This is a genomic window from Pseudomonas cerasi (genome assembly GCF_027983475.1).
In the GTDB taxonomy this organism is placed as follows: Bacteria; Pseudomonadota; Gammaproteobacteria; order Pseudomonadales; family Pseudomonadaceae; genus Aquipseudomonas; species Aquipseudomonas cerasi.
In genome coordinates, this window is the sequence record NZ_JAQJVM010000001.1 from 2,064,778 (window position 1) to 2,112,781 (window position 48,004).

Annotated in this window: 48 protein-coding genes (1 of these 48 cut by a window edge); 18 read left to right on the forward strand and 30 right to left on the reverse strand. The window is 61.4% G+C overall.

Translation table 11 applies throughout. The features are described 5' to 3' along the window. The 3 genes in view from mpl to PI739_RS08895 are tightly spaced (each overlapping or abutting the next) and all read left to right on the forward strand, a layout consistent with a single transcriptional unit that may run on beyond the window. A protein-coding gene (mpl, locus tag PI739_RS08885; RefSeq protein ID WP_003431874.1) for a UDP-N-acetylmuramate:L-alanyl-gamma-D-glutamyl-meso-diaminopimelate ligase crosses the window boundary here: on the forward strand, positions 1 to 463 show its 3' portion. 887 nt of this gene lie to the left of the window's left edge; the window shows 463 of its 1,350 coding nt (coding positions 888-1,350); its start codon lies beyond the left edge, outside the window; the stop codon is at positions 461 to 463. Further along, the gene (gene ubiX / locus PI739_RS08890) at positions 460 to 1,089 is read left to right on the forward strand and encodes a flavin prenyltransferase UbiX (protein ID WP_003366410.1); all 630 of its coding nucleotides are present in this window, start codon (positions 460 to 462) and stop codon (positions 1,087 to 1,089) included. Before mpl ends, ubiX begins: the two co-directional genes overlap by 4 nt. Next, the gene (locus tag PI739_RS08895) at positions 1,082 to 1,366 is read left to right on the forward strand and encodes a YceK/YidQ family lipoprotein (protein ID WP_003366412.1); all 285 of its coding nucleotides are present in this window, start codon (positions 1,082 to 1,084) and stop codon (positions 1,364 to 1,366) included. Before ubiX ends, PI739_RS08895 begins: the two co-directional genes overlap by 8 nt. A 119-nt stretch (positions 1,367 to 1,485) precedes the next feature. Here the strand turns inward: PI739_RS08895 and PI739_RS08900 are convergent, their stop codons facing one another. The 3 genes from PI739_RS08900 to PI739_RS08910 all read right to left on the reverse strand — a co-directional run bounded on the left by PI739_RS08900 (position 1,486) and on the right by PI739_RS08910 (position 4,478). After that, positions 1,486 to 2,127: an NAD(P)H-binding protein gene (locus tag PI739_RS08900; RefSeq protein WP_003431871.1), complete on the reverse strand. Its 642-nt coding sequence runs from the start codon at positions 2,125 to 2,127 to the stop codon at positions 1,486 to 1,488. Between the two features lie 27 nt (positions 2,128 to 2,154). Beyond that, the gene (locus PI739_RS08905; RefSeq protein ID WP_003366418.1) at positions 2,155 to 3,882 is read right to left on the reverse strand and encodes a C13 family peptidase; all 1,728 of its coding nucleotides are present in this window, start codon (positions 3,880 to 3,882) and stop codon (positions 2,155 to 2,157) included. Positions 3,883 to 4,022: 140 nt separating this feature from the next. Continuing rightward, complete coding sequence (locus PI739_RS08910) at positions 4,023 to 4,478, reverse strand: MaoC family dehydratase (RefSeq protein ID WP_003366420.1); 456 nt, start codon at positions 4,476 to 4,478, stop codon at positions 4,023 to 4,025. A 203-nt stretch (positions 4,479 to 4,681) separates the two neighbouring features. Here PI739_RS08910 and PI739_RS08915 point away from each other — a divergent pair, with 203 nt between their 5' ends. From PI739_RS08915 to PI739_RS08925, 3 genes are read left to right on the forward strand one after another with little or no spacing between them, the layout of a single operon-like run. Next, positions 4,682 to 5,044, forward strand: a complete 363-nt coding sequence (locus tag PI739_RS08915; protein WP_003431869.1) for a CidA/LrgA family protein — start codon at positions 4,682 to 4,684, stop codon at positions 5,042 to 5,044. Then, on the forward strand, positions 5,041 to 5,757 hold the full coding sequence (locus PI739_RS08920; RefSeq protein WP_003366426.1) for an LrgB family protein: 717 nt from the start codon (positions 5,041 to 5,043) through the stop codon (positions 5,755 to 5,757). Before PI739_RS08915 ends, PI739_RS08920 begins: the two co-directional genes overlap by 4 nt. Before the next feature lie 14 nt (positions 5,758 to 5,771). After that, positions 5,772 to 6,362, forward strand: coding sequence for an LON peptidase substrate-binding domain-containing protein (locus tag PI739_RS08925; protein ID WP_003366428.1), 591 nt, complete (start codon positions 5,772 to 5,774; stop codon positions 6,360 to 6,362). A gap of 84 nt (positions 6,363 to 6,446) precedes the next feature. Here PI739_RS08925 and PI739_RS08930 read toward each other — a convergent pair whose 3' ends face one another. From PI739_RS08930 to PI739_RS08955, 6 genes are all read right to left on the reverse strand, one after another. Beyond that, positions 6,447 to 7,013 (reverse strand): DUF4136 domain-containing protein, encoded by a 567-nt coding sequence (locus PI739_RS08930; protein ID WP_003366430.1) that lies wholly within the window; start codon positions 7,011 to 7,013, stop codon positions 6,447 to 6,449. An 18-nt stretch (positions 7,014 to 7,031) separates the two neighbouring features. Continuing rightward, a complete protein-coding gene (locus PI739_RS08935) occupies positions 7,032 to 7,670 on the reverse strand; it encodes a DUF4136 domain-containing protein (protein WP_054081322.1) in 639 nt (212 codons plus the stop codon). A 19-nt stretch (positions 7,671 to 7,689) separates the two neighbouring features. Continuing rightward, positions 7,690 to 8,439 carry a methyltransferase domain-containing protein gene (locus tag PI739_RS08940; RefSeq protein WP_003431865.1) on the reverse strand — a complete coding sequence of 250 codons (750 nt, stop codon included), beginning with the start codon at positions 8,437 to 8,439 and terminating at the stop codon, positions 7,690 to 7,692. Continuing rightward, positions 8,436 to 8,741, reverse strand: coding sequence for a MazG-like family protein (locus PI739_RS08945; RefSeq protein WP_003366436.1), 306 nt, complete (start codon positions 8,739 to 8,741; stop codon positions 8,436 to 8,438). The genes PI739_RS08940 and PI739_RS08945 overlap by 4 nt, the downstream gene beginning before the upstream one ends. Positions 8,742 to 8,862: 121 nt before the next feature. Next, positions 8,863 to 9,720, reverse strand: coding sequence for a MaoC family dehydratase (locus PI739_RS08950; RefSeq protein WP_054081323.1), 858 nt, complete (start codon positions 9,718 to 9,720; stop codon positions 8,863 to 8,865). Positions 9,721 to 9,750: 30 nt separating this feature from the next. Continuing rightward, positions 9,751 to 11,106, reverse strand: a complete 1,356-nt coding sequence (locus tag PI739_RS08955; protein WP_044310531.1) for a 3-oxoacyl-ACP reductase — start codon at positions 11,104 to 11,106, stop codon at positions 9,751 to 9,753. A gap of 108 nt (positions 11,107 to 11,214) precedes the next feature. Here PI739_RS08955 and PI739_RS08960 point away from each other — a divergent pair, with 108 nt between their 5' ends. The 3 genes from PI739_RS08960 (at position 11,215) to PI739_RS08970 (ending at position 14,388) form a co-directional block, all read left to right on the forward strand. Beyond that, positions 11,215 to 12,492: an acetyl-CoA C-acetyltransferase gene (locus PI739_RS08960; RefSeq protein WP_003431862.1), complete on the forward strand. Its 1,278-nt coding sequence runs from the start codon at positions 11,215 to 11,217 to the stop codon at positions 12,490 to 12,492. 187 nt (positions 12,493 to 12,679) lie between these two features. Further along, on the forward strand, positions 12,680 to 12,958 hold the full coding sequence (locus tag PI739_RS08965) for a hypothetical protein (RefSeq protein ID WP_003366444.1): 279 nt from the start codon (positions 12,680 to 12,682) through the stop codon (positions 12,956 to 12,958). Positions 12,959 to 12,990: 32 nt separating this feature from the next. After that, the gene (locus PI739_RS08970) at positions 12,991 to 14,388 is read left to right on the forward strand and encodes a DUF726 domain-containing protein (RefSeq protein ID WP_271351719.1); all 1,398 of its coding nucleotides are present in this window, start codon (positions 12,991 to 12,993) and stop codon (positions 14,386 to 14,388) included. 7 nt (positions 14,389 to 14,395) lie between these two features. On the opposite strand, the gene PI739_RS08975 is transcribed toward PI739_RS08970, so the two are convergent. Further along, complete coding sequence (locus PI739_RS08975) at positions 14,396 to 15,424, reverse strand: bile acid:sodium symporter family protein (protein ID WP_058416257.1); 1,029 nt, start codon at positions 15,422 to 15,424, stop codon at positions 14,396 to 14,398. 85 nt (positions 15,425 to 15,509) lie between these two features. Here PI739_RS08975 and PI739_RS08980 point away from each other — a divergent pair, with 85 nt between their 5' ends. Next, positions 15,510 to 16,313: an AraC family transcriptional regulator gene (locus PI739_RS08980; RefSeq protein WP_003366452.1), complete on the forward strand. Its 804-nt coding sequence runs from the start codon at positions 15,510 to 15,512 to the stop codon at positions 16,311 to 16,313. Positions 16,314 to 16,557: 244 nt separating this feature from the next. Beyond that, positions 16,558 to 17,454, forward strand: a complete 897-nt coding sequence (locus PI739_RS08985; protein WP_003366454.1) for a PA4780 family RIO1-like protein kinase — start codon at positions 16,558 to 16,560, stop codon at positions 17,452 to 17,454. 227 nt (positions 17,455 to 17,681) lie between these two features. Here PI739_RS08985 and cueR read toward each other — a convergent pair whose 3' ends face one another. From cueR to PI739_RS09000, 3 genes are all read right to left on the reverse strand, one after another. After that, complete coding sequence (gene cueR, locus PI739_RS08990) at positions 17,682 to 18,080, reverse strand: Cu(I)-responsive transcriptional regulator (protein ID WP_003366456.1); 399 nt, start codon at positions 18,078 to 18,080, stop codon at positions 17,682 to 17,684. Continuing rightward, the gene (locus PI739_RS08995) at positions 18,077 to 20,275 is read right to left on the reverse strand and encodes a heavy metal translocating P-type ATPase (RefSeq protein ID WP_271351720.1); all 2,199 of its coding nucleotides are present in this window, start codon (positions 20,273 to 20,275) and stop codon (positions 18,077 to 18,079) included. Before PI739_RS08995 ends, cueR begins: the two co-directional genes overlap by 4 nt. Positions 20,276 to 20,344: 69 nt before the next feature. Beyond that, positions 20,345 to 20,725, reverse strand: coding sequence for a hypothetical protein (locus tag PI739_RS09000; protein ID WP_003366459.1), 381 nt, complete (start codon positions 20,723 to 20,725; stop codon positions 20,345 to 20,347). Positions 20,726 to 20,889: 164 nt separating this feature from the next. On the opposite strand from PI739_RS09000, the gene PI739_RS09005 reads away from it, so the two are divergent. Together PI739_RS09005 and PI739_RS09010 are read left to right on the forward strand one after the other, a co-directional pair. Then, on the forward strand, positions 20,890 to 21,087 hold the full coding sequence (locus PI739_RS09005; RefSeq protein WP_003366461.1) for a heavy-metal-associated domain-containing protein: 198 nt from the start codon (positions 20,890 to 20,892) through the stop codon (positions 21,085 to 21,087). A 137-nt stretch (positions 21,088 to 21,224) separates the two neighbouring features. Continuing rightward, complete coding sequence (locus tag PI739_RS09010) at positions 21,225 to 22,421, forward strand: multidrug effflux MFS transporter (protein WP_271351722.1); 1,197 nt, start codon at positions 21,225 to 21,227, stop codon at positions 22,419 to 22,421. A 51-nt stretch (positions 22,422 to 22,472) separates the two neighbouring features. On the opposite strand, the gene PI739_RS09015 is transcribed toward PI739_RS09010, so the two are convergent. Continuing rightward, positions 22,473 to 23,510 (reverse strand): zinc-binding alcohol dehydrogenase family protein, encoded by a 1,038-nt coding sequence (locus PI739_RS09015; RefSeq protein ID WP_271351723.1) that lies wholly within the window; start codon positions 23,508 to 23,510, stop codon positions 22,473 to 22,475. A 115-nt stretch (positions 23,511 to 23,625) separates the two neighbouring features. On the opposite strand from PI739_RS09015, the gene PI739_RS09020 reads away from it, so the two are divergent. Together PI739_RS09020 and PI739_RS09025 are read left to right on the forward strand one after the other, a co-directional pair. Further along, entirely contained in the window at positions 23,626 to 24,549 is a 924-nt protein-coding gene (locus PI739_RS09020) for a transcription regulator VimR (RefSeq protein WP_044309507.1), read from the forward strand. 436 nt (positions 24,550 to 24,985) lie between these two features. Continuing rightward, entirely contained in the window at positions 24,986 to 25,678 is a 693-nt protein-coding gene (locus PI739_RS09025) for an ArsR/SmtB family transcription factor (protein WP_003350954.1), read from the forward strand. A 257-nt stretch (positions 25,679 to 25,935) separates the two neighbouring features. On the opposite strand, the gene PI739_RS09030 is transcribed toward PI739_RS09025, so the two are convergent. The 7 genes from PI739_RS09030 to PI739_RS09060 all read right to left on the reverse strand — a co-directional run bounded on the left by PI739_RS09030 (position 25,936) and on the right by PI739_RS09060 (position 32,934). Beyond that, the gene (locus PI739_RS09030; protein WP_096106194.1) at positions 25,936 to 26,889 is read right to left on the reverse strand and encodes an adenosine deaminase; all 954 of its coding nucleotides are present in this window, start codon (positions 26,887 to 26,889) and stop codon (positions 25,936 to 25,938) included. A 78-nt stretch (positions 26,890 to 26,967) separates the two neighbouring features. Continuing rightward, positions 26,968 to 27,933, reverse strand: a complete 966-nt coding sequence (locus tag PI739_RS09035; RefSeq protein ID WP_271351724.1) for a 2-oxoglutarate and iron-dependent oxygenase domain-containing protein — start codon at positions 27,931 to 27,933, stop codon at positions 26,968 to 26,970. A gap of 83 nt (positions 27,934 to 28,016) precedes the next feature. Further along, positions 28,017 to 29,111, reverse strand: coding sequence for a BMP family ABC transporter substrate-binding protein (locus PI739_RS09040; RefSeq protein WP_003366477.1), 1,095 nt, complete (start codon positions 29,109 to 29,111; stop codon positions 28,017 to 28,019). 151 nt (positions 29,112 to 29,262) lie between these two features. Continuing rightward, complete coding sequence (gene fecE, locus PI739_RS09045) at positions 29,263 to 30,054, reverse strand: Fe(3+) dicitrate ABC transporter ATP-binding protein FecE (RefSeq protein WP_003431853.1); 792 nt, start codon at positions 30,052 to 30,054, stop codon at positions 29,263 to 29,265. A 4-nt stretch (positions 30,055 to 30,058) separates the two neighbouring features. Next, the gene (locus PI739_RS09050; protein WP_003366481.1) at positions 30,059 to 31,027 is read right to left on the reverse strand and encodes an iron chelate uptake ABC transporter family permease subunit; all 969 of its coding nucleotides are present in this window, start codon (positions 31,025 to 31,027) and stop codon (positions 30,059 to 30,061) included. Beyond that, the gene (gene fecC, locus PI739_RS09055) at positions 31,024 to 32,013 is read right to left on the reverse strand and encodes an iron-dicitrate ABC transporter permease FecC (protein WP_003431851.1); all 990 of its coding nucleotides are present in this window, start codon (positions 32,011 to 32,013) and stop codon (positions 31,024 to 31,026) included. Before fecC ends, PI739_RS09050 begins: the two co-directional genes overlap by 4 nt. Then, entirely contained in the window at positions 32,014 to 32,934 is a 921-nt protein-coding gene (locus tag PI739_RS09060; RefSeq protein WP_003431850.1) for a Fe(3+) dicitrate ABC transporter substrate-binding protein FecB, read from the reverse strand. Between the two features lie 264 nt (positions 32,935 to 33,198). On the opposite strand from PI739_RS09060, the gene PI739_RS09065 reads away from it, so the two are divergent. Then, complete coding sequence (locus tag PI739_RS09065; RefSeq protein ID WP_003431849.1) at positions 33,199 to 34,302, forward strand: calcium:cation antiporter; 1,104 nt, start codon at positions 33,199 to 33,201, stop codon at positions 34,300 to 34,302. Positions 34,303 to 34,413: 111 nt separating this feature from the next. On the opposite strand, the gene PI739_RS09070 is transcribed toward PI739_RS09065, so the two are convergent. The 9 genes from PI739_RS09070 to PI739_RS09110 form a co-directional block, all read right to left on the reverse strand. Next, positions 34,414 to 35,769, reverse strand: coding sequence for an 8-oxoguanine deaminase (locus PI739_RS09070; RefSeq protein ID WP_054081328.1), 1,356 nt, complete (start codon positions 35,767 to 35,769; stop codon positions 34,414 to 34,416). 123 nt (positions 35,770 to 35,892) lie between these two features. After that, complete coding sequence (locus PI739_RS09075) at positions 35,893 to 36,582, reverse strand: SDR family oxidoreductase (RefSeq protein ID WP_054081329.1); 690 nt, start codon at positions 36,580 to 36,582, stop codon at positions 35,893 to 35,895. Positions 36,583 to 36,825: 243 nt separating this feature from the next. Continuing rightward, positions 36,826 to 37,752, reverse strand: a complete 927-nt coding sequence (locus tag PI739_RS09080) for an ABC transporter permease (protein WP_003414641.1) — start codon at positions 37,750 to 37,752, stop codon at positions 36,826 to 36,828. Further along, entirely contained in the window at positions 37,752 to 38,852 is a 1,101-nt protein-coding gene (locus PI739_RS09085; protein ID WP_003431845.1) for an ABC transporter permease, read from the reverse strand. Before PI739_RS09085 ends, PI739_RS09080 begins: the two co-directional genes overlap by 1 nt. Positions 38,853 to 38,863: 11 nt before the next feature. After that, complete coding sequence (locus PI739_RS09090) at positions 38,864 to 40,417, reverse strand: ABC transporter ATP-binding protein (RefSeq protein ID WP_046718920.1); 1,554 nt, start codon at positions 40,415 to 40,417, stop codon at positions 38,864 to 38,866. A 532-nt stretch (positions 40,418 to 40,949) separates the two neighbouring features. Then, on the reverse strand, positions 40,950 to 41,543 hold the full coding sequence (locus PI739_RS09095) for an IMPACT family protein (RefSeq protein WP_058397694.1): 594 nt from the start codon (positions 41,541 to 41,543) through the stop codon (positions 40,950 to 40,952). 32 nt (positions 41,544 to 41,575) lie between these two features. Then, positions 41,576 to 42,238 (reverse strand): TetR/AcrR family transcriptional regulator, encoded by a 663-nt coding sequence (locus tag PI739_RS09100; RefSeq protein WP_003318629.1) that lies wholly within the window; start codon positions 42,236 to 42,238, stop codon positions 41,576 to 41,578. A 94-nt stretch (positions 42,239 to 42,332) separates the two neighbouring features. Continuing rightward, on the reverse strand, positions 42,333 to 43,730 hold the full coding sequence (locus PI739_RS09105; RefSeq protein ID WP_271351726.1) for a uracil-xanthine permease family protein: 1,398 nt from the start codon (positions 43,728 to 43,730) through the stop codon (positions 42,333 to 42,335). A 186-nt stretch (positions 43,731 to 43,916) separates the two neighbouring features. Beyond that, positions 43,917 to 44,837, reverse strand: a complete 921-nt coding sequence (locus PI739_RS09110; protein WP_003431839.1) for a LysR family transcriptional regulator — start codon at positions 44,835 to 44,837, stop codon at positions 43,917 to 43,919. Positions 44,838 to 44,948: 111 nt separating this feature from the next. Here PI739_RS09110 and PI739_RS09115 point away from each other — a divergent pair, with 111 nt between their 5' ends. After that, positions 44,949 to 46,295 carry an omega-aminotransferase AptA gene (locus tag PI739_RS09115; RefSeq protein WP_003366568.1) on the forward strand — a complete coding sequence of 449 codons (1,347 nt, stop codon included), beginning with the start codon at positions 44,949 to 44,951 and terminating at the stop codon, positions 46,293 to 46,295. A gap of 90 nt (positions 46,296 to 46,385) precedes the next feature. After that, a complete protein-coding gene (locus tag PI739_RS09120; RefSeq protein WP_003366570.1) occupies positions 46,386 to 47,879 on the forward strand; it encodes a CoA-acylating methylmalonate-semialdehyde dehydrogenase in 1,494 nt (497 codons plus the stop codon). Positions 47,880 to 48,004 lie beyond the last annotated feature (125 nt).

The window sequence follows — 48,004 nt, forward strand, 5'->3', positions numbered from 1 at the left end:
GGTGCCGCTGCTGGGTGTGCAGGCGCTCAGTGCATTCAAGAGCGTCAAACGGCGTATGGAAAAGGTGGCCGACGTGCGCGGCATCACGATTTATGATGACTTCGCTCATCACCCCACGGCCATCGCCACCACGCTGGACGGCCTGCGCAAAAAGGTCGGTGATGCGTCGATCATTGCAGTCATCGAGCCGCGCTCCAACTCGATGAAGCTTGGCGCGCATCGCGAAGGCCTGCGGGAAAGCGTGAGTCAGGCGGATCAGGTGGTCTGGTATGCGCCCCCCAATCTGGGCTGGGACCTGGCGGCAACAGTCGCGGGAGGCACTGTGCCGGCGTTGGTCTGTGATTCCCTCGAGGCAATCATCGCCCAGGTCAAAAGCCAGGCGCAGCCCGGCACGCACATTGTGATCATGAGCAACGGCGGCTTTGGCGGTCTGCATGGCAAACTGGCGGAGGCGTTGCAATGAGCGGCCCGGAGCGCGTCACCGTCGCGATGACCGGTGCATCAGGCGCGCAATATGGCCTGCGCCTGCTGGATTGTCTGGTGCGTGAGGACCGGGAAGTACATTTCCTGATCTCCAAGGCGGCGCAACTGGTGATGGCCACCGAGACCGACGTGCGCCTGCCGCCCAAGGCGATGATGATGCAGGCGTTTCTGACGGAGTACACCGGTGCGTCTGCCGGGCAGATTCGCGTCTATGGACGCGATGACTGGATGTCGCCAGTGGCCTCCGGCTCGGGTGCGCCCAGCGCGATGGTGGTGGTGCCGTGTTCCACCGGTTCGCTGTCGGCGATTGCCACCGGGGCTTGCAACAATCTGATCGAGCGCGCCGCTGACGTCACGCTGAAAGAGCGGCGCCAGTTGATTCTGGTGCCGCGCGAAGCGCCGTATTCCAGCATTCATCTGGAACACATGCTCAAGCTGTCGAACATGGGCGCAGTGATTCTGCCGGCGTCTCCCGGCTTTTATCACCAGCCGCAGACCATCGACGACCTGGTGGACTTTATCGTCGCGCGGATCCTCAACCTGCTGAATATTCCTCAGGACATGTTGCCGCGCTGGGGCGAGCACCATATTGGCGGCGATGAATAAGCTGCTGCTGGTAGCGCTTGCGCTGGCGCTGACCGGATGCGCAACGGCACGCACGCTCAATGCGGCCAAACCTGGTGCGCCGGTGGTGTATGCCGGTACGCGGTTGAATATGTACGCGCTGCAGGGTGGTTGCTGTGCCGCCGACCGATTCGGCGCAGACGCTCCCAGCTACCCGGGCCTGGACCTGCCTGGCAGTGCGCTGCTCGACACCCTGCTGCTGCCACTGTCATTGCTGACCGCGGCGGGACTGGGGGTTCAGGCTACAGGCGGGCTTTAGGGGGGCGGAGCGACACCAGGGCTATCGGGTAAGGCTCCCTTGGGTGACGCAGAGCGTCACGGACTGCATTCCCACGCGGAGCGCGGGAACGATCAGCGCTGGGCCCCGGCGATCATCACCTACTTGCCCAGCTTGCGCAGCTCATCCGATTCGACGATCCGTTCGCCGTTCTGCTCTTCCAGCGCCAGCCGCCACAGGGCGCGGGCCAGTTGGCAGGCTTCGATGGCGCCGTATTTGCCGGGGATCAGTTTGGCGATAGGTGCCGCCAGTTGCTCGACCCAGCGGGTTTCAGGACGGCTGCCCACCAGCAGAGAAGGGCGGGCAATGGTCAGTTGCGGCCAGCCTTGCGCACGAAGCGCCTGTTCCATTTCGCCTTTGACACGGTTGTAAAAGGTACTGGACGCCGGGTCTGCGCCGACTGCGCTGATCACCAGCAAGTGGCGAGCACCGAGTTCGCGGGCGCGGCTGGCGAACGCCGTGACCATGTCCAGATCGACGGCCTTGAAGGCTTCCTGTGAACCGGCCTGTTTGATCGTGGTGCCCAGGCAACAGAATGCGATGTCCACCCGGCCGGACAGCGTTGGCAGCAAGGTCGCCAGCTCGCCGATCGGGTTTTCCAGGTGCGAGTGCTCGGCCAGCGGCTTGCGGGTCGGTGCCAACACGCGGCTGACGGTCGGCTCGCTGAGCAGCCGGTCCAGCAAATGCTCGCCTGTAAGGCCTGTGGCTCCTGCGAGCAGGATGTGTTGCGGCGTCAGGTACATGTGGCTTCTCCCTTAATACACATAAGCCTAGCGGCTAGTCGAAGTCTTCGCTTCCGTGCGGTTCAACGCCGTACTCAACGCGCGTTCGGCCTGGCTCTTGCGCAACTGCTGCCAGCGCGCCAGGACTCCTTTGGGTGCCCATATCTGCGGTTCGGAGGCTTCGAAGTTGTCTTCGGTCTCACGTTGCGCAACATAGGCCTTCGCTTCGTTGAAAGCGTGTTGCAGGTCATCGGTTTCGACCAATGCCCTGGCAAATAGTGCATCGCCAAAATAAGTGAAGTCCGCTTCTTCCGAGCAGCCGAACGAGACGCGGTCGGCGCGCGAGGCGGTCATGATCAGCGTGCGCTCATCTTTCAGGTCGGGAATGAACCCGCCCGAATAACAGGCTGAAATCACCACGACCTTGTCACGGTTCTTCAATGGCGCGAGGGCTGCTGCCAGGGCGTCGGCGGGCAGGTCTGCCAGCGACAGGCGCGGCTGGTCGAGCACCAGTTCATGATCCTGAGTGCCGTGGCTGGTCAGGTAAATGAACACCAGATCTTCCGGGCCGGTGCGCTGGGCGAGTGTCTGTACTGCGCGGGTGATGGTTTCACGCGTCGCCATCGGCCGGTCATCCATGTGATCGCGATGATTGACCAGGCTGACCTGTCCGACGGCCCCGAAACGCGACTTGAGCAGGTTGCTCACGTAGTCCGCCTCGCGCATGAACACGCTCTGCTTGCCGTCGCCACCTACCACGAGCGTGTACAGCTCGGTAGCGGGTGTCGACGCCGGCACGGCTGCCAGTGCCTTGTCCAGCAGCGAACCCTGGACCAGCAGCCCTGCTTCCAGTGGGTCCGGCAGCAATTTGCCTTTGGCATCACGGATCCGCTGACCATTGGCCCAGATGCCGCGTTGCTCCTTGCCATCGGCGGAAATCAGCACACCGTCGCCCTGGTAAGTGTCATCGGCAAACTGGCCGATGTAACGGCTGCCATCGGCCAACAGCAACTGGCCCTGACCCATGAAGCGCCAGTTGTCGAAATCACCCTGATAGCGGCTGCCGTCAGAGCCGATCAACTCGCCTTTGCCGGTCAGCGCGCCTTCCTTGAATTCACCGCTCCAGACGTCGCCGTCACTGTTTTCGTAGCGACCCTTGCCATCCAGCTGGCTGTTGTGGAAATTGCCGACGTATTGATCGCCGTCAGCGCTGGTGAAGCTGCCGGTGCCCTGCAATTGTCCGTCGATGAAATTGCCGCTGTACTGGTTGCCGCTGGCGTCACTGCGCGAACCCTCGCCATTGGCCTTGCCATTGGCGAACATGCCCTGATGCTGGCTGCCGTCTTCCAGCTCCAGGCGACCGGGTCCGTCGTACACACCGGCCTTGAACTGGCCACGGTAAAGCACGCCCTTGTCTTTCTGGGTGCCTTCGCCGTCGCGCATGCCAAGCTTGAAGTTGCCGACATAACTCGCGCCAGCGCGGGTGGTCAGGCGGCCCTGGCCATTGAACAGACCTTGCTCGAAGCCACCCTTGTAGACGTCGCCGGTGCTGGAGTGCCATTCGCCCTGACCTTGACGCAGGCCGTTTTCGAACTGACCTGCGTACCAACTGCCGTTGGGGTAATCGATGCGGCCCTGGCCCTGTAGAACGCCATTGACCAGATCGCCCCGGTAGCGTCCGCCGTCGGGCAGGCGGCCGTCTGGCGGCAAAATTGATTCGCCATCACCGCAACCTGCGATCAAGAGTGTCAAAGCCAATGGAGCGAGCGCGCGCATGTGAGATCCCGGAAGAATGATTCAGGGGCGAGCCCGGCTCCGCTTGAGCAGATGTTATGGGGCACGACCGCAGGGGAGTATGCCGCAGCGGGTCAGCGGGATGAAACAGTCTGTTACGACTGTTTCATGTTTTAAACGCCTTATACGAAACACAGCGTTAAAGGCTCGGCCACAAAAGCGGGTTTTTCCTGACCTTCTATCTCCAGTGTGGCCATTGCCTTGAGCAACCACTGACCGGGTTTTTTCTCGCTTACGCCGGTCAATTGGACCTTGAGGCGCACCCGCGAGTTGACCGTCACCGGTTGAACGAAGCGCACACTGTCCATCCCGTAATTGACCGCCATCTTCAAGCCTTCGGGCAGTACCATGATGCCCTCCATGAGCTTGGGGATCAGCGACAAAGACAGGAAGCCGTGTGCGATAGTCGTGCCGAACGGGGTCTGCGCTGCTTTGACCGGGTCGACATGGATGAACTGGAAATCCCCTGTGGCGTCGGCGAACAGGTTGATACGCTGCTGATCGATGGTCAGCCAGTCTGAATAGACTGCGTCCTTGCCGATGTATTGTTTGAGCTCTTCGACGGGTACAAAAGGCATGCCGCTCTCCTTGTCTGATGAGGGGGTATGGAGCTGCCACTGCCCGCATCCGCTGATGCCTGCGGGCGAATGACCAGATCAGCAGAGGGCGGTTGCCCGGTCAAGCAACTGCGGCAATGCGAATACCCACTCATGACCTCTGGCGCAGCGTGTTTATAATGACGCCGATCGTTCGCCGGGTTCGTTTATCTGCTGGAGTCCTCATGCTGTTAAGGGGTTTGACATGGCTGGTGCTGTTCCAATTGCTGGGGACCGCGCTCAACCATCTGTTTCTGTCGATTTTGCCGGGGCCGATCATCGGCCTAGTGCTGTTAATGGGCTATCTGATGTGGCGCGGTGAAGTCAGCGAGCCGATCAGCACTGCTGCCAGCAGTTTGTTGCGCTATCTGCCGTTGCTGCTGGTGCCGCCTGCGGTCGGGGTGATGGTTTACGCGTCGGCGATTGCCGAGGACTTCTGGGCGATCTTCGGCACGCTGACCCTGTCGCTGATGATTTCCGTGACCTTCGTCGGCTGGCTGATGCAGACCCTGATCAAGCGTCAGGCTCAGCGCCGGGAGTTGCCATGAGTCTTGACTGGCACGGTGCATGGCTGTCGGTGATTCATCACCCGCTTTTCGGCATCGCGATCACCCTGGGTGCCTATCAACTGGCGATGGCGGCTTACGAAAGAACCCGCTGGCTGTTTCTGCAGCCCGTGCTGGTCTCGATGGTGGTGGTGATCGGGGTCGTGCTGTTCTGCGACCTTGAGTACGCCGAGTACCGCAAAAGCACCGAGATTCTGGGCACGCTGCTGGGGCCTGCAACCGTCGCGCTGGCGGTCCCGCTCTATCTGAATATGCGACGGATCCGACAGTTGTTCTGGCCGGTCTTGACTACGCTGGTAGTCGGCGGGGTGTTTGCCACCGGCCTGTGCGTGGGCTTCGGGGTGCTGTTCGGTGCCGACCACATGATTCTGATGACCATGGCACCGAAGTCGGTGACATCGCCCATTGCCATGCTGGTCGCCGAGCAGATCGGCGGGGTTGCCGCCCTGGCAGCGGTTTTTGTGTTGATTACTGGTGTATTCGGTGCCATTTTCGGCCCCGGTCTGCTGTCGCTGATCGGGGTGGATAATCCTGCTGCCCGAGGCATGGCGCTGGGGCTCACTGCACATGCGGTAGGCACATCCGTGGCATTGCAGGAGGGCGAGGAATCGGGGGCTTTTGCTGCGTTGGCAATGAGTCTGATGGGCGTTGCGACGGCGTTGTTCCTGCCGCTGGCAATGTCGCTGGCCATTTAAAAGGAGGCTTTTCTATGACGCTGCCATTGTTTCCACTGAACGCTGTGCTGTTTCCGGGGTGCGTGCTTGATCTGCAGCTGTTCGAGGCCCGTTACCTGGACATGATCGGCCGTTGCATGAAGCAGGGAGAAGGGTTCGGTGTGGTGTGTATCACCGAGGGAAGTGAAATCGGCCCAGTGCCGGGCGGCTACTCGATGATCGGCTGCGAAGCGCTGGTTACCGATTTTCAGCAGCAGGAGAACGGCTTGCTGGGCATTCGGGTCGTCGGCGGGCGTCGCTTCCGCGTCGTTGCCGCCGAGGTTCAGCGCGATCAACTGTTGGTGGCCGAGGTTGAATGGCTGGAAGAGCCCGTGGAGCGCCCGTTGCAGGAGGAAGATGCTGACCTCGTGGCCCTGCTCGAAGCGCTGGCCGAGCATCCGATGGTGGCTTCCTTGAACATGGGCATGTCTGCCGGTGGGCAATACGCGTTGTCCAACCAGCTTGCCTACCTGCTGCCGTTCACCGAAAAAGACAAAGTGGAACTGCTGGAAATCGACGATCCCGAAGAGCGTCTCGACGCGATTCAGGAATTGCTCGATGAAATGCAGGGCGATCTGCAGGCCTGAGCCCGGATCGCGCTGTTCATTGCCCAAGGCAGCAGAGCGTCTGAAACGCCATGCCGACGCAGTGCATCGGCACGTCAGTCGTGGCTAGCGCGGTGGATACTGCTCCAGAATTTTCGCCACCGTGGTGCGCATGGCCTGATCGCGTTCGGACGGGCTGCCGGCGTTGTCGTTGAGAATGCGCTCGGTGCTTCCACGCCAGACCAGTTTGCCGTCCTTGCCGTCGAACATATCGATCTGCACGGTGCCGACCTTGTAGTCGACGCTGCGGGTTTCGGTGTTCATCGGCCCGTTCCAGTAGCCATAACCACCCCAGGGGTTCCAGCCCCCGCCATAGTTGGTGCTGACCGTCTGCTGACGGTTTTCGACAATCAGCCAGGCCTGCACTTTCAAATCCGGCCGGGCACCGGCTGTTGCCATGCGCAGACCGCGCTGGTCCAGCTGTTCGCCGATCGACTGGCGAAGGCGCTGCTCGGTCAGGTCGCTCTTGAGCCGCGGATCATTGTCAGGCTGATACTGAACGGCGGGCTCCTTCCAGCTCCAGCTGCGATAGCCGCCGAAATCCCGCTGGGCATCGAAGTCGCGATTGATCGAGTTGCTCTGACAGGCCGTCAGCAGCACGGCACAGGTCAGCAGAACGATACGGCGAAACATGGCAGTTCTCCGAAAGGGTTACGAAGGCGGGTAGGCCGCCAGAGCCTGTTGCACGGCCTGGCGCAACGCACTGCTGCGGTCGGCCAGATTATTGCTGGCGCGCGCATCGGCGCTGGCGCTCCATACCGGCTGGTTGCTGCGCGCGTCGATCAGGTTGATCTGCACCACCATGACCTTTTCCTGATAGGTGCGTACCACCGGCACGCTGGCGTAGCCGCCGTAACCGGGCCGGTAGCCATCGTAGCGGCCATAGCCCATGCCGCCCCCATAGTAGGGATCGTAATCTTCACGCACCTGACGCAGCCGGGTTTCCTGGCGGGTCGTGGCAGTGACGTTCAAGTCTGCCGGCTGATTGCCGCGAGCCGGTCGCAAACCACGCTGGTCCAGACCGTTGCTCACGGCTTCGACCACCTGCGCCGAATCCACCCACGCCGTACCGGGCGGCAGCTGGCCGTTGAGCCAGCCCCAGGACCGATAACGCCCATAGTCCCGCGGCGGCGCAGGGTAGGCGCTCATGTCCAGCGTCCTTGCCGCCTGCGCAGGAGCGGGCGGCATGGGCAGAGAGCTGGCGACATACGGGTTGTCGCTCTGGCAGGCGCTGATCCCGAACAGACTGGTCCCCAGCAGCACGGCAAACAAGGCAGAACGGTGTTTCATGGTGGGCTCCGCAGTGATGTCAGACCGGACGGCACATCCAGTGAAGGTATCGACCCAGCCCTGCAAAGGCTGGATGACGCCGATGCGCCAGTTCCATTTCCAGCAGATCCGTCAGCTCGGCCCGAGCCTGGAATTCAACCGGCATGTAATCGTGAAATACCCGCACCCCGCTACGGGTTTCGACTTGCCACAGGCCTTCAAGTTGCGTCGCCAGTTCCCGGGGGTCGAGCGGTTGCTGGGGCGTCAGGCTCTGTTTTTCCCCGGCCATGTCATTCTTGCGCATCTTGCGGAAATGGCCCTTCAACAGGTTGCGATAGATCAACGCATCGCGGTTGTAAAACGCCAGTGATAACCAGCCATCGTCCCTGGTCAACTGGCGTAGCACCGGGAGGATGGTATGCGGCTCGGCCAGCCATTCCAGCACCGCGTGGCACAGCACCAGATCATAAGTGTCGCTCAGTAACTCCGGCAGCGCCTGCCACGGAGCCTGAATGAAGGTTGCCGTCTGTCCGGCATCGGCGAAGCGCTGACGTGCGCCTTCGAGCATCGGCTCGGCGGGTTCGGCCAGGGTTACCTGATGACCCTGTTCGGCCAGCCACAGCGACATGTGTCCCAGCCCGGCGCCGATATCCAGTACACGAAGCGGTCGTGCGGGCAGGGTCTCGGTCAGGTCGGCCTGCAGCACCGCCAGACGAATGGCTCCCTTGGCACCGCCATAGATCTTTTCCGCAAAGCGGGTCGCCAACTGGTCGAAATGCCGATCACTCACTTGGCAAATCTCCGCTCGCTGTCAGCCAGCTTATTACGCACCACCGTGTCCATGTCCAGCCCCAGTTCGCTGCACAGCAGCAACAGGTAGAGGACGATGTCGCCGACTTCCTGGCCGGCGTGCTCCAACTGTTCGGCAGGCAGCTCGCGGGACTGGTCTTCGCGCAGCCATTGGAATATTTCCACCAGCTCGGCCATCTCCACACTGGCAGCCATGGCCAGGTTTTTCGGGCTGTGAAATGGCTTCCAGTCATTCTGGTCGCGGATGCGGTGCAGGCGTTGGGTCAACTCGTCGAGGTTCATCGTGTTCTCCTGAAGACGCATAGCTTCAGGGGGAACGGTTCGCCAGGCAAGTGGGCGTTGAGGTTTGTTCAGCCGTTGATGGGAGCAATGCTCCCGTCAGAGGTGTTCATCCGGCTGTGCGTCACTCGCTGACAGGCTGCCAGCTACCGACCATATGCACGATGCCCTCCTGGCCTTCGACACGGAACTGGCCATGCGAGCCGGCGGCACTGGTCGACAGCGTCACGTCGGCAGGCAGGCGTACAGGCTTCTGGAACTGCACGCTGATCTCGACATTCGAGGCCGGCAAATGCTCGCCCAGTGCCGCGAGCGCACGGGCCTTGAGCCACATGCCGTGGGCGATGGCGCGTGGAAAACCGAACAGCCTGGCGCTGGGGGCGCTGAGGTGAATCGGGTTGTAGTCGCCCGACACCTTGGCGTATTCGCGGCCTATTTGCGCCGACGCCCGCCAGCCTTGCAGCTCGCTGAGCGGTAGCGGCGCGGCTTCGGGATAGCTCACAGGGCTGTCTTCCAGGTGCACAGCGGTGCACAGCATGGTGCTTTCTTCTTCCCACAACAGCCCCATGCCGTCTTCGGCCTGAGTGACCAGGGTGAACGTCGCGCCCTTGGCGTGCGGGCGCAGATCAGTGGCCTGTACGCTGATGTACAACTGGCTCACACCGCCCAGTGGACGATGCGTGCGGGTGCGATTGGCGAGGTGAATCAACCCCAGCAGCGGGAATGGAAAGTCCTCGGAGGTCATCAATTGCATTTGCAGCGGAAACGCCAGCACATGCGGGTAGGTCGGAGGCAGCAGGCTGCTTTCTTCGAAGCCGCAGACCTTGCGGTATGCCTCGAGCTTATCGGTATCGACCGCGATCCAGCTGCGCAAGCCCAGATCGGGTAGCTGCATCCCGGTGACCTTGCGCCTGAGCGCAGCCTGGATGAACAGGTTGGACAGGGGCTGCAGGGAATTGAGGTAGCGCCAGTGAGCCGTCATCATCCATCTCCTTGAATTCGATGCGGGTGCTTAAGCCCCGATCACGTTTTGACCACATACACGTAGAACCTGACCGCTCACCGCGCCGCTGCCCGGCTGGCTGAACCACGCCACTGCTTCGGCAACGTCCTGTGGCGAGCCGCCCTGACCCAGCGAACTCATGCGCCGCCCGGCTTCACGCAGGGTGAACGGCATGTGCGCGGTCATTTTCGTTTCGATGAAGCCCGGCGCGACGGCGTTGATGCTGATGCCGCGTGACTTGAGTCCGGGTGCCATGGCCCGTGCAAAACCGATCAGACCGGCCTTGCTGGTGGTGTAGTTGGTTTGCCCGCGATTACCGGCGATACCGCTGATCGAGGCCATGAGCACGATGCGGGCGTTGTCCTTTAAGGCTCCCGCGTCGAGCAGCACTTGAGTCAGCACTTGCGGCGCATTGAGGTTGACCGCCAGTACCGAGTCCCAGAAATCTTCCGGCATGTTGACCAGCGTCTTGTCGCGCGTGATGCCGGCGTTGTGCACCAGTATGTCGACGCCATCGGGCAGGTGTTCGAGCAACTGTGCCGGAGCATCCGCCGAGCAGATATCCAGCGCCAGAGCCTGACCGCCAAGCCGCGAGGCCAGTGCCTCCAGCTCGTTTTTGGTCTGCGGTACATCCAGCAGAATGACCTGCGCACCATCACGTGTCAGGGTTTCGGCTATAGACGCGCCAATGCCGCGTGCAGCGCCCGTTACCACTGCCTTGCGTCCGGCCAGCGGGCGGGTCCAGTCCTGCACCTTGCTCGTGCAGGCTCTCAGGTGGACGAACTGGCCGGAGATGAACGCAGCCTTGGGCGTGAGGAAAAAGCGCAGGGCGCCCTCCAGTTGATCCTGCGCGTCGTCATCCACTTGCAGCAGTTTGACCGTGGCGCCGTTGCGCACTTCCTTGGCCAGTGAGCGGCTGAAACCTTCGATGGCCTGTTGAGTGCTGGCGGCCAGCGGATCATCGAGTGTCTCGGGGGATTTACCGAGAATGACCACATGTGCGCAGTGATCGAGATTGCGCAGCAGCGGCTGAAAGAAGTCCCGCAACTGCCTGAGCTGCTCGGTGCGCAGGATCTGGCTGGCGTCGAACACGACTGCTTTCAGGCGCGGCCCCTGGTTGGACACCCACGTCGTGGCACCGGGCATCTCACTGCCGAAACTGTACAGCGAGTCGGTCAGGCGGCTGGCGAACTGGCGGACCTGATCCCCCAGCGGCCCGGCGCTGATCAGCAGCGTCCCTTCGACGGGCCGCAGACGTCCGGCCTGCCAGCGCTCCAGGTGAGTGGGGGCGGGCAGACCGGCGGCCTTCACCAGGCGCCGACCCATGTCGGAGTTGGCGAAATCAATGTAGCGATCTGACGGCATGGAACACTCTCCTGAAGTCGGGGTTCAAAGGAATGGACCACGGTGGCATGACGTTTGTTCTTGCGATCGGCACTGCTCATTCATTCGCTTGAAGAAAGGGAGTTTTCCATGACGCATCCTCGTCGGGTCGCCATCGTCGGCGGTAACCGCATTCCGTTCGCGCGCTCCAATGGCCCTTACGCCACGGCCAGCAATCAGGACATGCTCACGGCTGCTCTGGAAGGGCTGATCGAGCGCTTCAATCTGCACGGGCTGCGCATGGGCGAGGTGGTGACGGGTGCGGTGCTCAAGCACTCCAGAGACTTCAACCTGACCCGCGAATGCGTGCTCGGCTCGCGGCTCTCGGCACAGACCCCGGCCTACGACATTCAGCAAGCGTGCGGTACGGGGCTGGAAGCGGCGTTGCTGGTGGCCAACAAGATCGCTCTGGGGCAGATCGAGTGCGGCATTGCCGGCGGCGTGGACACCACATCCGATGCACCGATCGGCGTCAACGAGGGGCTGCGCAAAATCCTGCTGCAGGTAAACCGCAGCAAGACGCCCGGTGACAAGCTCAAGGCCCTGATGCAGCTGCGTCCACACCACCTCAAACCGGAGCTGCCGCGTAACGGCGAGCCACGTACACGCTTGTCGATGGGTCAACATTGCGAGCTGATGGCGCAGACCTGGGGCATAGAGCGCGGGCCGCAGGATCAACTGGCGCTCGAGAGCCATCTGAAAATGGCGGCAGCCTACGCCGAGGGCTGGCAGGATGATCTGATGACGCCGTATCTGGGGCTGATCCGTGACAACAACCTGCGTCCGGACCTGACGCTTGAAAAACTGGCCAGCCTCAAGCCCGCGTTCGAGCGCAGCGCCAAGGGCACCTTGTCGGCGGGCAATTCGACACCGCTGACCGATGGCGCATCGGTGGTGTTGCTGGCCAGCGAGGAATGGGCTCGCGAGCGGGACCTGCCGGTGCTGGCCTATTGGCGCGATGGCGAAGCTGCGGCGGTGGACTTCGTCAACGGAGCAGAAGGGCTGCTGATGGCACCGGTCTACGCCGTTCCGCGTCTGCTGGCCCGCAATGGCCTGACCCTTCAGGAATTCGATTACTACGAAATTCATGAAGCCTTCGCCGCGCAGGTGCTGTGCACCCTCAAGGCCTGGGAAGACGCCGATTACTGCAAGACCCGTCTGGGGCTGGATGCGCCGTTGGGGTCTATTGATCGCAGCAAACTGAACGTCAAGGGCAGCTCACTGGCTGCCGGCCACCCGTTCGCCGCAACCGGAGGCCGCATCGTCGCCAACCTGGCCAAGCTGCTGGATGCGGCAGGCAGCGGGCGTGGACTGATCTCGATCTGTGCCGCAGGCGGCCAGGGCGTGACGGCAATTCTGGAGCGTTAGGCAAATGGCTGGGGTCATGGGCATAATCCACAACTGAACTACGCAGAGCACTGGCACGATAAGTGTTCTTCCGGGCACCTATCGTTCCTCACGCTCCAGCGTGGGAATGCATGCCGTGACGCTCCGCGTCGCATCCGTGCGCGGGATGATCAATCAGCATTGTTGGCCTGTAACGTTGAGGTAAGGCATGGGGTTCATCATTGGGGTATCGGTACTTCTGATTCTGATCGGCACCGTGCTCTATCTGTTCGACAAAGGCGCGCGGACTCGCTGGCTGAGGCCCTATATCGGGCTGATGCTGATCGGTTTGCTGATCGGCGGGATGGGCTTGCTGGTGGGGCTGGTCTCCGATGAAACGGAGGCTTACTTCCTGCTGGTGGCCAAATGGGTCATCGCGGTGACCGGTATCATGTTCTGCCTGCGACTGATCGTACTGATCGCCAAGCGCTTCATCGCCAGAAATTGAGCGTGTAAACCGCCCATGTGTGACAGGACAACGTGGAAAATCACTTCAAATTTCTGACCCTGCCCAAGACATCGGGCGAGGTCGCCAACGTCTTCATTCACGGCTATTCGTCAGGGCATGATCTGGATGACCGACGCCTGTTGGCCAACAGCATCCCCGGTGCATTGCGCCAGAGTGTGAACATTCTGGCGTTCTGGCCATCCAGCCATTTCACCCAGATGGACAACCGTTCCCGTGGTCTGCTCATGGCTGCTGCCCGTGTGCACCCGCTCGCGGGCGCGGCGGCGTTGGCGGGGGACCGGGTCGTTCACTTCGCGCGCATCCGCAACCGTGCCCGCGACATGGGCAAGGTGCTGTTTGCACAGCTGGATCGCTACCTGTTCGAGCATCATCCCGACGTCAGGCGGGTCAATCTGATCGGTCATTCACTGGGCGGCCGGCTGCTGGTCAGCGCGCTCAAGGACCTTCAGCAGACACCCGAGCACGGGCTGGTGGTGGGCGATGTATTGCTGATGGCCGCTGCCGTGCGTATCGATGCCGCCGAGGCCGAGCTGCTCAAGCAGAGAATCAGCGGACGGCTGATCAATGCGTATTCCACGGAAGATCATGTGCTCTTGCTGAACCTGGGCGAGAAGAGCCTGGGACGCACGCCGGTCGAGCACTTCGAGAACGTGCGCATGCAGGGTTATCGCCATCACCATTACTGGCAGCGCTTGCAGGAAGTGCTGATTGCGACCCGCTTCCGTGGCTGTGAAGGGCTGGAAACCGGCGTTGCGGTGCTACCGACCATGACCCGCGACCCGGTTTTGCAGGACGTCTGGTTGCACAGCGTTCTGGCCCGTTCGCCGGACTACGTGCTGGAGGCGGCCATCAAGCACTTGCGCAGCAGTCGCTGGACGCGCCTCAAGGCCACTGAAGCGGACCGTACGTACGCATTCGTGCGTGAATTCCAGCTGGTCGCCGGGCATTTTCTGATCAATGCCGCCCGGCGTCGCGGCGTGCCCTATACGCGAGTGTTGGGCATGCTGGCGCGGCAATACGGTCTGGGCGACGCGCTGCACCAATGTGCGACGGTGGTTGAAGTGGAAGAGCTGCTGCTCAGGACGTTCTTTCGCCATGCGTTTAACAGCGCGCACCCGCTGGTGCAGATGCCGCGCGCCAGTGTCCGCGCGATGAGCTGGGATATCTATGCCGCGCATGTCGATGCACTGGCCGAGCGCCTGACCGTGGCAGCGTTTTTCAAGACCGCGCAGCCCGACGAGGCGCCCGGCGCGGTCAAGGGCTTGCTGGGTGCAATTCGCCAGGCCCCGGTGCAACGCCTGCTGACGCACTTCGGCACTGCGCTGCGGCCGGGTTATTCCGCACTGATCCCTACCGTGGCGATCGTCTTCTATGCGCGCGTCACACTGGATGATGACGCGCTGATGTAAGCCGCATTCACGCGGCGCGAGCCTCTTCCAGCGCGGCGGCCGAAAGCTCTTGGCGATGGCGACTGGCGTAGCTCTCGGCGATGATCGAGCACACGATCAACTGCATCGGGTGGTAGATCATGATCGGCAACAGAATCAGGCCAAGCCCCGGGCTGCTGCCGAAAATCAGTGCAGCCATCGGCGCACCCGCGGCGAGGGATTTCTTGGTGGCGCAGAACACCGCCGCGACCTTGTCGGCATGATCGAACTTGAGTAGCCGCGCCGTGCGGGTGGTCATCAACAGGATCACCGCCAGCAGCAGCGCGGTGCCGACGAACGCCGTCAGGATCACGCTGTTGCCCTGGCTTTGCCACATGCCGGAGATCATCGAGTTGCAGAACGCCGCGTACACCAGCAGCAGAATCACCAGCTTGTCGATCAGGTTGGTGTACTTCTTGTGACGGGCGAAAAATTTGCCCAGCAACGGCCGCATTAGCTGGCCAAGCACCAGTGGCAGCAGGAGCATGGCGCACAGGTCGAGCAGCGTATCGCCCAGATCGATCCCGCCAGCGCCGGTGCCGACCACCAGGCTGACCAGCCACGGGGTGATGAAAATCCCGATGACGCTGGACATGCTGGCGTTGAGAATCGCTGCCGGGACATTGCCGCCTGCGCTGCCGGTCAGTGCCACCGAAGACGAAATGGTCGAGGGCAGGGCGCACAGGTAGAGAAAACCCAGCATCAGCAGCGCCGGCACATACGAGCCCAGCAGTTTTTGGCACGCCAACCAGATCAGCGGGAACACCACGAAGGTGAAGACCTGGATCATCACGTGCAGGCGCCAGTTGGTCAGGCCTTTCTTGATCTGCTCGCTGGACAGGTTTACCCCATGCAGAAAGAACACCACGAACACGCCGACCTTGATGACGTATTCAGCGTGCATGCTGCCGCCGGTAGCGCCGAAACGTGGGAAGAAGTAGGCGAGCACCGTCGCCAGAACCATGCCCCAGAGGAACCAGTCGGTAGCGACGCGTTTGAAGTGTTTGAGTGATTGCATGCGGGGTCCGTAGAACGTTTGTACACAGAGATGCGTGCAGGCTACTCTGTTGCGCCATAGCCGTCTTGCGACATAAGGCCATAAGATGCCGAGTAACGGACAGATCAATCAGCGGCAGCCTACGGGCGAGCGGCAGATACCGGCATTGGCCGGCCTGCCGCGCCCGCTGTATGCCCGTGCTGAAAGCCTCACTGCCGGTTCGTGGACGCCGCCCCATCGCCACGACTGGGTGCAGTTTTCCTACGCCATCAGTGGGGTTCTGGGGGTGCATACCGCCGAGGGCAGTTTCTTTGCGCCGCCGCAGTGGGGCGTCTGGGTGCCTGCCGGGCTTGAGCATGAGGTGGTGACCTCCATGCGTGCCGAAATGCGCAGCCTGTACATTCGCACGGCAGATTCGGGGTGGGCACCGCAGCGCTGCAGGGTGCTGGAAGTCACGCCACTGGCCCGTGAGCTGATCAAGAGCTTCTGCCTTCTGCCCGTGGATTATCCCGAGCAGGACAGCCATGAGGCGCGGCTGGTGCAGGTCCTGCTGGATCAACTGGCGCAGTTGCCCGAAGTCGGCTTTTCACTGCCGTTGCCGCGTCATCCGCGTTTGCTGGGGCTGTGCAACGAGTTGATCGAGGAGCCGGGTCGGTTGATTACCCTGCACGACTGGGCCGCCCGTCTAGGGACCTCAGAGAAAACCCTGATGCGCCTGTTCCAGCGGGAAACCGGATTGAGCTTTCGCGGCTGGCGGCAGCGGGCACGGTTACTGTCTTCGCTTTCTGCACTGGAAGAGGGCGCCAGTGTGACGCATACCGCGCTGGCCTGCGGTTATGACTCGACGTCAGCATTCATCGCTGCGTTCAAGGGTTTGTTCGGTCACACCCCCGGTGACTTGTTCAAGTAAGGCCGGGATGCCTTGTGCACTAACGAGTGCATCCAACACTGTTTTTTCTGCTTTTACATGTTTTGTCCCGGAATATCTTCGACCTGCTGTACGGCACGAAAGGTGCTTTAAACCGGGGGATTGCGTGGTTTTTTCTTAAAAAACCTTTCAATCCACAGGGGGTTACCCCTACTCGCTGGCGGAGGATTGCCGTATAACGGCAACAATCGCGTATCTGGCAACAAAGGACCCACAATAAAAGCTGATGAAAACTCCTAAACGCATTGAACCCCTGATCGAAGACGGTCTGGTCGACGAGGTGCTGCGCCCGCTCATGAGTGGTAAAGAGGCAGCTGTTTATGTGGTGCGTTGCGGCAATGAGCTGCGGTGTGCCAAGGTTTACAAGGAGGCTAACAAACGCAGTTTCCGTCAGGCGGCCGAGTATCAGGAAGGCCGCAAGGTACGCAACAGCCGACAGGCCCGCGCCATGGCCAAGGGCTCGAAGTTCGGGCGCAAGGAAACCGAAGACGCCTGGCAGAATGCCGAAGTGGCTGCGCTGTTTCGTCTGGCCAGCGCAGGTGTTCGGGTGCCCAAGCCGTATGACTTCCTGGAAGGCGTGCTGCTCATGGAACTGGTGGCCGACGAGTACGGCGATGCAGCGCCGCGTCTGAACGACGTCGTGCTGGAGCCGGATCAGGCGCGCGAGTATCACGCATTCCTGATCGAGCAGATCGTGCTGATGTTGTGTGCCGGTCTGGTGCACGGTGACCTGTCCGAGTTCAACGTGCTGCTGGCGCCGTCCGGCCCGGTCATCATCGACTTGCCGCAAGCGGTCGATGCCGCGGGCAACAACCATGCGTTCAGCATGCTGGAGCGCGACGTCGGCAACATGGCGCTGTACTTCGGCCGCTTCGCTCCGGAGCTCAGAAAGACCAAGTACGCCAAGGAAATGTGGTCGTACTACGAGGCAGGCACCTTGTCGCCCGCCACGGTGCTGACCGGCGAATTCGATGAGCCGGAGGACGAAGCCGATGTGGGCGGCGTACTGCGCGAAATCGAAGCCGCCCGCCTCGACGAAGCCCGTCGCCAGGCAGCTCGCGCGGCAGACGATGCGCCACCAAGCAAATCCACCGAAGAACCACCACCGCCGTGGATGCAGTAAAGCCCTTTCGCGAGCAGGCGCGCTCCCGCAGGGAGTGCGTGTGGCAGGCGCTCCGTCGAGTGATGCAGTAAGTAAGACCACTGTGGGAGCGAGCTCGCTCGCGAAGGCGATTGATCAGACACGCTGTTTTCGGAGCCTGTACGGGCCCTTTCGCGAGCAAGCTCGCTCCCACGGAGCGCGTGCAGGCGCTCCATCGAGTGGATGCGGTGAGACCCTTGTGAAAGTGGCTAGCAGCACCCGCCCGACGCCAGGTCCTTGAGGATCGGGCAGTCGGGGCGGTCGTCGCCTTGGCAATGTTCCACCAGTTCCTGAAGCGTATCGCGCAGGCTCGCCAGTTCTTCGATCTTCTTGTTCAGCTCGGCAATGTGTTGCCGGGCCAGTGCCTTGACGTCGGCGCTGGCCCGCTGGCGGTCCTGCCAGAGGGTCAGCAGTTTGCCGACTTCTTCCAGCGAAAACCCCAAGTCCCTTGAGCGCTTGATGAACGCCAGCGTGTGCAGATCGTCCGCGCTGTACACGCGATAGCCGCTGTCGCTGCGATGCGCCGCCTGCAACAGGCCGATGGATTCGTAATAGCGGATCATCTTGGCGCTCAAGCCACTGTTTTTCGCCGCTTGACCGATATTCATGGTGCGTCCTCCAGGTCGCGGGGTTTCCAGGTTTTCAGCAGCAGCGCATTGCTCACCACGCTGACACTCGACAGCGCCATGGCCGCGCCCGCCAATACCGGATTGAGATAGCCCAGCGCCGCGAGCGGAATGCCGATCAGGTTGTAGACGAACGCCCAGAACAGGTTCTGGCGGATTTTCGCGTAGGTCCTTCGGCTAATGTCGAGGGCGGCCGGAACCAGTCGCGGATCGCCGCGCATCAGGGTGATGCCCGCTGCATGCATGGCGACATCGGTCCCGCCGCCCATCGCTATACCGACATCCGCCGCCGCCAGCGCCGGAGCATCGTTGATGCCGTCACCGACCATCGCGACCACATGATGGCTTTTCAGTTGAGTGACGGTGGCCGCCTTGTCGGCAGGCAGCACTTCGGCATGCACGTCGTGTATCCCCAATGTCCTGGCAACCACTTGGGCACTGCCACGGTTATCGCCAGTCAGCAGATGGCTGGTGATGCCCCGCGCATTCAGCGCTTTGATCGCCTGATCGGTTCCGGGCTTGAGCGTGTCACCAAAGGCAAACATGCCGATCACCTTTGGCTCTGGAGCCTGCTCGATCAGCCAGGACAGCGTGCGCCCCTCGGCTTCCCAGATGCGCGCGGACTCGGCCAGATCGCCCATTGGCAGGCCGCTTTCCTCCAGCAAGCGTCGATTGCCCAACGCTAGCTCACGGCCCTCGACGGTGCCAGCGATGGCCCGACCGCTCAGGACGCGGCTGTTTTGCGCGGCATCAGGCTTGAGTTGCCATTCATGACACACATCCAGCACTGCTTTGGCCAAGGGGTGTTCACTGCCGCGTTGCAGCGCCCCCGCCAGTTGCAGAAGGTGTTCTTCATTGCCCAGCACCGCGCTCATGTTGGTGATACGCGGCGTGCCCGAGGTCAGCGTGCCGGTTTTGTCGAACACCACGGCATCGACCTCGTGAGCCCGTTCCAGCGCTTCGGCGTCCTTGATCAGAATGCCGTAGCGCGCAGCCACGCCGGTCCCGGCCATGATCGCTGTCGGCGTCGCAAGGCCCAGCGAGCAAGGGCAGGCGATCACCAGTACAGCGACGGCATTGATCAGCGCGACTTCAAGCGAGGTACCGACCAGCAGCCAGCCGACCAGCGTGAGCAAGGCAATCACCAGTACGGTCGGCACGAACACCTGGCTGACTTTATCCACCAGTTTCTGGATCGGAGCCTTGCCTGCCTGGGCGTCCTCGACCAGACGAATGATGCGCGCCAGCACCGTTTCTGCGCCCAGCGCTGTGGTCCTGATCAGCAATTGGCCTTCGCCATTGATAGCCCCGCCGGTGACCTTGTCGCCCGGTTGCTTGACCACCGGCAGGCTTTCACCGGTGATCAGCGCTTCGTCGGCATGGCTGCGGCCTTCGACCACTTCGCCGTCCACCGGAAAGCGTTCGCCGGGTTTGACCAGCACCCGATCATCAAGCTGCAGCGCGCTGATAGCGACGTCCTGTTCGAGGCCGTCGACCACCCGCAGGGCACGCTCCGGGCGCAGTGCTTCAAGGGCACGGATAGCACTGGCGGTCTGGCGCTTGGCGCGGCTTTCCAGGTATTTGCCCAGCAGCACCAGCGCGATTACCACCGCCGATGCTTCGAAATACAAATGCGGCGTTGTGCCAGGCGCAGCGTGCAGCCATTGATAGACGCTCAGGCCGTAGCCGGCGCTGGTACCGATGGCGACCAGCAGGTCCATATTGCCGGCACCTGCGCGCACGGCTTTCCAGGCGGCCACGTAAAAGCGTGCGCCAAGGATGAACTGCACCGGCGTCGCCAGCGCAAACTGCACCCACGCGGGCAGCATCCAGTGCACGCCCAGCGGGGTCAGCAGCATCGGCAGGATCAGCGGCAGCGCCAGCGCGATGGCCAGCAGCAAGGCCCAGCGCTCGTTATGCAAGTGACGGGCTTTTTGATCGGCTTCGGCGTGACGATCCTGGCTCAGGGTGGCGCCATAACCGGCGCGGCTGACGGCGTCGATCAGGGTTTGCGGGTCGGTGTGCGCTGCGGTGTCTACATGGGCGCGTTCATTGGCCAGGTTGACCGTTACGCTGTTGACCCCCGGCACTTTGGCCAGGGCACGCTCGACCCGACCTGCGCAACTGGCGCAGGTCATGCCGCTGATCGGCAGGTCGAAGGTGGTGGTGTCTTGCATGTGAATCACTCCCTGAGGCTGGCTGCCTGCAAGGATCAACCTTGCCATATGGGCAAGGTCAAGCGCGAATCAATAGTTGAGGTCGGCTTTCTTGAGGTACAGCCCGTTGAGGTCGGTAGCAATGCGGTACTTGAGGATATCCCCGGAGCGCAGCTGAATCTTGGTGCTGCGCGGCGCTTCCATGCCGGGTTCACAGCCCACGACATTGCCGCGCAGGGTGCTCAGCCGCACCGAGACTTCACCTGCCGGCAGGTTGAAGGACACCGAGTCTTCCTGAAACAGCCTGCCGGCCAGGCGGTCCTGAACGTAGATGCCGATCTCGCAGGAAGTCGCGACTTCCAGGCGCTCGCGGGAAATGATCAGGATGCCGTAGTCCTGAGCCGCCTGAGTGGCAGGGGTGATAGCCAGGAAACCGAGAATGCTGAAGAGGCTGACTGCTGACCAGCGCATCGCTGATACTCCTGATGTAAATGTGGCTGACGGTATAGGTGTCGATCACTCAGCTTGGCTCACGATTACGCCGAATGCCAGCCCGGCAGCAATGACAGAAACTTGACCTTCCCATGATGACAAGGTTGAAGATGCTCACTGTTCATCACTGAAGGAGTGACACCATGCAGTTATTCAACGTTCAAGGCATGACCTGCGGGCACTGTGTTCGCGCGGTGACCGAGGCCATCAAGCATGACGATCCGAGCGCCGATGTTCAGGTCGAACTGGCCAGTAAACAGGTCAAGGTGCAAAGCAGTTTGTCGCCCGAGCGGATTGTCAGCCTGATCAGCGAAGAGGGTTATCAGGCGCAGCCGGCATGATCCAGACCCGGGAGATCAAGGCGGTCTCCCGGTCTGTAAACATTGAAAAATTTTGAATTAATTCCCCCGTCCGTCGTTCTCTGCAAGGTAAGCCGGGTAAACTAGCCCGTTGCTCTGCATCCGTTAATGGACACCCGATGAATCTACGAACGATCCTTATCCTTGGCTCATTGAGCGCCTTCGGCCCTCTGGCCATCGACTTCTATCTTCCTGGCTTTCCGGCCATGGCCTCGTATTTCGGGACCGATGAAAAACACGTACAGCTGACCCTGGCGGCCTACTTTCTGGGGCTTTCCCTGGGGCAACTGGCCTATGGTCCGGTGGCTGACCGATTCGGTCGGCGCATTCCGTTACTGGTTGGCGTGACCCTGTTCATGCTGGCCTCGGTCGCCTGCGCCTTTGCGCCGAGTCTTGAATGGCTGATCGCTGCACGCTTCGTACAGGCGCTGGGTGGCTGTGCCGGAATGGTCTTGTCGCGCGCCATCGTCAGCGACAAGTGCAACGCTGTCGAGTCGGCCAAGGTCTTCTCGCAACTGATGCTGGTCATGGGCCTGGCACCGATTCTGGCTCCCATGCTGGGCGGCGTGCTGGTCAGCACCTTTGGCTGGCAATCGATCTTCGTCAGCCTGGCCCTGTTCAGCGGTGCCTGTCTTGGGGCCGTCGCACTGGGGTTGCCGGAAAGCATGCCGGCCACCACGCCGCGCCAGCCGTTGAGCGGCGCGCTGGGCCAGTACCTCAATCTGTTCAAGGACGGCGTGTTCATTGGTCATGCGCTGACCGGTGGCATCGCCATGGCCGGGATGTTCGCCTACGTCGCGGGCTCGCCGTTTGTGTTCATCAAGCTGTATGGCGTGCCTGCCGAGCATTACGGCTGGCTGTTCGGGATGAATGCGGCGGGCTTCATTCTGGTGGCGCAGATCAATGCGCGTATTCTGCGCAAGACCGGTCCGGCGTTTTTGCTGTCGCGCACGGTCTGGATCTATCTGGCTGCGGGGCTGGTGTTGCTGGCGATCAGCTTGCTGCGCACCGAGGCGCTTTGGCCGCTGCTGGTGCCGCTGTTCATTTGTGTGGCGAGTCTTGGGTGCATCATCCCCAATGCATCGGCCTGCGCCATGAATGGCCAGTGGGCGCGCGCGGGCAGTGCGTCGGCGTTGCTGGGATGCCTGCAATTCAGCGTTGCCGCCGTCGCCGCCAGTCTGGTGGGCTTGCTGCATGATGGCACGGCCACGCCAATGGCGCTGGTCATCAGCCTGTGCGGCGTGCTGACTGTGGGCATCTCGGTGCTGACGCGCCGTGCACAGGCACGGCGCGACGCATCGCTCCAGACCGCCTGATCGCCAAAGCGGTGGTGTCAGTCGCGCCGGGCGTGACTGATACCATCGACTTCACACGGCCCAGACCTCTGTGGCTCCGAAACCTTCCAGTACGACCTTGCCCTTGGCCTTGCCGCTTTCCAGCAGGGCATGAGCGCGGCGCAGGTTTTCGGCATTGATGGTGCCGAAGTGCTCGCCAAAGGTGGTTTTCAGCGTACCGGCGTCGATCAGCTCGGCAACCCGGTTGAGCAGGTTGTGCTGCTCGATCATGTCCTCGGTTTCAAACATCGACCGGGTGTACATGAACTCCCAATGCAGCGACAGGCTCTTGCGCTTGAGTTTCGACACATCCAGCGATTTGGGGTCGTCGATCAGCGCCAGCTTGCCTTGTGGCTTGAGTGCCTCGACGAGCTGATCCAGATGCTGTTCGGTCTGGGTCAGGCTGGCCACATGAGTGACGTGGTTCAGGCCGACGCGCTTGAGTTCTTCGCTCAGCGGCTTGCTGTGATCCAGCACATGGTGCGCGCCCAGTTCGCTGACCCAGCTTTCGGTCTCGGGCCGCGAGGCGGTGCCGATGACTTTCAGCGAGGTCAGTTTGCGCGCCAGTTGGGTGAGGATCGAACCCACGCCACCGGCAGCACCGACGATCAGCAGGCTGTGTGCGCCTTCACCTTTTTGCTGCGGGATCTGCAGTCGCTCGAACAGCAGTTCCCAGGCGGTGATGGCTGTCAACGGCAGCGCCGCCGCATGGGCGAAGCTCAGGGTCTTGGGCATGTGGCCAACGATGCGTTCATCCACCACGTGCAACTCGCTATTGGCACCTGGCCGGGTCAGAGAGCCTGCATAGAACACCTTGTCGCCCGGCTTGAACAGCGTGACCTGGCTACCGACGGCTTTGACCACTCCGGCCACGTCCCAGCCCAGCACCTTGCCTGCACCGTCCTCAGGCTGGACGTTCTGGCGGATCTTGGTGTCCACCGGGTTGACGGAGATGGCCTTGACCTCGACCAGCAGATCGCGATCGCCAGCCACCGGCTCGGGCAGCTCGATATCCTGCAATGATTTCACGTCGCTGATGGGCAGGGACTGATAGTACGCAATGGCTTTCATGTCAGGGGCCTCTCCGAAAGAAAATGATGAAGAGATCATTGGCTATTTCCAGCAAAGATAAAACCCGCTAAAACGGCAGGCTCTTTCAATTTTATTTTGATAATACGGGGCCTTGATGCTGCGTTTTGATGACTTGCAGTTGTTCGTACGTGCAGCGGATCTGGGCAGCCTTTCTGCCGCAGCGAGGGTCATGGACCTGTCTGCGGCGGTTGCCAGCGCGGCGCTCAAGCGTATCGAACGGCAGTTGGGCGCGCGCTTGCTGGCCCGTTCGACGCGCAGCCTGCGCCTGACTGCCGAAGGCGAGGGGTTTCTGGAATACGCGCGTGCTGCGCTGGGCAGCCTTGAGGAGGGGCGGCGTTTGCTGGCCAGCAGCCAGGACCGTTGCGAGGGCGTGCTGCAACTCTCGGCGCCATCGGACCTGGGGCGCAACGTGCTGTTGCCGTGGCTCGACGAATTTCAACAGCAGCATCCGCAACTGACTGTGCGTCTGCTGCTGGGTGATCGTATTGCCGATCTGTTCCGCCAGCCTGTCGACGTGGCGCTGCGCTACGGCGAGCCGGAAGACTCCAGCCTGGTCGCACTGCCGGTTTTGCCTGACAACCGCCGGGTACTGTGTGCGGCGCCGAGTTACCTGCAGCGTCATGGCGAGCCGCATCAGGTCGAGCAACTGGCGCAGCATAACTGCCTGCTGTTCATGCTCGGTGATCGCGTTCATGACCGTTGGACGCTGAACGACGGCAAGCGCGAAATAAGTCTGACGGTCAGCGGCAACCGGTTCAGCGACGATGCCGACGTGGTGCGCCGCTGGGCGGTGGCGGGCGAAGGTGTGGCATACAAATCCTGGCTGGACGTGGCCGCTGATGTGCGGGCCGGGCACCTGAAAGTGTTGATGCCCGACCTGATCGGGGAGCGGGCGCCATTGAACCTGTTGTGCGCGCATCGGGCGCAACTCAGCAAGCCTGTCATTCTGTTACTGGAAATGCTCAGGTCACGGTGTAAGCAACATGCTGTAAGTCTGTCGTCCGCCAGCGTGTTTTAATCGCCGCGCCCCAGTAGGAAATGGCCTTCGGAAATGTCGGAAAATATAATTTTCGAAGGCCGTTCAATAACGCGAAGTTTCGCTGCCGGAACAAAGTTGAAACTGACTGTTGTTGAGTGGATTTGGCATTTTTGTCATAGCCATTACGCTTGTCTTTTTAATCCTCTTTTGACGTGTCGCTGCAAACCCCTTGAATAGAGGGGTTGCGGTGTATTCGCGGGAATAACTTGATGTTGATAGAGCACGCCATACTTGGGCGATTTTTTGCGTTGTGATGCGCCCACCGTGTGTAAGAGGCGTTTTTCACCCAACGGGGGCGGAGGGCATAGAGTTTATACTTGTCATGACATATAAGAGCCACGTTCAACTCTATCGAGGCGTGATTGCTTTCACCCAGTCATCACCATAGATGAATGTTTCAACAGGGAGTGAACACATGGAATACGGACCTTGCATCAGCCAGATCGCAACCTTGCTGGCTGACCCCAAGCGCAGCGCAATGATCTGGGCACTGATGGATGGTACTGCTCGCCCTGCCGATGAATTGGCAATCCTGGCGGGACTCTCGACTTCTTCTGCCGGCGCCCATCTGGCGCGGCTGACCAGTGGTGGTCTGTTGAAACAGGAGGTCCGCGGCCGCAAGCGCTTCTTTCGCCTCGCTGCGCCGGAAGTGGGGGCGGCGGTCGAGGCCTTGGCCTGTGCTTCGCTGGCCAGTGCTGAACAGATCAATCGTCGCTTTGCCCAGCCTGCGCCGCCCTTGCCGCTGCGCCGCGCAAGAGTCTGCTCCGATCATCTGGGTGGCGAGATGGCTGCCGAGCTTTATCAGCGCCTGCTGGAGGCGGGCTGGATAGAACAGCAGGAGAAGCGCGTCGAAGTTACCAGCAAGGGTGTGGCCAGATTTGCCGAACGCGGTATCTACATTCCCGCACTGGCGCAACGCAAGCGCGAAACGGTGTGTGTCTGTCCGAAATGGAACGATAGCAACCCGCATCTGGGCGGCGCGCTGGGGGCGGGGTTGTTGCAGCTTTTCATTCAGATGGGCTGGCTGCGCACCACTGAAGAGTCCAGCACCTTGCAGGTCTCATCCAGTGGGCAGCGGGAAATCAGCAAGATCGCAGCGGCGGCCTGACGGGAGCGGCAGGTGTGGCGCGCTCCACCACTAACGTACCACCGGTCCGCGTCGGCACGCAGTTCTGCGCGCTCCGCGTTCTCTTGCGACGCAGAGCGTCGCGAAAGGCATTCCCACGCGGAGCGTGAGGAACGATGGAGGCGCCTGCCCCACCACTATCGTGCCAATGCTCCGCGTTGGTATGCAGTTCCTGACGCTCTGCGTCCTCTGCGACGCAGAGCATGAGCAGCGATGGATGTCACCCGCTCATTCCCTCTTTAGGGCTTGACCAGTCGTGCATCCAGGCTGTTTTGCGCCAAGCGTTTGGCCTGATCTTCGGTCATGCCCAGGTGGGTGTACAGCGCGTGGAAGTTCTCGGTCACGTAGCCACCGAAGTAGGCCGGGTCGTCCGAGTTGACGGTGACCTTCACGCCACGCTCGAGCATGTCGAGGATGTTGTGCTGGGCCATGTCGTCGAACACGCAAAGCTTGGTGTTGGACAGCGGGCAGACGGTCAGCGGGATCTGTTCGTCGATGATGCGTTGCATCAGCCGCTCGTCTTCGATGGCGCGAACACCGTGGTCGATGCGCTCTATCTTCAGCAGGTCCAGTGCTTCCCAGATGTATTCCGGCGGACCTTCTTCCCCGGCGTGAGCCACAGTCAGGAAGCCTTCGTTGCGCGCGCGATCGAACACACGCTGGAACTTGCTCGGCGGATGGCCCATCTCCGAGCTGTCGAGGCCCACGGCAACGAACGCATCACGGAACGGCAGCGCCTGATCGAGGGTTTTTTCGGCTTCTTCCTGGGACAGGTGGCGCAGGAAACTCAGGATCAGGCCGCTGTCGACGCCCAGCTTCGACTTGCCATCTTTCAGCGCACCGGTAATCCCGGCCAGTACCACTTCGAACGGGATGCCACGGTCGGTGTGGGTTTGCGGATCGAAGAACGGTTCAGTGTGGATAACGTTCTGTGCCTTGCAGCGCAGCAGGTAGGCCCACGTCAGGTCGTAGAAGTCCTGTTCGGTGCGCAATACGTCTGCGCCCCGGTAATACAGATCGAGGAATTCCTGCAGGTTGTTGAAGGCATACGCCGTGCGCAGGGTTTCGACGTCATCCCACGGCAGGGCAATCCTGTTGCGCTCGGCCAGGGCGAACAGCAACTCGGGTTCCAGCGAGCCTTCGAGGTGTAAGTGCAGTTCTGCCTTGGGCAGGGCGTTCAACCAGTCGTACATATTCTTTTCTCATCAGGTGCAGATCCCGGACATTCTACAGATGCACGTCGCTGCGCAGGGTAAAACCTGACCGAACGTTCAACTTGCCTCCTGTTCGCGGCGATAAGCGTAGGTATCCGCGAAGCGCGACAGCAGAAATTCGGCGCAGGTGGTCATCGGATAGCGGGCCGGATGATCGTCGCTCTGGCAACCGGGCAGGCATTCGATGCGCGTGTCGGGGTGCGGTTCGGCGAAGAACGGCATGGAGTAGCGATCAACCCCGAGCGGGCTGATGACCCGATGCGGCGTGGACAGATAACGATCGTTGCTCCAGCGCGCCATCATATCGCCCAGATTGACCACGAAGGTGCCGTCAAGCGGTGGCGCGTCGATCCATTCGCCGCGCACATCACGCACCTGCAAGCCGCCCGCTGTGTCCTGATACAGTAGAGTGATGCAGCCATAATCGGTATGCGCGCCTGCGCCTTGTTGCTCGGCCGAGGTCGCTGTATCACGCGGCGGGTAATGAATCATGCGCAGTACGCTGACCGGGTCCTTGAAGCGCTGATCGAAGAAATCGCGCTTGATGCCCAGTGCTAGGGTCATGGCGCGCAGCAGGGTTTGCGCCAGCGCCTGCATGTCCAGATAGTGTTGCTCCATCAGCGCTTCCCAGCCGGGAATGTCCGGATGCCGGTTTGGCCCACGCAGCGGTTTGCCCGCCAGCACGTCGGGATGACGGGCATCCAGGTGCAGGCCCATGTCGAAGGTTTCCTTGAGGTCACTCGGCAGGCTGGGGTCCAGTTGTTCGGTCGCGATGGCGCCGTAGCCGCGATGATGGGTGCTTTGGGTGATATCGATCAGGAGCTTTTCAGCTGCCGGCCGGGCGAAGAAGTCCTTTGCCGCCGATTGCACCTGCTCGATGCGTTGCGCGCTGATCGGGTGGCCCTTGATGTAAAAGAAGCCCCATGCCCGACAGGCATTGTCGATTTGCCCGGCAACATCCTGCCAGGCCTGAGTGTCCGTGCCGTAGAGCGGGGCGATGTCGATGACGGGAAGCTGGTCCATTAACCGGTCCTGAAAGGAAGTGTCGGGTGTCGATGATCGTGCCTGGCGCAGCAGGCACGATGGTCAGGCAAGTGGCGGACTGATTACTTGGGCAGCTCGGCCTTGATGCCTTCGACGTAGTAGTTCATCGATGCCAGCTCGGCGTTGGTCGCGACCACACCGTCAGCAATTTTCACGGTGCCGTTCTGGTCCTTGATCGGACCGGTGAACGGGTGGAATTCGCCGCTTTCAATACTGGCAATGATCTTCTGCGCTTCGGCCTTCACGTCAGCAGGCACCACGTCGCTGATCGGCAATTCGACCGTTCCTTCCTTCAGGCCGCCCCAGTAATCCTGTGGTTTCCAGGTCCCTGCGATGGCGCCTTCGGCGGCCTGAATGTAGTGCGGGCCCCAGTTGTTGACGATGGAGGTCAGCACTGCTTTCGGTCCGAAGTGAGCCATATCCGAGGCATAACCGACGGCATACACGCCGCGACGCTCGGCGGTCTGGATCGGCGCAGGGCTGTCGGTGTGCTGGAACACCACGTCCACGCCCTGATCGATCAACGCATTGGCCGCATCGGCTTCCTTGCCCGGATCGAACCAGGAGTTGACCCACACCACCTTGATCTCGGTGCCCGGGTTGTATTTGTTCAGCGCCAGCTGGATGGCGTCGATGTCGCGCAGCACTTCAGGAATCGGGAACGAAGCGACATAACCGATCTTCTTGGTCTTGGTCATCTTCGCGGCGATGTAGCCGCTCACGTAGCGACCCTCATAGGTACGGGCCAGATAAGTGCCCATGTTCTTGTCCTGCTTGTAGCCGGTCGCGTGCTCGAACTTCACCTTGGGGAACTGCTTGGCGACTTTCAGCGTGGGGTTCATGTAGCCGAACGAGGTACTGAAGATCAGGTCATAACCACCCTTGGCCATGTTGCGGATAACCCGCTCGGCGTCCGCGCCCTCCGGCACGTTTTCCACATAGCTGCTGGTCACCTTGTCACCCAGCGCCTTGACCATCGCCTGACGGCCCTGTTCATGCTGATAGGTCCAGCCGTGGTCGCCGATGGGGCCGATGTAGACGAATCCGACTTTCAGCGGATCGGCTGCCGAGGCGAGCAGGCTGGAGCCGATGCCGACAACGGCGGCCATGGCACACAGCAGTTTTTTCAGAGGACGACGTGGGTTGGTCAGGTGCATCGGGTCTAGCTCCTTGCGGTCTTGTTGGAGTGCATACCCCGACAATGCAAATAACTGACCAACAGGACAACTTACGATGCTTGCGCGCTTTGCCGCTTGCCTGCCTGTTTCACCATGCAGCGGGAAGGTGCAGACGCTGCAGGTTACGCTGCTAACTGGTGCAGCGCGTGCTGCGCTCGACAATGCACATCGGCGTACCGGCCACGGGTTCGCGCATGATCTGCACCTGCACATCGAAAACCTGGCAGACCAGCTCGGCCGTCAGTACATCGCCCGGCGCGCCGCAGGTCACCAGACGTCCACCCTGCATGACCGCCAGGTGGTCGGCGTAGCGGCAGGCCTGATTGATGTCATGCAGCACGGTAATCACCGTCTTGCCTTCGGCGCTCAGCTCACGCATCAGGTCCAGCAGCTCGACCTGATGGCTGATGTCCAGATAGGTGGTCGGCTCGTCGAGCAGGACGATGGCCGCGTCCTGCGCAAGGATCATCGCCAGCCAGGCGCGCTGTCGTTGCCCGCCGGACAGATCCGACAGCGGGCGCTCGGCCAGTGTGTCCAGCTCCATGCGCTGCAAGGCTTGATCGACACTGCGTTGATCGGCGCCACTCAGGCGACCCCACAGACTGTTGTGCGGACTGCGGCCGTACGCCACCAGCTGGCGCACGCTGACGCCTTCCGGAATCGGCAGCACTTGCGGCAGAAAAGCCACCTTGCGCGCCAGCTCGTTGGCCGATAGCTGGCGGTAGGCCGTGCCATCCAGACTGAGGCTGCCCGATTGCGGGGTGAGAATTCGGGCGAAGGCCTTGAGCAGGGTGGATTTGCCGCAGCCATTGGGGCCGATCAGCGCAGTGACCTGCGCAGGCGGCGGGCTGAACGACAGGTCTTGCACGATGCGCGTTGCGCCGTAGCCGATGTCGAGTTGCTGCGCCTTCAGAATAGTCATGGGATCAACCTTTGAATCGGGCCAGCAGCCAGAGGAAATACGGAGCGCCGATCACCGCCGTGAGAATCCCGGCCGGAATTTCGCTGGGCGCGATCAGCGTGCGTCCCAGCGTGTCTGCCAGCACCAGTAATAACGCACCCAGCACCATCGAGGCCGGCAGCAGGTACTGATGATGACCGCCGACCAGACGACGGGCCATGTGTGGTGCGACCAGGCCGACGAAGCTCACCGGGCCTATAATGCCCACCCCCAGGCTGGTCAACAGCACGGCACTGCCCATCGACAGCCAGCGCGTACGCGTGAGGCCGGTGCCCAGGCTCTGCGCCGCCTCGTCACCCAGGCCGATCAGGTTCAGTGGTTTGGCCAGCAGCAGACTGAGCGGGATCAGCAGCAGAAGCGGCGTGGCCAGCAAGACGTGGTGCCAGTTGCGGCTCCACAAACTGCCGGTCAGCGCCAGCAGGGCGGTGTTGATATCCAGCGGGTTGGACAGGATCAGGAACTCGGTGATGCTCGACAGCGTCACCGCAATCGCCACCCCGGACAGCGCGAAACGCACCCCGGAAAACTGCACGCCGGTGTTGTACAGCGCCAGCAGCAGCGCACCCGCCGCGCCGCCCAGACACGCCACAAACGGCAGCGCCGATACCGGTAACTGTGGCAGGCCGATAATCGCAATGGTCAGCGCCAGCCCGGCACCCTGGGTGACGCCGAGGATTTCCGGCGAGGCCAGCGGGTTGCGAATCACGCCTTGAACAATGGCGCCCGCCAGGCCGAAGGCGCAGCCGGTCATGATTGCGATCAGGCCGCGTGGCAGGCGGTGATTCCAGACTTCGAAGTCCTTGCTGTCGTGGGCGATTAGGTGATCGAGCACGGCGCCGGGTGTCAGCCACACGGTGCCAGCACTGAGGCTCAGCAGCAGGGCGAGTGCCAGCAGGGTCATCAGCAACAACAGCCTCGAGCGCGGATGGTTCATAGCGCACGCCTCGCCAGAAACAGAAAGAACGGCGCGCCGATCAATGCCGTCACTACCCCGGCCGGTGTTTCCACCGGGAAGGCCACGGCGCGGCTGATCAGGTCCGAGGCCAGCACGATGGCCGCGCCCAGGCCGGCGCTGATCGGAATCAGCCAGCGGTAGTCATTGCCCAGCCACTGGCGAGCGATGTTCGGCGCGATCAGGCCGACAAAGGCGATCGGCCCGACTGCACAGACACTGGCGCCAACCAGCAGCAGACTGAGCACGAATACCAGCAGGCGTAACGCACCGATGCGCACGCCCAGCGAACGCGCAGCGTCTTCACCGAGGTTGATCAGGTTCAAGCGCGGCGCACAGGCAATCGCCAGCACCACGCCGATCAGCGTGCACGGCCAGAGCAGTTGCAATTGCGCCGCGCCGACATTGGCCAGCGATCCAGCCAGCCAGTTGAGGACACTTTGCGCCTGCGCTTCGACAAGAATTACGGTGAGACGGGTCAAGGCTGCGCACAGCGCGGCGACGGCGACACCCGCCAGCACCAGTCGGCCCTGAGCCGTGGCGGGTGACCATGCACCTCCAAGACTGAACACGGTGATCCATGCCAGTGCACCGCCGAGGCAGGTCATTAAAAGAGCGCCACCGGGGAAGGGCAGAGCGACCAGACCTGTGGAAAACAGCGCCAGCCCCAACGCTGCGCCCGCCGTGACGCCAAACAATGACGGGGAGGCCAGACGGTTGCGGGTGATGCCCTGCATCAACGCGCCCGCCACGCCCAGGCAGGCACCGACCAGTGCCGCGCACAGGGCGCGTGGCACGCGCAGTTGCGCGACGATGTAAGCGATATTGCCGCCCTCGCGGCCCTGCGTGATCAGCCCGTTCCAGGCATCCACCTGGCGAATGCTGAACGACGACAGGGCGAACAGCGACACCCAGAACAGTCCCAGGCAGGTCGCGGTGATCACGCCCGCCATCAGCCAGCGGCGCATTTACGGGTTCAGCACGGCCTTGCCGCCCTTGAGTACGGCAAGCGCATCGTCGGCGATCTGCTCGGACGCCATGATCCCGCGATTGCGCGCCCAGCTGTCGCCATCCACTTCAGCTACCTGCTTGTTACGTACTGCGCCAAGCACCTGCCACAGCGGCTGCTTGCTCCAGCTGTCGACGATACTCGGGCGACGATAATGACCGACCAGCAACCAGTTCGGGTCCAATGCCAGCAACTGCTCCAGGCTGACGAATTCGGTGGGCGCGGCGTCTTTGCGTACTTCCGGGACCTTCAGACCGATCGCCTGCAACACGCTGCCCGCATAAGAGTGCGGGCCGTGCACCGAGAAGCTGTCTTCGCGGGCGACGCCGAACAGCACGTTGGTGTTGGCCGGAATCTGCTCGGCAACAGTCTTCAGGTGCTGGCGGTTCTCCGCGATCCGCGCCTGCATCTCTGGGCCTTTGCCGAGCGCCACGCCGATCAGCTCGGCAGATTTCAGACTGCCCTGATAATCCTCGCCGCGTGACGGCAGCATCAGCGTCGGTGCCAGGCTGGCAAGGTCGTTGTACAGCGCCTGATGGCGACCGAGGTCGGCAATGATCAGGTCCGGCTTGAGCCGCGCGATCACTTCTATATTGGGTTGCGAGCGCAGGCCCACAGACTGCCATTCGCCAACGGCCTTGCGCACCTTGGGCAGTACGCGGTTGGCATCGCCATCGTCGGCGGCACCGACCGGCGTCACACCGACCGAAGCCAGTCCGTCGAGAAACGAAAACTCCAGCACCACCACGCGCTTGGGGGTGTCAGGCAGGTGAACTTTGTGTTGGCCGTCATCGATGTCGATAGGCGCGGCCTGGGCTGCACTCGCCATCAGGGTCAGCAGGCCGCAAGCCAGCAGATGCGGAAGTCGAAAAGCACGCATGGCAAAGGTCCTTTCTAACAAAACGGAATCAGGAAAAACAGGCGCGCCCTGAAGGCCGCGAAGAAAACGGCAGGCACTATTGTTGAAAACGGCGGGCACTATTTCACATCGTGGCGACGGGATCAAAAGTCATTTACGCGTGGGTGCGGTTCGCATTCGGGCTATTTTATGAAACCTTTTGTCACACAAGCTACTCTGACACGCTTCACTGTTGGCCACCTTCATGTACATCCGCGGCGATGTCGCAAGGTTTGGGGAATAAAAATGGGCGCATTGCTCAAGCAAGAAAAGTTTCTGTTGCTGGCAATCATTGCCATGTTCGTCGCTTATCCACTGGAGCACGTGCTGGTAGGCAACGGTCAGGTCGTGGCGCTGGTGTCGGGGCTGGCGCTGGTCGCGTTCATCATCTGCGCCTCGATGCGCGTTGCCCACCATGCCGAGATGCTGGCGGAAAAGGTCGGCGATCCTTACGGCACGATGATCCTCACGCTGTCGGCGGTGACGGTCGAAGTGGTGATCCTGGCGATCATGATGAGCAACGAGCCGTCGCCAACGCTGGTGCGGGACACGATTTATTCGGCGGTGATGCTCGACATCAACGGCATCCTCGGTCTTGCGGCGCTGATGGGCGGTATCAAGCACGGCGAGCAGTCTTACAACGATGATTCGGCGCGCACCTACAGCGTGATGATCCTCACCGCGATGGGCGTGTCGATGGTCGTACCCGAGTTCATTCCCAAGGGTGACTGGAAGATCTATTCGGCGTTTACCATCGGCGCGATGATCCTGCTCTACACCCTGTTCCTGCGCATGCAGGTCGGGCCGCACAGTTACTTTTTCAGCTACAGCTATCCGGAAAAGAAGAAGCGTCAGAGTCAGGGTTCCAATACGGCTGAAGAGCATGCAGAGCCGGTCAATCTGACCCGCTCAATTGCCACACTGGTTGTCGGCGTGGTGGTGATCGGCGCGCTGGCCGAAGTGATGTCGAAGACGGTTGACCTGGGCCTGGAAGGCACCGGTGCGCCGCCGGTGATGACCGCCATCCTGGTCGCCGCCATCTCTGCCGCGCCGGAGATCCTCACGGCCCTGCGTGCCGCGCTGGCCAACCGCATGCAGTCGGTGGTCAACATCGCGTTGGGTGCGTCGCTGTCGACCGTGATCCTGACGGTTCCGGTCATGGAAGCCATGGCGCTATACAGTGGCCAGCCTTTCCAGATGGCCATGACTCCGGTGCAGACCGTGATGATCTTCATCACCCTGCTGGTGTCCGCCATCAACCTCAACGATGGCGAAACCAATGCCATCGAAGGCATGACCCACTTCGTGCTGTTCGCGACGTTCATCATGCTCTCGTGTCTGGGGCTTTAGGGCCTATTGCCTATCGCTCCCACGCTCTGCGTCGCAAGAGGACGCAGAGCGTCCTGAACGGCATGCCGACGCGGAGCGTCGCACGATAGTTGAGATTATCGCCCCGCACGTTCAGCCCCCAATCAACTCCCGCGCGGCCTGGCTGTGATCGGCAATCAACTGCTTGATGTCCAGGCCTTCGACCTGGCCGTCGATCACTCGCCATTGTCCTGCGATCATCACCCGATCGGCACGGTCCGCGCCGCACAGCAGCAGCGCTGACAGCGGATCATGGCTGCCGGAAAAGCGCAGTTCGTCCAGCTTGAACAACGCCAGATCAGCCTGTTTGCCCACCGCCAGTTCACCGAGGTCAGTGCGTCCCAGCAATTGCGCCGACCCCTTGGTGGCCCAGCCCAGCACGAGCTGCGGAGTGATTTTTTCGGCGCCGTAGCGCAGGCGTTGCAGGTAAAGCGCCTGGCGGGTTTCCAGGATCATGTTCGATGCGTCGTTGGACGCTGAGCCATCGACCCCAAGCCCCAACGGCGCGCCAGCAGCGAGCAGGTCCAGGGTTGGACAGATGCCGGAGGCCAGGCGCATGTTCGAGCTCGGGCAGTGGCAGACACCCGTACCTGCTGCGCCGAGACGGGCGATTTCGTCGGGGTTGAAGTGGATGCCATGGGCCAGCCAGGTACGCGGTCCCAACCAGCCGACACTGTCCAGATAATCCACGGTGCGCAGGCCGAAGCGTTGCAGGCAGAAGTCTTCTTCGTCGAGGGTTTCAGCCAGGTGGGTGTGCAGGCGCACGTCGAGTTTTTCGGCCATGGCCGCACTCTCGGCCATGATCTGCGGCGTGACCGAAAACGGCGAGCAGGGTGCCAGCGCGATCTGGATTTTCGCGCCGTCACCACGCTCATGGTAGGTCTCGATCAAACGCTGGCTGTCGGCCAGAATCACCTCGCCCTGCTGCACGGTTTGCTGCGGCGGCAAGCCTCCATCCGCTTCGCCCAGACTCATCGAACCGCGCGTCAGCATCGCGCGCATGCCCAGCTCCCGAACGCTCTGCACCTGAACATCGATAGCGTGTTCAAGCCCGTCGGGAAACAGATAGTGGTGGTCAGCAGCGGTTGTGCACCCGGACAGTAACAGCTCGGCCAGCGCCACCTTGCTGGCGACCGCGAGCTTCTCCGGCGTCAGGCGCGCCCATACCGGGTACAGGGTTTTCAGCCAAGGGAACAACGGCTGATTGACCACTGGTGCCCAGGCCCGCGTGAGGGTTTGATAGAAGTGATGGTGCGTGTTGATCAACCCCGGCAGCAACACATGCTCACGGGCGTCGAACGTCTGAGTGCAAGGCTTTGACGGGAGCTGCCCGGCGGCCAGCACTTCAGTGATGACGCCGCCTTCGATCACCAGGCCGCCACGGGCGTCCAGGTCATTGGCAGTGAACACGGCAAGGGGATTTTTCAACCAGATACGGATCGCAGGCATGGGCCGGCTCCTCTGAAAGACAGGTTCAGGTTAGCCAGCTCAGTGTTGCCCTGTCTGCTGATCCAGGGTCGCCGGGGTCGGGTGCGCCCCGGCGAAGGACGGCGATTCTAGTCGGGCAGCCGATTACCAGGCAATCGTCTTGCCCTGGTAGTCGATGAAGTGATGGCCGCCCTTGCCGGCGTAGGCATTGAGCTGTTCGACAAGCCCAGTGGTGCTGGTCATCACGTCGATGGCGGCATTTTCGCCGCCCATGTCGGTCTTCACCCAGCCCGGATGCATAGACAAAACGGTAGGACGGTTCTCGCCCAGCTCGGTGACAAAGGTATTGGTCATCGAATTGAGTGCAGCCTTGCTGGCCTTGTACAACGCAAGGTTTGCGCCGTCCGGGCAAGTGACGCTGCCCAGCCACGAACTCATGAACGCCAGGACGCCCGTGCCGGGACGAAGTTGATCGACGAAGCGTTCGGCCAGACGAATCGGTGCCACCGCGTTGGTCAGGAACAACTGCCCGAGTTCGGCAGCGGTCGACTTCGCCGCGCTCTGGTGTGCCGCGCCACTGATGCCGGCATTGACGAACAGCACGTCGAACACTTCACCGCGCAGCTTCTGGACCAGCACTTCAAGCGAGGCCGTTTCGTCCAGATCCACCGCTTCGATGCGCACGCCTTCTACCGCTTTGAGGTTTTCAGCGTTTTGCGGATCACGTACGGTGGCGGTGACGTGCCAGCCCTGTTCGGTCAAGCGCTGCACCAGCCCGAGGCCCAGGCCACGCGAAGCACCGATGATCAGGGCGGTTTTCTTGGTAGCGGTCATGAATGATTCCTTGGCAGATTGAGAGACAGACTCCATGGCAGTGCCAGCAAGGCCTCTCGAAAGTTTCGACCTTGCAGCGTACTACTGCCTATGCAGTGTTGGAATCTCCGTGAGCCGGAAACGTTCAAGGTAGATGTCTGACGCTGAGCATCGGCGCGACAGTCGGGATTATCGTTCCGCACGCTCCAGCGTGGGAATGCCGTTCATGACGCTCTGCGTCAAACATCTGCGCCGCGAGCTCCCTCAATGCCCCGCCCGCCACGGCTGGCCCAGCGATACCGGCGCATACAGCCTGGTGCGCAAGGCGTCGCGGGAGAGCAGGACAAGCACGATGATGGTGGCCACATAAGGCAGCATCGCCAGCAGGTTGGAAGGGATGGCCAGGCCTATGCCCTGCGCGACCAGGTGCAGAATGCTGGCCAGACCGAACAGGTAGGCACCCAGTAGCAGGCGCCACACACGCCAGCTGGCGAACACCACCAGCGCCAAGGCTATCCAGCCGCGTCCGGCGCTCATGTTTTCTGCCCACATCGGCGTGTAGGCGAGTGACAGATAAGCCCCGGCCAGCCCGGCCATTGCGCCGCCGAACAGCACCGCAAGGGTGCGCACGCGCAATACCGGCAAGCCCATGGCGCTGGCGGCGTCAGGGTTTTCGCCGACGGCCTGAATGATCAGCCCGACGCGGCTTTTCAGCAGCGCCCAGGCGACCAAAGCGAACAAGGCGAAGGACAGGTAGACCAGCAAGTCCTGGGCAAACAGCATGCGGCCGATCAGCGGAATGTCACTGAGCAGCGGGATGGCCACCGGTTCGAAACCGCTCAACGGTTTGCCGACCCAGGCGGCCCCGACAAAGCTGGAAAGGCCAACGCCGAAGATGGTCAGCGCCAGCCCGGTCGCGACCTGATTGGCGTTGAACACCAGTGCCACCAGGGCAAACAGTGCCGACAGCAGCATGCCTGCAAGCATCGCCAGCAGCACACCCAGCCAGAGGTTGCCGGTGTTCAGGGCGACGATGAAACCGATCACTGCGCCAAACAGCATCATGCCTTCCTGACCCAGGTTGATGACGCCGCTTTTTTCGCAGATAAGTTCGCCCAGCGCCACCAGCAGCAAGGGGGTTCCGCAGCGGACCATGGCGTAGAAAATGTTGCTCAACAGGTCGATATCCATCATGCGGCTCCTGTGACGGCTGTCATCTGGCGCTTGGCCCAGTGCAGTTTCAAACGTGGGCGATAGAGAATCAGCACATCACAGGCCAGCAGGAAAAACAGCATCATCCCCTGAAACAACTGCGTGATTGCCAACGGCAGGTTCAAGGTCATTTGCGCGCTTTCTCCGCCCAGATACAGTAGGGCGATCAACAGGCTGGAGAACAGAATGCCGATGGGGTTGAGGCGGCCGAGAAAGGCCACGGTGATCGCGGCATAGCCGTAACCTGGCGAGACCTGCGGCACCAGTTGACCGATCGGCCCGGTCACTTCCGATACGCCGGCCAGCCCGGCCAGCGCGCCACTGATCAACAGTGCGAGCCAAACCAGGCGTTTTTCTCGAAAGCCGACGAACCCGGCAGCACGCTTGTCCAGGCCCAGCACCTTGATCTGAAAACCGACGAAACTGCGCTGCAGCAGCACCCACACCGCGACCAGCGCAAACAGGGCGAAGTACACGCCGATGTGCGCGCGGCCATCCTCCATCAACAGCGGCAGACGGCTGGCGTCGCCGAAGGTCGCTGACTCCGGGAAGTTCATGCCGGCCGGGTCCTTCAGCGGCCCGTGGACGAAGTACAGCAGCAAGTTGAGGGCGATGTAGTTGAGCATGATGCTGGTGAGGATTTCATTGGCGTTGAAGTGCGTGCGCAGCCAGGCGGTCACGCCCGCCCAGGCCGCGCCGGCGAGGGTGCCGGCCAGCAGCACCATGACCAGTGCCCAACGACTCTCCATCTCGATGATATTCACCGCCACGGCACTGCCTGCCAATGCGCCGAGCAGCAACTGGCCTTCCGCCCCGATGTTCCAGATACGCGCCTGATAGGCGACCGCCAGGCCCAGCGCGCAGAGCAGAATCGGCAGGGTCTTGACCATCAATTCCGACAGGCCGTACCAGTCGCTGACCGGCGCGATCAGCAAGGTGTGCAGCGTCACCCAAGGGTTCAGGCCCAGGCCGATGAACAGCAGTGAACCGCAGACCAGGGTCAGCACCGCAGCCAGTAAAGGGGAGCACCACAACATCGCGCGCGATTGCTGGCCGCGCGGTTCCAGAGAAAGCAGCATGTTTTGCTCCGTTAACCAGGCACGTGGGCTTGGGTTTGAGAATGATCGAACTGTCCCGCCATCCAGCCGCCGATTTGCACGGTGCTGGTCTGTTCAGTGGGGATCAGGTCGGAAAGCTGTCCGCCACTCAGGGCGGCGAGTCGGTCGCTGATCTGGAACAACTCGTCCAGGTCTTCGGAGATCACCAGAATGGCGGCCCCCGCGTCGCGCAAGGCAATCAGCGCCCGATGGATCGCCGCCGCAGCGCCGACATCCACGCCCCAGGTGGGATGCGCGGCAATCAACAGTTTCGGCTTTTGCAGAATTTCCCGGCCGAGGATGAATTTCTGCAGGTTGCCGCCCGACAGACTGCGCGCCGGGGCCTGCGCATCCGGGGTCTTGACCGCAAAGCGCCGAATGATTTCGTCAGCCAGTGCGCGCACCTTGCTGCGCTGGATCAGGCCATTGTTCACCAGCCCTTGCTGAAAGGCGGTAAGCAGCGCGTTGTCGGCAAGACTGAGTTCCGGCACTGCGCCATGCCCCAGGCGCTCGGCCGGGACGAATGCCAAGCCACGCTTGCGCCGCGCATCGGGCCGCAGGTTGCCGACCGGGGCATCCTCAAAACGCAGGGTCGCCGCCTGGGCATGGGGCAAGGTCTGTTCGCCGCTGAGCAGCGCCAGCAACTCATCCTGACCATTCCCGGCCACGCCCGCGATACCGACGATTTCGCCGCTGCGTACGTCCAGGCTGAGGTCTTTGAGTGAGCAGCCGAACGGGTCCGGGTTGTGCCAGGACAGTTTGTCGATGCGCAAAAAGGCCGTGCTGCCGCTGACCTTCTCATACTGTGCGGTCAGCCCTTCGGCATCACCGACCATCAAGCGCGCCAGTTCCAGATCGGAGCATTCAGCGGGAATGCAGTGCCCGGAGACCTTGCCGTTGCGCAGTACAGTCGCGCTGTGACACAGCGCGCGCACTTCGCCCAGCTTGTGACTGATGAACAGAATGCTGCAGCCTTCTCGGGCCAGATGCCGCAGAGTCACGAACAGCTCATCGGCTTCCTGAGGCGTCAACACCGACGTGGGCTCGTCGAGGATCAACAGGCGAATGTCCTGCATCAGGCAGCGAATGATCTCGACTTTCTGCCGCTCACCAATCGACAGGCTGTGAACTAGCCTCTGGGGCTCCACTGCCATGCCGTAGCGTTGTGAGACCTCGCGGATGCGCGGTTCGAGTTGCTTGGGCGTGCCCGCCGCTGCGCCCATCGCCAGCGCGATGTTTTGCGCGACGCTGAGGGTTTCGAACAGCGAAAAATGCTGGAACACCATGCCGATGCCCAGGCTTCTGGCCTGTGCCGGATTACGCATGGTCTGCGCCTGGCCTTGCCAGATGATTGTCCCGGCGTCGGGCTGCGTCACGCCGTAGATGATCTTCATCAGCGTGCTTTTGCCCGCACCGTTTTCACCCAGCAGGGCGTGAATCTCTCCGGGCTGAATCGTCAGGTCGACAGCGTCGTTGGCCAGGCAGCCGGGATACCGTTTGGTGATGTGGCGCAGTTGCAGGCGCGCAGCTATCGCGTGGTTTGACATGAAAGGCTCTGAGGCAGAAGTGGGTCGCGTGTGGATAAAGCAAAATCCTGGCCAAGGAGTCAGGATTCGCGTCCGGTGCGCTGAATCAAGGCCAGGCACGGAGTTTTCGGCCCTGTCACCGGCCTTCGCCTATCGACGGCGCTCGTTTCAGCACCAGTTCGGGGCGTGCTTGCCTGGCGCGGGCCAATGTGGCCCTTTGATTTGAACAAAAAATGTACAGCGGACGTGGAGGGCGGTGCGCTGAAGCAATGCGCGACCCTTGCACCTGTTATCCACAGGTTCTTCCACAGATACTGTGCGCAAGCCGGTTGAGTGAGAATAATGCGGCGGCGGTTAACATCCAAAGGCACTAAGAAGCGCTAACAGGCTGTTTTTGCACTCTTTATGGATCCACGCCCGGCAATTGCTCAAAAAACGATCATTCGCCTGAAACGCAAGCCCGGCAAGGCTCGCGGTGGAGTGTGCTCAGCTTATCCACAGCCGGATGCACAGTAGATGTGGGCAATTGTGACATGTGGCTCAGAGGCTCCGGCTATTGCTCCGGCGCTGCGTGCAGAAGGATTCTGCCGCGACTCAGATCGGCCAGTTGGCGCTGCAGGGTGTCGGTGTGCTCGGGGCCGATGGCGATGGACATCTGCACACCGTTGGCCATGAAGTGTTCGCTTTCCACCAGACCGTTCAGTTCGCCGAGACGCAGCTTGACCAGCACCAGCTCGCTGAAGCTGCATTCAAGGTGGAACGACGCGCGCTGGATCAGCGGCAGACGCTCGGCCTGCTGCAGGCATTTGTTGGCACCGCCGCCATAGGCGCGGGCCAGGCCGCCGGTCCCCAGTTGAATGCCGCCGTACCAGCGGATCACCAGCACCACGACCTGATCGAACTCCTGCGCTTCGATGGCGGCCAGAATCGGCCTGCCTGCAGTGCCGCCCGGTTCGCCGTCATCGTTGCTGCGATACTGGCCACCGAGCTTCCAGGCCCAGCAATTGTGGGTGGCGTTCAGGTCACTGTGCTGCTCGATGAACGCCTGTGCGTCGGCCGGGCTGGCGATGGGGGCGGCGAGGGTGATGAAGCGGCTCTTGCGGATTTCTTCACGAAACTCGCAAGGGCCGATCAGGGTAAAAGGCATGCGTGTGTCCAGCTGACGTCAGGGCGACGATTCTACAAGGCTGGCGGGGTGAGCCCACAACCTTTGAGAATGATTCGAATGAGATTGTTGCTGGCCTGATCCATGTCCTGGCGAGTCAGTCGAGAACGACCGGTGACGCGGCAGATCTGCGAGGCGAAGTCGGCATAGTGCTGGGTGCTGCCCCATAGCAGAAAGATCAGGTGCACCGGGTCGACGGGGTCCATCTTGCCGGCGTCGATCCAGGCTTGAAAGACCGCTGCCCGGCCCTGGAACCACAGGCGGTAATCCTGGCTGAAATACTCGCTCATGCATTCGCCGCCGCTGATGATCTCCATGGCGAAGATCCGCGAAGCCTGTGGCTGGCGGCGCGAGAATTCCATCTTGGCGCGAATATAGCGGGCCAGTGCCTCTGCCGGATCGTCTTCGACGCTGAGGTGGTTGAAGGTGCTGTCCCACAAATCGATGATGTTGCTGAGCACTGCGACATACAGGCCGAGTTTGTTGGTGAAGTAGTAATGCAGATTGGCTTTCGGCAGCCCAGCCTTGATCGCGATGGTGTTCATGCTGGTGCCCTTGAAACCGTGGCGGGCAAATTCATCTTCGGCTGCCTGGATGATCGCTTCTTCGTTCTTCTGACGAATACGGCTTGCAGGCTTGGTGACGTGAGCGCTGTGTGCGGGGACTTCAAGGGTCATGGGCAATTCCGGACAGGTCGTAGGGCGCGACGAATGAACAGATAGCGCACCGGCGAGCATCTCGCAAGCGTCGGTGCGGGCGCGGCAAGTAAAGTTATCGTGGTTGCTCCACAGGTTTGGGTTCCGCTGCACCGGCGCTCGGAACGGCGGCGACTTTGCCTTCCGGAATCAGCAGGCACATGACAATGGCCGTGATACCGCCGCTGGTGATGGCCGAATCGAACAGGTTCTGCACCAGTTTCGGCAACTGATGCAGCAGCGCAGGTTGCGCCGCAATACCCAGACCGACACCCAATGAGGTGGCAATGATCAGCATGCTGCGTCGGTCCAGCGGTGACTGGGCCAGAATGCGTACCCCGGCGGCCGCGACGCTGCCGAACATGACCAGCGTTGCGCCGCCGAGCACCGGCTTGGGGATCTGCTGGACGATGGCACCAATGTGCGGAAATAGCCCGAGCACGAACAGCACCGCGCCGATGTACAGCCCGACGTAGCGACTGGCAACGCCGGTCAACTGGATCACGCCGTTGTTCTGCGCAAAGGTGGTATTGGGAAATGCGCTGAAGGTCGCGGCGATCATGCAGCTCACGCCATCACCCAGTACACCGCCCTTGAGGCGCGCCAGGTAACTCGGGCCGCTGATGGGCTGGCGCGCGAGCATGCAGTTGGCGGTCAGGTCGCCGACCGTCTCGATACTGCTGATCAGATAAATCAGCGCGACAGGCAGGAAAGCGCTCCAGTCGAAATTGAAGCCGAAGCGGAAGGGCACCGGTACGCTGATCAACGGCAGGTCGTGAAGGGGTTGCGGCACCAGTTTGCCGCTGAACCATGCGGCCAGACTGCCCACCGCCAGGCCGATGATGATGGCTGACAAACGTACCCAGGGCGTATTCGATCGATTGAGCACAATGATCACGGCCAGCACGAACGCGCCCAGCGCCAGATTAACCGGGGCGCCGAAGTCCGGTGCGTTGAAGCCTCCGCCCAGGTCTGTCACGCCTACCTTGATCAGGCTCACACCAATCAGCGTGATGACAATACCGGTCACCAGTGGCGTGATGACCCTTCGCAACTGGCCAATGCAGCGACTCAGCGCGATCTGCACCAAGGCACCGAAAAAGCACACGCCGAAGATCATCGCCATGATGTCCTCCGGGCTGCCGCCGCGCTGCTTGACCAGAAAGCCTGCGGACAACACTGCGCCTAAGAAGGCGAAGCTGGTGCCTTGCAGGCAGATCATGCCCGCGCCGATACCGAACGGGCGGCGTGCCTGGATGAAGGTGCCGGTGCCCGAGACCATCAAGGCCATGCTGATCAGGTACGGCATGTACTGTGTCAGGCCAAGGGTCGAGCCGATGATCAGGGGCGGGGTGATGATCCCCACGAAGCTGGCGAGAACGTGCTGGAACGCGGCCAATATCGCCGTCCAGGGTTTGGGGCGGTCGTCCAGGCCGTAGATCAGATCATCGTTGTCGAGTGTTTCAGGCTGCATGGCGAGTTCTCGGACGGGGAAATGCCATGTGCTGGCGTGTCGTTGTTCGGGACTACTGCAAAAAACTGTCCAGTTGCTCAGCTTATTTTTATTTGATTCCATTTATTTCAATAAATATCAGCCTGATAGCGCTTTCAACGCGCTCTGCAGCGTCGGCGAACCGGCCAGGTGCAGGGCAGAAATGTGTCATCGGGTAGCGGCAAGTGTTTCCAGAAAGCTCTCCAGCACCAAATGAGGGCGCCGGCCTTTGCGGGTGACGGTCACCAGATTGAGGTCGTAGAACTTCGAATCCGGTTTCAATGCGCGCAGCCTGCCTTCCTGCACCCAGGCGTTGGCGTAATGATCGGGCAGGTAGCCTATGTAGCGGCCGGTCAGAATCAGGAAGGCGATGCCCTCCCGGTCGGACGCGCTGGCCGTGCAGGTCAGTGCCTGATAGTGGTCCTGGATCTCGTTGGGCAGGCGAAAGGTCGGAGCAATGGCTTCCTGCTGTGCGAGACGTGCGTCATCCAGCGTGGCATTCTCGGCGTAAAACAGGGGATGCCCGACCGCGCAATAGAGCAGCGAACGCTCGCTGTACAACGGATGATACTCAAGCCCCGGCAAGGCACTGGCCTGCGGCACGACGCCGACATGCAGGCCGCCGTCGAGTACACCGCGCTCGACCTCGGCGGGGGCGATCATGCGGATGTTGATGTGCACGCCCGGCCCGCGCTCTTTCAGCCGGGCCAGGGCATGGGTGATGCGCATGTGGGGGAGGGTGACCAGGTTGTCGGTCAGGCCGATGTTCAGCTCGCCGCGCAGGTTCTGGTGCAGGCCGTTGACCTCTGTCCTGAAACTTTCCAGCGCGCTGAGCAATTGCAACGACGACTGATAGACCTCGCGCCCTTCGTCGGTCAGGGAAAAGCCGGCGCGGCCTCGCTGGCACAGGCGCAGGCCAAGGCGTTGTTCCAGATCACTCATCTGCTGGCTGATCGCTGATCGGCCAATGCCGAGCACGCTTTCAGCCGCAGAAAAGCCGCCCGCCTCGACGACGCTTTTGAATAGGCGCAGCAAGCGGATATCAAAATCACTGACCTGCGACACCGGATCGGAACGACGGATATTCATTGTTTAGTGATTACCAAACCAAAGATCATAAAAGGCGGGTTTCATGAACTTTAGCCGCGTGGCACCTTGGCGGCAATGACCTTTCGTTTAGCGCCTGCGAGGCTTGCTCCCATGAATATGTTCGAAGTGTCCGATGTGCCTGTCACCCATCAGTTGAAGCTTGATGCTCACTGGATGCCCTACACCGCGAATCGAAATTTCCAGCGCGACCCGCGCATGGTCGTGGCCGCGCATGGCAGCTATCTGACAGACGACAAGGGGCGCAAGATCTACGATGCACTCTCAGGTCTATGGACATGCGGGGCTGGGCACACGCGCAAGGAAATTCAGGAAGCCGTTTCCCGGCAGCTGGGTGTGCTGGATTACTCACCAGGCTTTCAGTTCGGGCATCCCCTGTCGTTCCAGCTGGCAGAACAGATTACCGACCTGACGCCGGGCAATCTCAACCACGTCTTCTATACCAACTCGGGTTCCGAGTGCGCGGATACGGCGGTGAAGATGGTGCGTGCCTACTGGCGGCTGAAAGGCCAGGCGACCAAGACCAAGATGATCGGTCGGGCACGCGGCTATCACGGTGTGAACGTGGCGGGCACCAGCCTGGGCGGAGTGAATGGCAATCGCAAGATGTTCGGCCAGTTGATGGACGTCGACCACTTGCCGCACACCCTGCTGGCCAGCAATGCGTACTCGAAGGGCATGCCCGAGGCGGGCGGTATCGCGCTGGCTGACGAGATGCTCAAGTTGATCGAGTTGCATGATGCGTCGAACATCGCTGCTGTAATCGTCGAACCCATGGCAGGCTCGGCCGGTGTGATCGTTCCTCCGCAGGGCTATCTTAAGCGCCTGCGTGAAATTTGTGATCAGCACAATATCCTGCTGATCTTCGACGAAGTCATCACCGGCTTCGGTCGCACGGGCTCGATGTTTGGCGCGGACAGTTTCGGGGTCACGCCTGACCTGATGTGCATCGCCAAGCAGATCACCAATGGCGCCATCCCCATGGGCGCGGTAATCGCCAGCAGCGAGATCTATCAAACGTTCATGAATCAGCCGACGCCGGAGTATGCCGTCGAATTCCCTCACGGCTACACCTATTCCGCTCACCCCGTAGCCTGTGCGGCCGGGCTGGCGGCGCTTGAACTGCTGCAGCGGGAGAACCTGGTGCAGCAGGCCGCAGCCGTCGCGCCGCATTTTGAACGTGCGCTGCACGGTATCAAGGGCGCGAAAAACGTGGTCGATATCCGCAATTACGGTCTGGCAGGTGCCATCCAGCTCGCACCGCGTGACGGCGACGCCATCGTGCGGCCCTTCGAGGCAGGCATGAAGCTGTGGAAAGCCGGTTTCTACGTGCGCTTCGGCGGTGACACCCTGCAATTCGGACCGACCTTCAACAGCCAGGCGCAGGATCTGGATCGATTGTTCGATGCCGTCGGCGAAACCCTCAACCTGATCGACTGACCGCGCTGGCAGGCTCTCTTCTTATATACGTGCCTTTATCGCATCGGGTGTGAGCTGATTCACGCCCGTTGCCTTTATCCGGAGTTTTCCATGAGCAGCATTCAACACCTGATCCACGGCGAGTTCGTTTCTGCTGAAGGTCGTAGCGCCAATGTCTTCAACCCGTCGACCGGGCAGGTTATCCACACCGTGGCGCTGGCCGATCGCGAAACAGTCCAGAAGGCAATCGACTCGGCCAAGGCTGCCTTTCCGGCGTGGCGCAATACGCCGCCGGCCAAGCGTGCTCAGGTGATGTTCCGTTTCAAGCAACTGCTTGAGCAGAATGAGTCACGTATTGCCCAATTGATCAGTGAAGAGCACGGCAAGACCCTGGAAGATGCGGCGGGCGAGCTGAAGCGTGGTATTGAAAACGTGGAATACGCTTGCGCTGCGCCTGAAGTGCTCAAGGGTGAATACAGCCGCAACGTCGGGCCGAACATCGATGCGTGGTCTGACTTTCAGCCGCTGGGTATCGTTGCCGGTATTACCCCGTTCAACTTCCCGGCCATGGTGCCGCTGTGGATGTACCCGCTGGCCATTGCGTGTGGTAACTGCTTCATCCTCAAACCTTCGGAACGCGATCCCAGCTCCACATTGTTGATTGCCGAGCTGCTGCATGAAGCGGGGCTGCCGAAGGGTGTGCTCAATGTGGTTCACGGTGACAAGGTCGCGGTCGATGCGCTGATCGAAGCGCCGGAGGTCAAGGCATTGAGCTTCGTCGGTTCCACACCGATTGCCGAGTACATCTATAAGGAAGGCGCAGCGCGGGGCAAGCGCGTTCAAGCGCTCGGTGGTGCCAAGAATCATGCGGTGTTGATGCCGGATGCCGATCTGGACAACGCCGTGAGTGCCTTGATGGGCGCTGCCTACGGGTCCTGCGGCGAGCGTTGCATGGCGATTTCGGTCGCGGTATGCGTCGGCGATCAGATCGCTGATGCATTGGTGGCCAAACTGGTTCCGCAAATCCAGAGCCTGAAGATCGGTGCGGGCACGACCTGTGGCCTGGATATGGGGCCGCTGGTCACCGGGCAGCATCGCGACAAGGTCGGCGGCTATATAGAGGACGGTGTGCAGGCGGGCGCGACTCTGGTGGTGGACGGGCGCAACCTTCAGGTTGCCGGGCATGAACAGGGCTTCTTCATGGGTGGCTGCCTGTTCGATCGCGTAACGCCAGAGATGCGTATCTATAAAGAAGAGATTTTCGGGCCGGTGCTGTGCATCGTGCGCGTGGACAGCCTTGAGCAGGCCATGCAACTGATCAACGATCACGAATATGGCAACGGCACTTGCATCTTTACCCGCGATGGCGAAGCGGCGCGTCTGTTCTGCGACGAGATTGAAGTGGGGATGGTCGGGGTCAATGTTCCACTGCCGGTACCGGTTGCCTATCACAGCTTTGGTGGCTGGAAGCGTTCCCTGTTCGGCGACCTGCATGCGTACGGTCCCGATGGTGTGCGCTTCTATACCCGTCGCAAGGCAATTACCCAGCGCTGGCCGCAACGTGCGAGCCATGAAGCGTCGCAATTCGCTTTTCCCAGCCTGTAAATTCTGCGGGAGGGAGATCGTCTTTAAAGAGGATCTCCCGTGTTTGCTGGGGCGTAGTAAAGCAGGGTGAAGATTTTTGAAATTAACGGTTGACGCCCTCTGTAAGGTGTCTATAATTCGCCCCA

Bases quoted from the DNA above. Each gene is read 5' to 3' on its own strand.
- PI739_RS08895 (WP_003366412.1), top strand. From the start codon at position 1,082: ATGAATAAGCTGCTGCTGGTAGCGCTTGCGCTGGCGCTGACCGGATGC.
- PI739_RS08915 (WP_003431869.1), top strand. From the start codon at position 4,682: ATGCTGTTAAGGGGTTTGACATGGCTGGTGCTGTTCCAATTGCTGGGG.
- PI739_RS09015 (WP_271351723.1), bottom strand. From the start codon at position 23,510: ATGAAAGCCATTGCGTACTATCAGTCCCTGCCCATCAGCGACGTGAAA.
- PI739_RS08930 (WP_003366430.1), bottom strand. From the start codon at position 7,013: ATGTTTCGCCGTATCGTTCTGCTGACCTGTGCCGTGCTGCTGACGGCC.
- ubiX (WP_003366410.1), top strand. From the start codon at position 460: ATGAGCGGCCCGGAGCGCGTCACCGTCGCGATGACCGGTGCATCAGGC.
- PI739_RS08960 (WP_003431862.1), top strand. From the start codon at position 11,215: ATGACGCATCCTCGTCGGGTCGCCATCGTCGGCGGTAACCGCATTCCG.
- PI739_RS09080 (WP_003414641.1), bottom strand. From the start codon at position 37,752: ATGGATATCGACCTGTTGAGCAACATTTTCTACGCCATGGTCCGCTGC.
- PI739_RS09005 (WP_003366461.1), top strand. From the start codon at position 20,890: ATGCAGTTATTCAACGTTCAAGGCATGACCTGCGGGCACTGTGTTCGC.
- fecE (WP_003431853.1), bottom strand. From the start codon at position 30,054: ATGACTATTCTGAAGGCGCAGCAACTCGACATCGGCTACGGCGCAACG.
- fecC (WP_003431851.1), bottom strand. From the start codon at position 32,013: ATGCGCCGCTGGCTGATGGCGGGCGTGATCACCGCGACCTGCCTGGGA.
- PI739_RS08950 (WP_054081323.1), bottom strand. From the start codon at position 9,720: ATGACGGCTCACTGGCGCTACCTCAATTCCCTGCAGCCCCTGTCCAAC.
- PI739_RS09040 (WP_003366477.1), bottom strand. From the start codon at position 29,111: ATGCACCTGACCAACCCACGTCGTCCTCTGAAAAAACTGCTGTGTGCC.
- PI739_RS08980 (WP_003366452.1), top strand. From the start codon at position 15,510: ATGCCGAGTAACGGACAGATCAATCAGCGGCAGCCTACGGGCGAGCGG.
- PI739_RS08995 (WP_271351720.1), bottom strand. From the start codon at position 20,275: ATGCAAGACACCACCACCTTCGACCTGCCGATCAGCGGCATGACCTGC.
- PI739_RS09090 (WP_046718920.1), bottom strand. From the start codon at position 40,417: ATGTCAAACCACGCGATAGCTGCGCGCCTGCAACTGCGCCACATCACC.
- PI739_RS09020 (WP_044309507.1), top strand. From the start codon at position 23,626: ATGCTGCGTTTTGATGACTTGCAGTTGTTCGTACGTGCAGCGGATCTG.
- PI739_RS08900 (WP_003431871.1), bottom strand. From the start codon at position 2,127: ATGTACCTGACGCCGCAACACATCCTGCTCGCAGGAGCCACAGGCCTT.
- cueR (WP_003366456.1), bottom strand. From the start codon at position 18,080: ATGAATATCGGTCAAGCGGCGAAAAACAGTGGCTTGAGCGCCAAGATG.
- PI739_RS08925 (WP_003366428.1), top strand. From the start codon at position 5,772: ATGACGCTGCCATTGTTTCCACTGAACGCTGTGCTGTTTCCGGGGTGC.
- PI739_RS09035 (WP_271351724.1), bottom strand. From the start codon at position 27,933: ATGGACCAGCTTCCCGTCATCGACATCGCCCCGCTCTACGGCACGGAC.
- PI739_RS09030 (WP_096106194.1), bottom strand. From the start codon at position 26,889: ATGTACGACTGGTTGAACGCCCTGCCCAAGGCAGAACTGCACTTACAC.
- PI739_RS08975 (WP_058416257.1), bottom strand. From the start codon at position 15,424: ATGCAATCACTCAAACACTTCAAACGCGTCGCTACCGACTGGTTCCTC.
- PI739_RS09000 (WP_003366459.1), bottom strand. From the start codon at position 20,725: ATGCGCTGGTCAGCAGTCAGCCTCTTCAGCATTCTCGGTTTCCTGGCT.
- PI739_RS09100 (WP_003318629.1), bottom strand. From the start codon at position 42,238: ATGACCCTTGAAGTCCCCGCACACAGCGCTCACGTCACCAAGCCTGCA.
- PI739_RS08965 (WP_003366444.1), top strand. From the start codon at position 12,680: ATGGGGTTCATCATTGGGGTATCGGTACTTCTGATTCTGATCGGCACC.
- PI739_RS08945 (WP_003366436.1), bottom strand. From the start codon at position 8,741: ATGAACCTCGACGAGTTGACCCAACGCCTGCACCGCATCCGCGACCAG.
- PI739_RS09065 (WP_003431849.1), top strand. From the start codon at position 33,199: ATGGGCGCATTGCTCAAGCAAGAAAAGTTTCTGTTGCTGGCAATCATT.
- PI739_RS09095 (WP_058397694.1), bottom strand. From the start codon at position 41,543: ATGCCTTTTACCCTGATCGGCCCTTGCGAGTTTCGTGAAGAAATCCGC.
- PI739_RS09085 (WP_003431845.1), bottom strand. From the start codon at position 38,852: ATGCTGCTTTCTCTGGAACCGCGCGGCCAGCAATCGCGCGCGATGTTG.
- PI739_RS09025 (WP_003350954.1), top strand. From the start codon at position 24,986: ATGGAATACGGACCTTGCATCAGCCAGATCGCAACCTTGCTGGCTGAC.
- PI739_RS09105 (WP_271351726.1), bottom strand. From the start codon at position 43,730: ATGCAGCCTGAAACACTCGACAACGATGATCTGATCTACGGCCTGGAC.
- PI739_RS08985 (WP_003366454.1), top strand. From the start codon at position 16,558: ATGAAAACTCCTAAACGCATTGAACCCCTGATCGAAGACGGTCTGGTC.
- PI739_RS08920 (WP_003366426.1), top strand. From the start codon at position 5,041: ATGAGTCTTGACTGGCACGGTGCATGGCTGTCGGTGATTCATCACCCG.
- PI739_RS09115 (WP_003366568.1), top strand. From the start codon at position 44,949: ATGAATATGTTCGAAGTGTCCGATGTGCCTGTCACCCATCAGTTGAAG.
- PI739_RS08905 (WP_003366418.1), bottom strand. From the start codon at position 3,882: ATGCGCGCGCTCGCTCCATTGGCTTTGACACTCTTGATCGCAGGTTGC.
- PI739_RS09075 (WP_054081329.1), bottom strand. From the start codon at position 36,582: ATGACCGCTACCAAGAAAACCGCCCTGATCATCGGTGCTTCGCGTGGC.
- PI739_RS08935 (WP_054081322.1), bottom strand. From the start codon at position 7,670: ATGAAACACCGTTCTGCCTTGTTTGCCGTGCTGCTGGGGACCAGTCTG.
- PI739_RS09010 (WP_271351722.1), top strand. From the start codon at position 21,225: ATGAATCTACGAACGATCCTTATCCTTGGCTCATTGAGCGCCTTCGGC.
- PI739_RS08910 (WP_003366420.1), bottom strand. From the start codon at position 4,478: ATGCCTTTTGTACCCGTCGAAGAGCTCAAACAATACATCGGCAAGGAC.
- PI739_RS09070 (WP_054081328.1), bottom strand. From the start codon at position 35,769: ATGCCTGCGATCCGTATCTGGTTGAAAAATCCCCTTGCCGTGTTCACT.
- PI739_RS09120 (WP_003366570.1), top strand. From the start codon at position 46,386: ATGAGCAGCATTCAACACCTGATCCACGGCGAGTTCGTTTCTGCTGAA.
- PI739_RS08955 (WP_044310531.1), bottom strand. From the start codon at position 11,106: ATGCCGTCAGATCGCTACATTGATTTCGCCAACTCCGACATGGGTCGG.
- PI739_RS09050 (WP_003366481.1), bottom strand. From the start codon at position 31,027: ATGAACCATCCGCGCTCGAGGCTGTTGTTGCTGATGACCCTGCTGGCA.
- PI739_RS09060 (WP_003431850.1), bottom strand. From the start codon at position 32,934: ATGCGTGCTTTTCGACTTCCGCATCTGCTGGCTTGCGGCCTGCTGACC.
- PI739_RS09110 (WP_003431839.1), bottom strand. From the start codon at position 44,837: ATGAATATCCGTCGTTCCGATCCGGTGTCGCAGGTCAGTGATTTTGAT.